The sequence below is a fragment of the Chthoniobacter flavus Ellin428 genome (assembly GCF_000173075.1).
In the GTDB taxonomy this organism is placed as follows: Bacteria; Verrucomicrobiota; Verrucomicrobiia; order Chthoniobacterales; family Chthoniobacteraceae; genus Chthoniobacter; species Chthoniobacter flavus.
Genome location: NZ_ABVL01000005.1, coordinates 282,813 through 340,250, shown reverse-complemented (window position 1 = coordinate 340,250; position 57,438 = coordinate 282,813). Strand labels below are relative to the sequence as shown.

The 57,438-nt window shown below is 60.9% G+C and carries 49 protein-coding genes, 1 tRNA gene and 1 pseudogene (2 of these 51 running past the window's edge); 25 read left to right on the top strand and 26 right to left on the bottom strand.

Translation table 11 applies throughout. From position 1 onward, the window contains the following. Both CFE428DRAFT_RS35600 and miaA read left to right on the top strand, forming a co-directional pair. Positions 1–296, top strand: partial view of an RNA recognition motif domain-containing protein gene (locus CFE428DRAFT_RS35600; protein ID WP_006979664.1) — the 3' portion only. 262 nt of this gene lie to the left of the window's left edge; only the last 296 of its 558 coding nucleotides appear in the window; its start codon lies beyond the left edge, outside the window; it ends in the stop codon at positions 294–296. A gap of 165 nt (positions 297–461) precedes the next feature. Then, positions 462–1,379, top strand: coding sequence for a tRNA (adenosine(37)-N6)-dimethylallyltransferase MiaA (gene miaA, locus CFE428DRAFT_RS11290; RefSeq protein ID WP_006979663.1), 918 nt, complete (start codon positions 462–464; stop codon positions 1,377–1,379). On the opposite strand, the gene CFE428DRAFT_RS11285 is transcribed toward miaA, so the two are convergent. Next, positions 1,366–1,890, bottom strand: a complete 525-nt coding sequence (locus tag CFE428DRAFT_RS11285) for a DUF4870 domain-containing protein (RefSeq protein ID WP_006979662.1) — start codon at positions 1,888–1,890, stop codon at positions 1,366–1,368. The genes miaA and CFE428DRAFT_RS11285 overlap by 14 nt on opposite strands. 196 nt (positions 1,891–2,086) lie before the next feature. Between CFE428DRAFT_RS11285 and CFE428DRAFT_RS11280 the strand changes: the two genes are divergently transcribed. The 7 genes from CFE428DRAFT_RS11280 to CFE428DRAFT_RS11245 all read left to right on the top strand — a co-directional run bounded on the left by CFE428DRAFT_RS11280 (position 2,087) and on the right by CFE428DRAFT_RS11245 (position 7,261). Beyond that, positions 2,087–2,440, top strand: coding sequence for a DUF2934 domain-containing protein (locus CFE428DRAFT_RS11280; RefSeq protein ID WP_006979661.1), 354 nt, complete (start codon positions 2,087–2,089; stop codon positions 2,438–2,440). 217 nt (positions 2,441–2,657) lie between these two features. Further along, positions 2,658–2,900, top strand: coding sequence for a hypothetical protein (locus CFE428DRAFT_RS11275; protein ID WP_006979660.1), 243 nt, complete (start codon positions 2,658–2,660; stop codon positions 2,898–2,900). Positions 2,901–3,065: 165 nt separating this feature from the next. Next, positions 3,066–3,545, top strand: coding sequence for an Lrp/AsnC family transcriptional regulator (locus CFE428DRAFT_RS11270; RefSeq protein WP_006979659.1), 480 nt, complete (start codon positions 3,066–3,068; stop codon positions 3,543–3,545). Positions 3,546–3,704: 159 nt separating this feature from the next. After that, entirely contained in the window at positions 3,705–4,877 is a 1,173-nt protein-coding gene (locus CFE428DRAFT_RS11265) for a pyridoxal phosphate-dependent aminotransferase (protein WP_006979658.1), read from the top strand. 63 nt (positions 4,878–4,940) lie between these two features. Next, on the top strand, positions 4,941–5,519 hold the full coding sequence (locus tag CFE428DRAFT_RS11260; protein WP_006979657.1) for a hypothetical protein: 579 nt from the start codon (positions 4,941–4,943) through the stop codon (positions 5,517–5,519). A 432-nt stretch (positions 5,520–5,951) separates the two neighbouring features. Further along, on the top strand, positions 5,952–6,773 hold the full coding sequence (locus tag CFE428DRAFT_RS33445) for an alpha/beta hydrolase (protein WP_006979656.1): 822 nt from the start codon (positions 5,952–5,954) through the stop codon (positions 6,771–6,773). 119 nt (positions 6,774–6,892) lie between these two features. Further along, positions 6,893–7,261, top strand: a complete 369-nt coding sequence (locus CFE428DRAFT_RS11245) for a hypothetical protein (protein ID WP_006979655.1) — start codon at positions 6,893–6,895, stop codon at positions 7,259–7,261. 190 nt (positions 7,262–7,451) lie between these two features. On the opposite strand, the gene CFE428DRAFT_RS40410 is transcribed toward CFE428DRAFT_RS11245, so the two are convergent. After that, positions 7,452–7,769 carry an HAD family hydrolase gene (locus CFE428DRAFT_RS40410; protein WP_202797408.1) on the bottom strand — a complete coding sequence of 106 codons (318 nt, stop codon included), beginning with the start codon at positions 7,767–7,769 and terminating at the stop codon, positions 7,452–7,454. Next, on the bottom strand, positions 7,681–8,343 hold the full coding sequence (locus CFE428DRAFT_RS11240; RefSeq protein WP_006979653.1) for an HAD hydrolase family protein: 663 nt from the start codon (positions 8,341–8,343) through the stop codon (positions 7,681–7,683). Before CFE428DRAFT_RS11240 ends, CFE428DRAFT_RS40410 begins: the two co-directional genes overlap by 89 nt. A 191-nt stretch (positions 8,344–8,534) precedes the next feature. Between CFE428DRAFT_RS11240 and CFE428DRAFT_RS11235 the strand changes: the two genes are divergently transcribed. After that, positions 8,535–9,008: a hypothetical protein gene (locus CFE428DRAFT_RS11235; protein ID WP_006979652.1), complete on the top strand. Its 474-nt coding sequence runs from the start codon at positions 8,535–8,537 to the stop codon at positions 9,006–9,008. A gap of 85 nt (positions 9,009–9,093) precedes the next feature. On the opposite strand, the gene CFE428DRAFT_RS11230 is transcribed toward CFE428DRAFT_RS11235, so the two are convergent. The 7 genes from CFE428DRAFT_RS11230 to CFE428DRAFT_RS11200 form a co-directional block, all read right to left on the bottom strand. Beyond that, positions 9,094–9,501 carry a hypothetical protein gene (locus tag CFE428DRAFT_RS11230; protein ID WP_042724778.1) on the bottom strand — a complete coding sequence of 136 codons (408 nt, stop codon included), beginning with the start codon at positions 9,499–9,501 and terminating at the stop codon, positions 9,094–9,096. 74 nt (positions 9,502–9,575) lie between these two features. Next, entirely contained in the window at positions 9,576–10,763 is a 1,188-nt protein-coding gene (locus CFE428DRAFT_RS11225) for a UxaA family hydrolase (protein WP_006979650.1), read from the bottom strand. A gap of 3 nt (positions 10,764–10,766) precedes the next feature. Further along, positions 10,767–11,087 carry a UxaA family hydrolase gene (locus CFE428DRAFT_RS11220; protein WP_006979649.1) on the bottom strand — a complete coding sequence of 107 codons (321 nt, stop codon included), beginning with the start codon at positions 11,085–11,087 and terminating at the stop codon, positions 10,767–10,769. A 19-nt stretch (positions 11,088–11,106) separates the two neighbouring features. Continuing rightward, complete coding sequence (locus CFE428DRAFT_RS11215; RefSeq protein WP_131989267.1) at positions 11,107–12,432, bottom strand: MFS transporter; 1,326 nt, start codon at positions 12,430–12,432, stop codon at positions 11,107–11,109. Positions 12,433–12,631: 199 nt separating this feature from the next. Beyond that, positions 12,632–13,789 carry a phosphate porin gene (locus CFE428DRAFT_RS11210; RefSeq protein WP_006979647.1) on the bottom strand — a complete coding sequence of 386 codons (1,158 nt, stop codon included), beginning with the start codon at positions 13,787–13,789 and terminating at the stop codon, positions 12,632–12,634. Positions 13,790–14,208: 419 nt separating this feature from the next. Then, a complete protein-coding gene (locus CFE428DRAFT_RS11205) occupies positions 14,209–18,615 on the bottom strand; it encodes a DUF7133 domain-containing protein (RefSeq protein WP_006979646.1) in 4,407 nt (1,468 codons plus the stop codon). 246 nt (positions 18,616–18,861) lie between these two features. Next, the gene (locus tag CFE428DRAFT_RS11200; RefSeq protein ID WP_006979644.1) at positions 18,862–19,725 is read right to left on the bottom strand and encodes an alpha/beta hydrolase; all 864 of its coding nucleotides are present in this window, start codon (positions 19,723–19,725) and stop codon (positions 18,862–18,864) included. A 139-nt stretch (positions 19,726–19,864) separates the two neighbouring features. Here CFE428DRAFT_RS11200 and CFE428DRAFT_RS11195 point away from each other — a divergent pair, with 139 nt between their 5' ends. The 3 genes from CFE428DRAFT_RS11195 (at position 19,865) to CFE428DRAFT_RS11185 (ending at position 23,325) form a co-directional block, all read left to right on the top strand. Further along, entirely contained in the window at positions 19,865–20,770 is a 906-nt protein-coding gene (locus CFE428DRAFT_RS11195; protein WP_006979643.1) for a DUF1003 domain-containing protein, read from the top strand. A 133-nt stretch (positions 20,771–20,903) separates the two neighbouring features. Next, complete coding sequence (locus CFE428DRAFT_RS11190; protein WP_006979642.1) at positions 20,904–21,629, top strand: glycoside hydrolase family 25 protein; 726 nt, start codon at positions 20,904–20,906, stop codon at positions 21,627–21,629. Positions 21,630–22,071: 442 nt separating this feature from the next. Further along, the gene (locus tag CFE428DRAFT_RS11185; RefSeq protein ID WP_006979641.1) at positions 22,072–23,325 is read left to right on the top strand and encodes a serine hydrolase domain-containing protein; all 1,254 of its coding nucleotides are present in this window, start codon (positions 22,072–22,074) and stop codon (positions 23,323–23,325) included. Between the two features lies 1 nt (position 23,326). Here the strand turns inward: CFE428DRAFT_RS11185 and CFE428DRAFT_RS11180 are convergent, their stop codons facing one another. From CFE428DRAFT_RS11180 to CFE428DRAFT_RS11150, 7 genes are all read right to left on the bottom strand, one after another. Further along, positions 23,327–24,808, bottom strand: a complete 1,482-nt coding sequence (locus tag CFE428DRAFT_RS11180) for a DUF1501 domain-containing protein (RefSeq protein WP_006979640.1) — start codon at positions 24,806–24,808, stop codon at positions 23,327–23,329. A gap of 17 nt (positions 24,809–24,825) precedes the next feature. Further along, complete coding sequence (locus CFE428DRAFT_RS11175; RefSeq protein WP_006979639.1) at positions 24,826–28,035, bottom strand: PSD1 and planctomycete cytochrome C domain-containing protein; 3,210 nt, start codon at positions 28,033–28,035, stop codon at positions 24,826–24,828. Between the two features lie 289 nt (positions 28,036–28,324). Continuing rightward, positions 28,325–28,888 carry a DUF4337 domain-containing protein gene (locus tag CFE428DRAFT_RS11170; protein ID WP_006979638.1) on the bottom strand — a complete coding sequence of 188 codons (564 nt, stop codon included), beginning with the start codon at positions 28,886–28,888 and terminating at the stop codon, positions 28,325–28,327. 6 nt (positions 28,889–28,894) lie between these two features. After that, the gene (locus CFE428DRAFT_RS11165; RefSeq protein ID WP_157447481.1) at positions 28,895–29,746 is read right to left on the bottom strand and encodes a sugar phosphate isomerase/epimerase family protein; all 852 of its coding nucleotides are present in this window, start codon (positions 29,744–29,746) and stop codon (positions 28,895–28,897) included. Positions 29,747–29,820: 74 nt separating this feature from the next. Next, on the bottom strand, positions 29,821–31,668 hold the full coding sequence (locus CFE428DRAFT_RS33440) for a formylglycine-generating enzyme family protein (protein ID WP_006979636.1): 1,848 nt from the start codon (positions 31,666–31,668) through the stop codon (positions 29,821–29,823). A 356-nt stretch (positions 31,669–32,024) separates the two neighbouring features. Beyond that, positions 32,025–33,425: a sigma-54-dependent transcriptional regulator gene (locus CFE428DRAFT_RS11155; protein ID WP_042724833.1), complete on the bottom strand. Its 1,401-nt coding sequence runs from the start codon at positions 33,423–33,425 to the stop codon at positions 32,025–32,027. A gap of 76 nt (positions 33,426–33,501) precedes the next feature. After that, positions 33,502–34,920, bottom strand: coding sequence for a sensor histidine kinase (locus CFE428DRAFT_RS11150; protein WP_006979634.1), 1,419 nt, complete (start codon positions 34,918–34,920; stop codon positions 33,502–33,504). 208 nt (positions 34,921–35,128) lie between these two features. Between CFE428DRAFT_RS11150 and CFE428DRAFT_RS11145 the strand changes: the two genes are divergently transcribed. Together CFE428DRAFT_RS11145 and CFE428DRAFT_RS11140 are read left to right on the top strand one after the other, a co-directional pair. Beyond that, on the top strand, positions 35,129–36,049 hold the full coding sequence (locus tag CFE428DRAFT_RS11145; RefSeq protein WP_006979633.1) for a transporter: 921 nt from the start codon (positions 35,129–35,131) through the stop codon (positions 36,047–36,049). Between the two features lie 136 nt (positions 36,050–36,185). Then, positions 36,186–36,785: an energy transducer TonB gene (locus CFE428DRAFT_RS11140; protein WP_131989266.1), complete on the top strand. Its 600-nt coding sequence runs from the start codon at positions 36,186–36,188 to the stop codon at positions 36,783–36,785. A gap of 311 nt (positions 36,786–37,096) precedes the next feature. On the opposite strand, the gene CFE428DRAFT_RS11135 is transcribed toward CFE428DRAFT_RS11140, so the two are convergent. Continuing rightward, positions 37,097–37,927: a TIGR00282 family metallophosphoesterase gene (locus CFE428DRAFT_RS11135; protein ID WP_006979630.1), complete on the bottom strand. Its 831-nt coding sequence runs from the start codon at positions 37,925–37,927 to the stop codon at positions 37,097–37,099. 315 nt (positions 37,928–38,242) lie between these two features. After that, entirely contained in the window at positions 38,243–39,628 is a 1,386-nt protein-coding gene (locus tag CFE428DRAFT_RS11130) for an SGNH/GDSL hydrolase family protein (RefSeq protein ID WP_006979629.1), read from the bottom strand. Positions 39,629–39,812: 184 nt separating this feature from the next. Here CFE428DRAFT_RS11130 and CFE428DRAFT_RS11125 point away from each other — a divergent pair, with 184 nt between their 5' ends. The 6 genes and pseudogenes from CFE428DRAFT_RS11125 (at position 39,813) to CFE428DRAFT_RS11105 (ending at position 46,486) form a co-directional block, all read left to right on the top strand. After that, the gene (locus tag CFE428DRAFT_RS11125) at positions 39,813–40,946 is read left to right on the top strand and encodes a trypsin-like peptidase domain-containing protein (protein ID WP_006979628.1); all 1,134 of its coding nucleotides are present in this window, start codon (positions 39,813–39,815) and stop codon (positions 40,944–40,946) included. A 15-nt stretch (positions 40,947–40,961) separates the two neighbouring features. Continuing rightward, positions 40,962–41,380, top strand: a pseudogene (locus tag CFE428DRAFT_RS39715) (ABC transporter ATP-binding protein); the annotation flags it as partial. A 99-nt stretch (positions 41,381–41,479) separates the two neighbouring features. Further along, positions 41,480–41,893 carry an ATP-binding protein DrrA1-3 family domain-containing protein gene (locus tag CFE428DRAFT_RS38870; protein WP_006979626.1) on the top strand — a complete coding sequence of 138 codons (414 nt, stop codon included), beginning with the start codon at positions 41,480–41,482 and terminating at the stop codon, positions 41,891–41,893. 126 nt (positions 41,894–42,019) lie between these two features. Beyond that, positions 42,020–42,664: an ABC transporter permease gene (locus CFE428DRAFT_RS33435; protein ID WP_006979625.1), complete on the top strand. Its 645-nt coding sequence runs from the start codon at positions 42,020–42,022 to the stop codon at positions 42,662–42,664. Positions 42,665–42,811: 147 nt separating this feature from the next. Then, positions 42,812–44,365, top strand: a complete 1,554-nt coding sequence (locus CFE428DRAFT_RS11110) for a GldG family protein (RefSeq protein WP_006979623.1) — start codon at positions 42,812–42,814, stop codon at positions 44,363–44,365. 21 nt (positions 44,366–44,386) lie between these two features. Next, complete coding sequence (locus tag CFE428DRAFT_RS11105; RefSeq protein ID WP_006979622.1) at positions 44,387–46,486, top strand: DUF4340 domain-containing protein; 2,100 nt, start codon at positions 44,387–44,389, stop codon at positions 46,484–46,486. Positions 46,487–46,869: 383 nt separating this feature from the next. Here CFE428DRAFT_RS11105 and CFE428DRAFT_RS11100 read toward each other — a convergent pair whose 3' ends face one another. After that, positions 46,870–47,568 carry a ubiquinone/menaquinone biosynthesis methyltransferase gene (locus CFE428DRAFT_RS11100; RefSeq protein ID WP_083805090.1) on the bottom strand — a complete coding sequence of 233 codons (699 nt, stop codon included), beginning with the start codon at positions 47,566–47,568 and terminating at the stop codon, positions 46,870–46,872. Positions 47,569–47,678: 110 nt separating this feature from the next. Here CFE428DRAFT_RS11100 and CFE428DRAFT_RS11095 point away from each other — a divergent pair, with 110 nt between their 5' ends. The 4 genes from CFE428DRAFT_RS11095 to CFE428DRAFT_RS11080 all read left to right on the top strand — a co-directional run bounded on the left by CFE428DRAFT_RS11095 (position 47,679) and on the right by CFE428DRAFT_RS11080 (position 51,127). Next, positions 47,679–49,310: a response regulator gene (locus CFE428DRAFT_RS11095; RefSeq protein ID WP_006979620.1), complete on the top strand. Its 1,632-nt coding sequence runs from the start codon at positions 47,679–47,681 to the stop codon at positions 49,308–49,310. Between the two features lie 158 nt (positions 49,311–49,468). Further along, positions 49,469–50,002, top strand: a complete 534-nt coding sequence (locus CFE428DRAFT_RS33430; RefSeq protein ID WP_006979619.1) for an RNA polymerase sigma factor — start codon at positions 49,469–49,471, stop codon at positions 50,000–50,002. After that, positions 49,999–50,400: a hypothetical protein gene (locus tag CFE428DRAFT_RS11085; RefSeq protein WP_042724776.1), complete on the top strand. Its 402-nt coding sequence runs from the start codon at positions 49,999–50,001 to the stop codon at positions 50,398–50,400. The genes CFE428DRAFT_RS33430 and CFE428DRAFT_RS11085 overlap by 4 nt, the downstream gene beginning before the upstream one ends. Positions 50,401–50,416: 16 nt before the next feature. Beyond that, a complete protein-coding gene (locus tag CFE428DRAFT_RS11080) occupies positions 50,417–51,127 on the top strand; it encodes a Spy/CpxP family protein refolding chaperone (RefSeq protein WP_006979617.1) in 711 nt (236 codons plus the stop codon). A 43-nt stretch (positions 51,128–51,170) separates the two neighbouring features. Here CFE428DRAFT_RS11080 and CFE428DRAFT_RS11075 read toward each other — a convergent pair. The 6 genes from CFE428DRAFT_RS11075 to argA all read right to left on the bottom strand — a co-directional run. Continuing rightward, positions 51,171–51,255: transfer RNA gene (locus CFE428DRAFT_RS11075), tRNA-Leu, on the bottom strand. 113 nt (positions 51,256–51,368) lie between these two features. Then, complete coding sequence (locus tag CFE428DRAFT_RS38865; RefSeq protein WP_006979616.1) at positions 51,369–51,662, bottom strand: beta clamp domain-containing protein; 294 nt, start codon at positions 51,660–51,662, stop codon at positions 51,369–51,371. Beyond that, positions 51,623–52,465 (bottom strand): DNA polymerase III subunit beta, encoded by an 843-nt coding sequence (gene dnaN / locus CFE428DRAFT_RS11070; protein WP_006979615.1) that lies wholly within the window; start codon positions 52,463–52,465, stop codon positions 51,623–51,625. Before dnaN ends, CFE428DRAFT_RS38865 begins: the two co-directional genes overlap by 40 nt. Before the next feature lie 95 nt (positions 52,466–52,560). Then, complete coding sequence (gene dnaA, locus CFE428DRAFT_RS11065; RefSeq protein ID WP_006979614.1) at positions 52,561–53,955, bottom strand: chromosomal replication initiator protein DnaA; 1,395 nt, start codon at positions 53,953–53,955, stop codon at positions 52,561–52,563. 435 nt (positions 53,956–54,390) lie between these two features. After that, a complete protein-coding gene (locus CFE428DRAFT_RS11055) occupies positions 54,391–55,935 on the bottom strand; it encodes a sodium:solute symporter family transporter (protein ID WP_006979613.1) in 1,545 nt (514 codons plus the stop codon). 298 nt (positions 55,936–56,233) lie between these two features. After that, on the bottom strand, positions 56,234–57,438 hold the 3' portion of the coding sequence (gene argA, locus CFE428DRAFT_RS11050; RefSeq protein ID WP_006979612.1) for an amino-acid N-acetyltransferase. Its footprint extends 115 nt past the window's final position; the window shows 1,205 of its 1,320 coding nt (coding positions 116–1,320); the start codon falls outside the window, past its right edge — the gene reads right to left on this strand; its stop codon occupies positions 56,234–56,236.

Genomic DNA, 57,438 nt, shown 5'->3' with positions numbered 1-57,438 from the left:
GCAAGCCTGAAGCCGTCGAGGTCACCTCGCCGAAGCTTTACGTCGGCAACCTGAGCTACGACGCCACCGAGAGCGACCTCTCCGAACTCTTCAATGGAGTCGGCACGGTGAAAAGCGCCGAGATCGTAAGCCACAAGTACAACGAGAAGTCCAAAGGCTTCGGTTTCGTCACCATGACCACGGTCGATGAAGCCAAGCGTGCCGTCGTCGAGTTGCACGACAAGGAATTCATGGGCCGCAAACTCGTCGTCAGTGGTGCCAAAACCAGCGAACGCGAACCCAACTACCGCGGGTAAGCGAGATCGCCCAAAGCAACCTTCGAAGCCCACCGGAAACGGTGGGCTTCTTTTTTTGGCGGGAATTTTTTCTTAATCTTAATCGTAATCTTAATCTTAATCTCTCCCCGAGAGCGTTGGGATTAAGATTATGATTACGATTAAGATTAAGAGAGCCCTCTCTTCGTGCCACCCTCTCCCACCGACTCCGTCATCATCGCCGGCCCCACCGCTGTCGGAAAATCCGACCTCGCCGTGGCGGTCGCCGAGCGCTGTGGTGGCGAGATCGTCGGCGCCGATGCCTTCCAAATCTATCGTGACCTCGACCTCCTCACCGCGAAGCCTTCCCCCGAACTGCGCGCCCGCATCCCGCATCATCTCGTCGGTGAAATCCCGCTGACGCAATCCTTCGACGTCTCGCAGTATCTCGCCCTCGCCCGCGAATCCATCGCCGCGATCCGAGCGCGTCAGAAAATCCCCATCGTCGTCGGCGGCACTGGCATGTATCTGCGCGCACTCATGCGAGGACTCGCCGATCTCCCCGGCGCCGATGCCACGATCCGCGCCGAATTGGAAACCCGCCCACTGGCCGATCTGCAGCGCCAGTTCGCCGAACTCGACCCCGACGGCGTGAAGCATATCGATCTCGAGAACCCGCGGCGCGTCATCCGCGCATTGGAAGTCTGCCTCCTCACCGGCCGCCCATTCTCCAGCTTCCGCGAACAATGGTCCGCCGAAACCTCTGCGCTTGGCGGCGTCGTCCTCACCCTCGATCGCGAACTCCTCCACGCCCGCATCGAACGCCGCACCGCCGCGATGTTTGACGCTGGGGTCCTCGACGAAGTCGCATCATGCGACGAACTCGGTCCCACCGCCGGCCAGGTGCTCGGGCTGCGGGAAATTCAGGCGCATCTCCGCGGCGAAATCAGCCGCGCCCAGTGCATCGCCGCCATCGCCCAGGCGACACGGCAATATGCCAAGCGGCAAATGACCTGGTTCCGCCGCGAGCCAGCGCTGGAGATGATCGACATCTCCAGCGTGGCTGCAGAAGAGCTGGCTGATCGCCTGGCCACTCAGGCCACGGCGATGATCAAGACGCCGTAGGAGCCGTCGGAACGTCCGGCGTTGTCGACTCCATTTTAGCCAGTTGCTGCCGGGCCAGCTTGCCCAAGTAAGGAATTTCCCATTCCTTCCCGCTAAATGCCTTGTACACCGTGAAGGCCCAGACACACAGAAACGCTAACCGAATGACAATGCCGGCCAGCCAAAGCAGCGTCCCAATTAGCGGAATGCCATGCAATATGAGGAAGACGATCGCGAGGCCGATCCAAAGCGCGACCCAAAAGCCACCGAGGAAAACGGATTGCATCGCGTAGAAGCGGACGAACTTGTCTTTTCTTTCCAGCATCAGAAAGGCAATGCCTCCGATGAGCGTAAAGAAGCTAGCCAAGGCGGCGGCAATGTTCGGTGCCAGGCCAGTGGCGGACGCTCCGGGCGAGGCCGTGGAGGCATCCGTGGTTGCAGGTTGCGGCGGAAGTGGTGGGGCGCCGGCGCCAGCGGCAGGGGCGGGATTCGACTCAGGCGGCAACGAAGACGGAGCGGTAGGGTCGGACATAGATATGTGTGATGAGGTTAAAACTAGCGTGGTCGGTGTCAATCCATCGCGGTAGCGTTGAAAGCTACAGCCGACAGAGCAACTTTCATTATTTACGTTGGGGAATAAGGCGATTATACAGAAATCTGTTCTTTCTTCCCGTTCTGTAAGAACAGGTGGTCACCCCAGGCGATCTTCAACAGCCCATTTGTAGATTATGCCCAAGAAAACCGACAGCACCCCGAAATCGGTCGCTCCCGCGGCCGCTACGCCCGAAGTATCGACGCCGGCACCGGCTCCCGTGAAGCGGGCCATCAAAGCCGCCCCGAAGACGAAAAACGGAGTCAAAAAGCCGAAAGCTCCCGCCGCCAAAGCCAAACGGACGACCAAGATAACCGCTCCCAAGGTCTCCTCTTTCACTCGCGAAGACGTCGCCCTGCGCGCTTATTTTATCTCCGAAAAGCGCCGCCATCACGGTATCCCCGGCGACGAACATCAGGACTGGCTCGAAGCCGAGCGCCAACTCCTGACGGAGAGCGCCAAGCCCCGGAAGGCGAAGAAGGGGGCCTGATTCCAGCGCACTGCGCGCGAATCAACCTTTGGAGGACGCTGATCCGTCGGCGCCCACCTTTTTTGGAGAGGACAGCGCGAGGAATTCTTAATCTTAATCGTAATCATAATCTCTCTTCCGGTCGGGGAACGGAGGGGATTAAGAGTAAGATTAAGATTAGGATTAAGAAATACCCCCTCGCCCTCGACACCCGCTCATCCCGCCTTACTATTCCCGCATGTCCGCCTCGCCCACCATTCAGCAATCCCTCGTCGCCGCCCTGCGCGAGCGGCTCGCCGTCATTGCGGATCGCGAATGGTACGCCCGGGACCCGGCCGGTCATCTCGAGCGTCTGCGCGCCGTCTCGGAACAAATCGCCGCACTCCAGCAGCAACTCCCGCCTCCGGTCGACCCGCAACTTCGGCACTATTTCGAGCGCTGCAGCTACGACAAGGCCCTGGCCTTTCTCGAGGCTCGCTGACTGTTTGAACCGCGAATAGGCACGAGTGAACACGAATCAGTGGCGTCGGGCCGAGGCGTTCTGATCGATTCGCGTTCGTTGGCGTCCATTCGCGGTTTTCTTTCCCTGCGAGATTTTCCCTGACCGCGCCCGCGGCCTGTGTATGCTCGGCATTCCATCCCATCCATGGATCCACTCATCGCCCTACTCCGCCAAAACGCCCGCACCTCGACTGCGGACCTCGCTCGCGAACTGAATCTTTCCGAGAGCGAAGTCCTCGATCGTCTCGCGAAGCTGGAGTCCGATGGTGTGATCCTCGGTTACCAGGCCGTCGTCGATTCGCAAAAAGTCTCCGGCTCCATCGTCACCGCCGTCGTCGAAGTGAAGATCACACCCGAGCGTGGGGGTGGCTTCGATCGCCTCGCGGAACGCATCGCGAAATTTTCCGAAGTGCAGAGCTGCTACCTCATGAGCGGCGGCTATGACCTGCTCGTCATTCTCGAGGGCGCCAATCTTCAGGAGATCGCCACCTTCATCGCGGAAAAGCTCAGCACCATCAAAGGCGTCATCTCCACCGCCACGCGTTTCCGTCTCAAGACTTACAAGGAAAACGGCGTTTCCCTCACCCGCGAGATCAAGGCGGAGCGCCTCGCCGTCACGCCATGAGGTCATTCCGCATTTATCATTTGGCATTTAGCATTTGGGCAGCCCGAGCTCGATAGCCGCGTCCGACCGCGGCTCGATCATTCCGTCCTCCCGCGGGAAAGCGCGGCATCCCGGCTTCCCTCAAATCCCAACTGTTAAATCCCAAATCCTAAATTTTTCATGACCTTCAATAAACACATCGCGAATCACATTCGCGACATTCCCAAGTCCGGCATTCGCGAATTCTTCGACATCGTGGCGCAGGAAAAGGAAGTTATTTCCCTCGGCGTCGGCGAACCTGATTTCGACACACCCTGGCACATCCGTGAAGCGGCCATCTACTCGCTCGAGCACGGCCGCACGCACTACACCTCGAACCTCGGCCTGCCCGAGTTGCGCGCCTCCATCTGCAAATACGTGCAGAAGCACTTCCACGTCGGCTACGACCCGCGCACCGAAGTCATCATCACCGTCGGCGTCAGCGAAGCCATCGACCTCGCCCTGCGCGCCGTCCTCAATCCCGGCGATGAAGTGCTCTATCACGAACCCTGTTACGTGAGCTATTCGCCGAGTGTCGTCATGGCCCACGGCAAAGCGGTCGCGGTGCCCACGCGCGCCGAGGATCAATTTCGTCTCACCGCCGAGGCGCTCGCCGCGCACATCACGCCGCGCTCGAAGGTGCTCATGCTCAATTTCCCGTGCAATCCCACGGGCGCCACGCAGACCCGCGCCGAGCTCGAGAAGATCGCGCGCCTTTGCATCGATCACGATCTCATCGTCCTCACCGACGAAATTTACAGCGAGCTCACTTACGACAATGCCGAGCACGTGAGCATTGCCTCGCTCCCCGGCATGCGCGAACGCTGCGTCTTCCTGCACGGCTTCTCCAAGGCGTTTGCCATGACTGGCTGGCGCATCGGCTATGCCTGTGCGCCGGGCTGGCTCACCGACGCGATGATGAAGATCCATCAGTACGCGATCCTCTGCGCAAACACCACGTCGCAGGACGCGGCGATCGAAGCGCTCGAGCACGGCGCGCACGGTGTCGATTCCATGCGCCGCGAGTACGAGCATCGCCGCAACTACATCGTCCGCGCCTTCAACGATCTCGGCCTCAGTTGCCACAAGCCGGTCGGCGCTTTCTACATCTTCCCGAATATCAGCAGCACCGGCCTGACCAGCCGCGAATTCTCGCTCGGTCTGCTGGAGAAAAAGAAAGTTGCCTGCGTCCCCGGCCCGGCCTTCGGCGCGAGCGGCGAAGGCTTCGTCCGCTGCTGCTACGCCACCAGCCTCGACCAGATCAAGGTCGCCATGGACCGCATCGGCGAGTTTGTCGCTGAGTCGAAGAAGTAAGCGCTCCCGGCCCACGCGTCTCTTTCAAGACGCTTCAGCGTCGATCATCCCCGACCCGACGACATGCACTTGGAAGGACTGATGCTGGTGGCTGGTGTTTTTATCATTCTGGCGGCCGGCGCGGTTGGTTCAATCGTGCTGATCGTGGCGTGCCTTCTGCGAGAGTGGAAGGTCGTCAAACGGACAATCGCCATCACTCTGGCCACAGTCGCCGTCCTGATGGTCGCCTTCGTCGCGATCATGTACTTCGTCTGGCGCCCTTGGGACCCCACCTCCGAGGCAGACCTCAAAGCGGCCTATGCGGCCGACTTTGGGGTCGCGCCTCCAGCCGGGATCACGGTGCTCAAGGCCCGCCAGCTCGTCGTCGGAGACGCCGCCGTGCAATGGCTCCTGCTCAAAGCATCACCGGAGGAAGTCGAAAAACACATCGCCAAAGGCTTCGTCCCAGCACGAGAGACGCTGAGTGATTTCGACGGCCGGCACAATCCCAACGCCCCCGCATGGTGGAAGCCACCGAGCGGCCATCTGCGACTCTACGAAAGCCACCATTGGGAACCCACCGGTGGTGGAACGAGCAGCGAGGCGGCGATGGGAGTGGACGCCAGCTCCGGATTGATCTGGTTCACTGCCTCCCAGTTTTAGAGCGTCTCTCAAAACGAATCTCGAAACGGGATTGCCCTCGTGCCCAAGCTCCAGCTTCCTGGCTCACGCACCTATCGAAGCGAAGCTTCGCAGACAAGTACGTTCCCAAGCATGGAGCTTGGGAACGAGAAGGCAACGAAAGGGTAAAGCGCGGCCGTGCTTTGAACTTCCTGCAAACCCTGAAACATCTCCTTCCCCCGCAACCCAACAAGAAAATATCGGTTGTATGAATCGGCTTCCACGCCACTCCCGCCGGAATTCTTCCGCCGAAACTCACCCGTCATCCCACCTTCTATGACCATGGAAAACTTCTCTCTCCGATGGAGTCTCCGCACCGCACTTTGCGGCCTTTCCCTTTGGCTCGGCCTCGCAACGAGCCACGCACAGCAACCACCCGCTCCCGGCCAACCGCCGGCGCGGCCCCAGAGGGAGATGTCAAAGCCGGAATGGATCGAATCCAACCACACCGCACCGAACGGCACCCTATACAAGACCTTCGCCAGCAAAGTGCTCGGCCACGAGGTCAGTTACCTTATCTCGCTCCCTGCGGATTACGAGAAGGACACCGCGAAACGTTACCCGGTTATCTACTGGCTGCATGGCATGGGCGCCAATCAGCGAGGTGGTGCGCTGATGTTCGTCCCGCATGTCGAGGAAGCGGTCACAGAGGGTGTCATGCCGTCGGCGATCGTCGTCCTGGTGAATGGGATGGTACGCAGTTTCTATTGCGATTCCGCCGACGGACAGGTGCCGATGGAAAGCGTGATCATCAAGGATCTCATTCCGCACATCGACCAGACCTATCGCACCGTGGCCTCGCGCGAAGGCCGCGTCATCGAAGGCTTTTCCATGGGTGGATTCGGCGCCGCGCATCTCGGCTTCAAATATCCGGAACTCTTCGGCACCGTCGTCATCAATGCCGGCGCCCTCATCGATCCCGCCGGGAATCTGCTCTCGCAAATCTTCGGCGGTGACACGCAAAAATCCGCAGCCGAACACCCTATGCAGCTCGCCCGCCAGAATGCCGACAAGTTGCGCGGCCAAACGCACATCCGCATCGGCTGCGGCGCCCTCGACAGTCTGCTCGCGAAAAACAAGGCGCTGCACGATGAACTCGAGGAACTGCACATCCCGCACGACTACCAGGTCGTGCCCGACGTCGCGCACGATTCGGTCCGCTATTACCAATTACTCGGCCCGAAGGTTTTCGAATTCCACAAGAAGAGTCTCGAGACGCCGGCGAAAGCTTCGTGATCCGGTTCCTACGTGATTGTTCCCACCCCTCGAAAGCGCTCGCTTTCGATTGCTCCGGAACACCTGAATAACCTATACACTCGCGCGTCTCACTTCTCACGATAGTCACACAAACTCTTATGAAACGAACCCTTCTCACCCTTGGCATTGCCGCCGCTCTGCTCTCCACGGTACCGGCCCTCCAGGCCCGCGACGACCACTGGCACGACGACGACCTTCGCTCCGATGTGCACAGCCTCTGGGAATGGTATGGCCACCTGCATGACGAAGCCAACGTCCGCGGCGGGCGCCATGTCCGCGACGAACTGGACGACATCCGCAGAGATCTCAAGCGCGTGGACGATGAATTGCATGACCGCCACTATCACGGCGACCGCGTGCGCGGTGAGATCGACGGGATTCGCGACGAACTCCGTCACGTGAACTCCGAGCTCAAGTGGCACGGCGAAGTTCATCACCGCTCGGGCTTCACCATCGAGTTTCACTAAGACTCACTCCATCGTCAGCCACGCGGAAGTGTGGTGACAATTCACAACATCCCGCCGGGTGCTTCCGCATCCGGCGGGAATTTTTTTGTGCCGCCGCATCGATTGCCGCATCGATCGGTTGCGTCTCCGAATATTTCCTCTGTCCCTCCGGAACAGCTTGCCACTTCACCGCGGCGATTCATCGCCGCTCCTATTCGTCCCCCAGAATGAACCGCTCCACCGCGTTCGCGAAACCTTCGTCATCCAGCCCACTGGTGACGCGCGTGGCAGCGCTCTTGACCTGATCATTCGCCTGTCCCATGGCGACCGAGAAGCCGGATTTCTTGAACATCAAAATGTCATTCGGCATGTCTCCGATGGTCGCGATCTGCGCGGTGGGGAGATTCCGCATTTTCGCCAGCGTTTCGACGACGCTGCCCTTATTCGCTCGGGGATGGGTGACGTCCAGATAGTAAGGTTGCGACCTGGGCGGCGGCCACCTCGCCCTCGAATGGATGCGCCGAATCATGCTGCCGGACGGGATTCGATTGCTTGCAGCACATCGTCTCGCCGAATTCCTCCTGAACGCTTTTCTCGACCCGCCGGGCCAGGTCCAAGTCGTCGGAAACACCTACGACCTTGGCCACACCCTGCTGCAACGCGGCTTGAAAGTCGGTCACGACCGTGGGCGCAAACTGAACCGTCCGTTCCTCCTGGGCGCGATGCGGGGCATCGGGATCACGTAAATACCAATCCAGTCCCGCATAGACCCACACATCCAAACCCTCCTTTTCCAATCGCGCGATCACCCGCTCCGCTATGCTTCGTTCCAAGGTAAGACTTTCGAGGACCCCGAAGTCCCCAGGGCGAACCAGGGTGCCGCCATTGAAGGCGGCGATGGGCGCCGTGAGATCGACCGCATCGGCGATCATTTTCATGCCCCGTGGCGGGCGCCCGCTCGTCACGGCAAACTCGATCCCTGCCTCGCGCAACGCACCAATCGCGCGACAGGCCCGCTCGGTGATTCGCTTTTTACTATCGACCAGGGTCCCATCGACGTCGGCCAGCAAAAGCCGGATGTTCGGTTTCAAATCGTGATCCATGGATTTAGGTGAAAGAAGGTGGAGCTCCATTGCCGCATGCGCGGAAGTCTGGGCGCCTTTACTGATGCCATGAGAACGCGCGGAGACAATCCGCCACTTTGCCACCGGTCGTTAGTGTCTCTACGTTTAAATCCCCCGGGCCGAAACACCACTTGACCCCGCGCCGGTCTACCCGCTTGCTAAGGAAAACCATGAATCGCGTGTTCGTTCTTTTCGCGGTCATCCTGAGTAGCACCTGTTCCGCGCTCCACGCCCAATCCTTCGACATCCATCGTGAGGTCGAGAAAGCCAATAAACAAACCTTCCCGTCCGCTGCCCACCAGATCGAGGAAAATACCGACGTCAAAGTCATCCTCGAGGTCGATGCCGACAGCTTCGGTGACAACGCACATGCGTGGAGCAACCTCTACATCATTGCCAACCGGATCGTTGGCGCATTGAGCGACGTCGGGCGCGATCAGGTCGGCAAGGACGCCCTCGAGCGCGACGTGAAAAAAGTTCTCATCATCCGCGTCGCGTCCACCGAGGAAGCCTCCATCGAGTTGAAAAAAGGAACGGTCTACATCCGAACCTCGGCCAGCGACAAGGCCATGACCGTGCTGCAGAACATCCTCACCACCGAGCTCGAGAAAGCGTTGCACACCGGCCATCCGCCGAAGGAATAAGGAGTGCCAGGAGTCAAGTAACGAGAGCCGAGTGTTCCGCTGCCCTACGCAGATTGTGCCGCCACCTGGCTCTTGGCTCCTGGCACTACTCTTTAAAAAACGCCGAAACCTCGTACGTCAGTCGCGTGGAAGTCGGATACACGAGCACCTTCTTCGTCTCGTTGGGGCCCAGGTAGAAGTGCATGTTGTCCACCTTGCTCTCGTTCGTCCCGGTCTCAATGGTTGTACGGATATCACCCTCGACTGGTTTGTTCAGGTGCGTGTTGCGAACGAGAAGAGCGGTGAGCGACTTGTCCTTCTCGGAGTGCACGCGCTGATACTCGAGGTACTCCGTGGCATCCTGCGGTCCGCGCTTGCCCAGCAGCCACCATGAGGAGTTCTTCTTCGCCGGCGCGTTGTCGGCCGTCGCCTGGTTGGAATCATCGCTGTGAAACATCGAACAGCCGGTCAAAGTGACGGCCAGGAGGAGCGCGAAAGAACGAAGAGCAGGCATGACAAAAGGCGAGGCAACGGGACAAACCCGCGGGGGTCAAGCATTTGCCGCGACGTTGCCGTAATTTGATCTCCTCAACCGGGCAAACACGCCGGCCCGAGCGGCTCGAAACTCTTGTAGACGAGCGAGAACTCCGCATGCCCCATGGCCTCGCTCGCGGTCTTCTCGCCTTCCGCTACACGCACGATGCGATCATAGATTTCCCGGCCCACTTCATCGAGCGTCGCCGCGCCTTCGAGAATCCGCCCGGCGTTGATGTCCATGTCCTCGTTAAGGCGACGATAGGTCTCCGGGTTCGCGCAAATCTTGATCACCGGCGAAATCGCCGAGCCGACGACCGATCCGCGCCCGGTGGTAAAGAGCGTGACGTGCGAGCCACAGGCAATGAGTTCGCCGATTTCCTGGATGTCGCTGATATTCGGAAAACCCCAGCGCACTTCGCCGTCGGGCACGACATCGAGCAAATACAACCCCGCGCTCGGCGGCACGTCGCCCGGCTTGAGAATGCCGCTGATCGGCGAGTTACCGCTCTTGCTGTAGGCGCCCATGGATTTCTCTTCGATCGTGGTGAGGCCGCCTTCCGCATTGCCCGGCGCGAAGCTGCCGTGACCGAGCGTGGAATAATAGCGGCCCGCCTTTTCCACGCAGGCAATCAGCTCCGAAGCCAGTTCCGGGCGCGCGGCGCGCATGGCCATGATCTGCTCGCATCCGATCAACTCACCCGTCTCTTCGAAAACGACCCGGGCGCCATTCTGCACGAGCTGATCGAAAGCACGCCCCACAGCCGGATTCGCCGTGATGCCACTGGTCGCATCCGAACCGCCGCACACCGTTCCCACCACGAGATCGCTCACTGTCATCGGCACGCGGGGTACTTGCGCCGTTTTCTCCAATGCCTGCGCGATCCACGCCCGGCCTTCCTCGATGGTCTTCCGCGTGCCGCCGGTATCCTGGATCACCAGCACATCCGCCGGCCGGCCGGTGGCACGGATTTCCTCGAGCAGGTTCTTGCGATTGAAACCTTCGCAGCCCAGCGAGACGAGCAAGGCCGCGCCGACATTCGGGTGCGTGCAGAGCTGCTTGAGCATGCGGTGCGCGTAGGCATTCGGATAACAGCCGGGAAAGCCGAGCAGATGCACGCCTTGCTCGCGCGATGGGAAGACGACTTCGCGCGCGACATGGTGCGCGCATTCCACGAGATAGACGACGACGGTGACGTTTCGAATTCCCTTGCGTCCGTCGCTGCGTAAATAACCGGTCATGAGTCAGTGCTGGGCAAAAAAGCGCGTCTGATCCTCGCGCAAAAAGGTGGGCAGGTAATCGCTCTGCACATTGTGCGTGTGGGCGTGTTCACCTGCGGCGATGTCGCGCGAAGCGGAGCCGATGGGCGCACCGTATTTCACGATCTTCTCCCCGGCGTGAAGGGCGCGGGCGGCGATCTTGTGCCCGATCGGCAGACGCGTCGGGACAACGACCTCGGCATCTCCCACGCGGATGCGCGCGCCGGATTCGAGCGTGGCAATCACCGTGAGCACGTTGTCAGCGGGATGCAGACGCAGCAGGCGGGGATCAGAGGGAACAGTCATCGAAGGGGCGCAGCGTAATTCAGGGTTCCGGCACCGCCAATGACGGATTCACCACCGGTTCCTCGACCGCGCAGACGTCGCTCTTTTCCGGCAACCAAAACCACGCGACCAGCGCCGCCGGCAGGAACAACGTACCGGAGTAGAGCAGCGCCAATCGGTGATCGCAGATCTCTCCCGCACCGGTGCCGACGTGGGCGAACAACCCGAAGACCACCGTGCCCGCCGCGGCGAAGACGCGTCCGATATTGTAACAAAAGCCCGCGCCAGTCGTGCGCAGCAGCGTCGGGAAAAGCGGCGGCAGACACATGGTGAAGAGCGCGAAGGCGCCTTGCGCCGCGCCGAGGAAGGGCAGCCAGAAGAGCACGCCGTTCGCATCGCGCACCACACCGTAGGCAGCCATCATGAAGATGAAGTAGGCGGCGAAATTGGCAGCGATGGCCCGGCGATAGCCGATGTAGCGCGCGAGCCACCCGGCGAGGAAATTACCGATGATCGCGCCGATGGTGAGCAGGTAGAGAGCGTGATTCGCCAGCACGTCGATGCGTTCCTTCGGCCAACCGGCGTCACGCGCCAGGGCGCGCAGGTGGGCGGAGTGCCAGAACATCAGCGCCCAGTGGGCGGTGAGACCGAGGGCGCAAACCGCAATGACGACACAAGTGGTGCGCCGCAGTTCCGGGCCGAACAACGCTTTCAAACCGGGCCTTTCGCCGGACGTGTGGCTCGCCGCCGAAGCCCAGACTTCCGGCTCCGGCACCGCGCGGCGGATCCAAAGGGTAAGCAACGCCGGCACGATGCCGACGAGGAAGATGGCACGATAGGGCGCGCCCGCGAGCAGCCAACCGGAGAAGCAGGCCAGGAGTACCCCGGTGTTGACTGCCGATTGCAGGATCGCCGCCAGCCACGGACGCCAGCGCGACGGCCAGGTCTCGGCCAGCAACGACGCACCGACGGCCCATTCCCCGCCGATGCCCAGCGCCGCAAGGAAACGGAAGATCAGCAAATGCCACCAAGTCTGCGCGAAGAACGAGAGGCCGGTGAAAAGGGCGTAGGTGAGGATGGTGAGAGTCAGCGTGCGGCTGCGTCCGAGGAGATCACCAATGCGGCCGAAGACCGCCCCGCCCATCGCCCAGCCAAAAAGAAATGCACCCTGGATAAGGGAAGCTTTCGTCGAAGCTCCCGGGTTCGACGGGCTCACGCTCATCAACTCGGCGACGAAAGGCAGCGCGACGAGCGTGTAGAGGTGCATGTCGAGCCCGTCGAACATCCAGCCCAACCACGCGGCGAGGCCGGATTTCACCTGCTGCGGCGTCACGCGGGCGCTCGGGAAAGAATCGGGGGAGGACATGGTCTGAGGGGGACGCAACATCTACTCCACCCCGTGGAGCATTGCACCCTTTGGTTTTTTTCGCGGGGAAACGCGCTGCGCCGCTCCCATTCTGTCCGATGGCATAGGAAAAATAGGAAGGATGGGAGCGATAGGAGCCCTATTTTTCCCATCTCTCCTATTCCTCCTATTCGCCGCTACCAGAGCGCCCCGACCGCTCCTAGAAAAACAACCGCAGCCCGACCAGCGTCGTCCAGCCGCTGTATCCCGCCGATGGTCCGGTGCCGCCACTCAATCGGGCGTACTCTTCCGCGAACATCAACTTCAAGCGGTGGCCGTAGACATAGTAATTGAGGCCGAGATAACAGGCGTTATAGGTGTCGCCGGTGAAAACGCCCACCGTCTTCTGCTGGCGATTGAGCGTGGAGATGCCGTTGCTCTCCGAGGCGAGGCCGAGCTGATAGCGCACGAAGAATTCGAGCTTATCGGTGATCATGTAGCCCGGCATGAGCTGCAGGCTATACACGTCGCCTTTGCCCGCCACCTGCTCGCCGTAGGCAAACTGCGGGACCAGGCTGAAACGGCCCTTTTCCAAATCGAGATAGGTGACGAGCACGTTCCGGTAGTTCGTGAAAACGTTGGTGTTCTCGTTCTTGCCGTCGGCGTGCAGGTAATCGAGCACCCACAAGGCTTTCTTCGCATTCCACGGCTTGGAGAAGTCGTAATTGATCTCCGCCTGATATGCCTGCCCACCGTCAAACTGACCGAACTCCTTGTCGACGTCCGTGGAGTAAACCGCGGCGAGGTACCCGAAATGTCCGAACTTGCCGCTCACTTCCGCGCCGGTGATGTAATCGGTCGTGCCGATGAGCTGGTCGTCGAAGAAACCGCGCTCGAAGGTCTTGAGGTAGTTGTTACTGAACTCGCGATCGTAACCGACGTGCGGCTGGAATTTGCCAACACGGAGACCAAACTCCTCGCTCGCCTGAAACCGCACCCAGAGATTGGTCATGCGGTTGTAGAAAATCGACGGCGAATGATACGCGCGCAATGCTGTATCGACTTCGGCTTCGACCTCGATATGACGCTCGGCGAAGAACGCATCCACACCCAAACGGAAGCGGCGGATTTCGAAGAAGCTGGTCGAGCCGCGATTGGAATCGACGTTGTAATAGTCCTCCTGAAAACGGCCGATGAGATCGAACTCCTCAATCACCGAATTGTGATCGTCGCGGTAGAGCTTCGGGATGCTCCAGATTTTGTCGAGGAGGGCGTCCCCCTTGGGCGCAGCCGTTTCGACGACGGCTTCGGGGGTGCCGGCGCGGAGCGCCCCGGCTGCAGTGAAGACCAATAGAACAGCGAGCGCCCGAATTTTCATGGGCGGGAAGTGAGACCGTTTGGCTGGCGCGTGTCGAGGCGGATTACGGCATTTTTGCGGCAAACGCGTCGCAGCGAAAGCGCGAAGCGCCCCAACAACGCTGTCATCCTGAGCGAAGCGGGGAATCATGGGCGGAGTCGAAGGACCTCTGACTTCTGCGGGTTTTTGCGCGGAGCCATACCGACCTGGCGGGCATTCACGCGCCCGCTATCGCTCGTTACACCATAATTTACGACGTGGGTACCCCGAATCTCTCTAGCAGCTCCGCGCGAAAACCCACGGAGATTGGAGATCCTTCGACTCCGCCCATGCTTCCCCGCTCCGCTCAGCATGACCGGCATTTTTAGGGACCGCCTTAAAGGCGGTTACCCTCCGCAACGCGCTCAAAACAGCGGCGACCTTCCCCGGGGTGGGGCCGCCTATTTCTTCTCCGACTTCAGACTGGAAAGAAACTCCACGAGATCGAGAAACTCACCGGGCGACATCCCATTCGCCAGGCCTTCGGGCATGCTGCTCTGCTTGATGTTCTCGCGCTTCTTGATGTCGGGGACTTTCACTTCCTGCGTGACGCCGCCCGCGACCTTGAGCGTCAGCGTCTCCGGCGTTTCACCCACCACGAAGCCGCTGTAAGCTGCGCCCTGCCGGGTCTCGACATTGGTCGTGAGGAAGCCGGGGGCGATCTTGGCGTTCGGATCGAGCACGGACTCGATGATGTCCTCGCGCTTCAATCGTTTGCCCACGCCATCCATATGCGGACCGTATTCGATGCCTTCGCTGCCCCATTTATGGCAGGCGACACAGATGCGGCGGAAGACCGCCTTGCCGTTGTCGGCGATGCCTTTGGCCTTGGCGATTTCCTTGTAAATGTCTTCGCGTTCTTTCGGCGAGAGCTCCGGCTTTGCGAGATACTTCTTCAGCGCGGCCGTGGCCGCACCGCCGGGCTTCGCTTGTTCATCGAGCTCGGTGAGAAACTTCAGCCCCTCCGGGTTGTCCTTGGCGATCTCATGGTTCTTGAAGGCCGGCTTCCACACCGGATCGAGAGCGCCGAGCGTCATTTGCAGTGTATAATCGATCCAATAATCGCGCGGCAGATTCACCGCCTGCAGTACCGCTTCCACGGACTCCTTCGTCGGCACGAAACTCAGCGCGCGGATCGCCTCCACACGCGTGCGCGGGAATTCATCGACGACCTGCGGCTTCATCAGCGCCATCGCATTCGGAATGCGGTCCCATTCATCAGCCAGCACGCGCGTGGCGCCGGCCCGCGCTTCGCCGGTCTTCGCCCGCAGGACTTTTTTTAGCAGCAGCGGATCGACAGCGTGAAGCCCCTGCTCCACCCAGAGCGCCTCGAGCAGCAGGCGATCGAACTCCTTGTCCGTCGGCGAGAGCTTCGCCACCCATTTGTTAATCGCCGCCAGCACGTCGATCGTCGGGCGATCGCGCAACTCTCGACGGGCGCGATAACGCGTGCGTGGCTCGTATTCCTTGAGCTGGTCGAGCAACTCGGGGATCGGCTTGTTGTATTGCGTCACCGGCGTGAGCAGCGGCTTGTTCTTATAAACGAGCCGATAGATGCGGCCATGCGTGTGGTCGCGGTTCGGGTCGCGCTGCGAGTATTGCATGTGACCGAGCAGCGCCGCGCTCCAGTCGCCGAAATAGAGCGCGCCATCCGCACCGATCTGCGGATCGGTCGGGCGGAAAGTCATGTTGTCCACCGCGGAGAGAATGTCGTCGGGCACTTTCTTCTGCTTGCCGCTTTCATCCGCCACCGTCTTCGTGCGCCGCGCGCCGTGATAGCCCGCGCCATCGTCGCCGATGTGAAAGGTGGTGAGGCCGTTCATATTGATCGTGCAGGCGAAGACGAACAGTCCCTGCACGTCATCGGGAAATTGTCGCGTATAGAGAAACTCCGAGCCGACATTGGGTCGCATGCCTTCGCCGTCGAAGACCGTGTTCAGGCCTTTGCGTCCCGGAAATTCCGCGCCGCTGAGCGGCGTGTCCCAATGCTGCTGCGGCGTGGTGCCGTCGCCGACGATCCCCTGCCCCCACCAATTGTAGACGTAGCACCAGGGGTTGCCGTAGCCCGGCGTTACAAAGTGCCGCAGCTTCTGCGAGCGCGGGTCGAAGACATAACAGCCCGGCGCGCCGTAGCGGCGGAACGGCCCCCACGGCGTCTCCACCGCGGTGCTCACGCTCACGCCTTCGAGCATGTTGAGCAGGCCGCCCGGCGACCATTCGAAGGCATTGATGCAATGGTGCGTGTCGTCCGTAGCCCAGCCGTCGCTCAGTTCCACCACCTCGTCGGCCTTGTCGTCACCGTTCGTGTCCTTGAGGAAAATCAATCGCGGCTCGTCGACCACGATCACCCCGCCATTCCAAAACTCGAATCCCGTGGGGCAGGTCAGCTTGTCGTAAAAAACCGTCGCCTTGTGCGCTTTGCCCCTGGCATCCAGCTTGTCGAAAATGATGAGCTTGTCGTTCGGCTTGGGGTCGCCGGGCTTCCACTGCGGATAGGTCGGCATGCACGACGCCCAGATGCGGCCTTTGTTGTCGATGTTGATCTGGTCGACCTTCGTAAGCTCGGGAAACTCGCGCTCGCTGGCCACGAGTTGCACTTCGAAACCTTCCGGCACTTTCATCGACGCGATCGCTTCCTCCGGCGTCGGATATTTCAGCTCTTTCGGCTCCTTCGTCGGCCAGCGGCCCGCGCCCGTCTTCGGCACGAAGAGCTCGCCAGTCCGGCTGTCATCGGGCTTTGCCGCCACCTTGCGACCCTGGGCGATGTCCGAGACGTAACGGTCGCGCACATCCACCATGTTGCGGATTTTCAGAAATTCGCGCGGAAACGTTTCTGTATCGAAAGTCCGCCGGCCACCGTAAACGTACCAGCCATTGAGCATGCGGTAATCCTGCTGGTGCACCCATGCCTTATCGATCACCGCCGCGCGCAATTGCTCGAATTGCGGCGATCCGATCCGTATCGGGTTGGTCGTGCCGAAGAGCGCGCGGTCGAGCATTTCCGCGACGAGGCGATCGCCGGCCTCGTTCGTGTGCGCGCCATTGGTCGTGTATTGCAGGCCGGGAGTGGCGGCGAAATCGGCGTCCGTGGGGGCGAAGAGATTGACGAAGGCCAGGTTGCGCTTTCGGGCAACTTCCGCGGTGGCCTCGGCATAGAGCCGCAGGTTTTGATTTTCCTTTTTGCCGTCGGGTAAAAATCGGCCAGCCGGAGCCTCGAACGCGATGGGAGAGATTAGAACGAAGCGGGGCGCGGCCTTGGTCTCATCGCGCGGGTATTGCTTCGCGTAGTCGTCGAGGAACTTCTCGTAATCCTTCTTGTACTGTTCCACGCCTTGCGGCCCCGCGAAGGATTCATTGTAACCAAAAAAACAGAAAAACGTGTCCGCACCGAACGCCGCCAGGGGGTCGTCCAGGGCCGTGTAATTGGCCGAGCGCTGACGAGTGGCCACTTCGTCAGCCGGCCGGGCGAAATTCCGAACAATCAGCCCTTCGCGGGGAAATCGGGAGTGAAGCAGCGATTCGAAGTAACCGAATTTGCTGAAATGCTCGGCGAGCGAATTGCCGACGAACGCGATACGCTCGCCCTGAATGAAGGTGAGCGGCAGGCTGCTCCCCCCCAACGCCGGCCGCGCAGAGCGCGGCGGCGGGGTGAGGAGTTCCGAGCCGGGCAATTTCTCCGGCGTATTCGCGGCCTGCTTCTTCGGCTCAGCCGGCTTGGCCGCCTGCGGCTTCGGCGGAGCGAGCGGCTCGCCCGGCATGGCCTTGCCCAATTCGAGGTCGGAGACTTTCAGCGCGCGGCCTTCCTTGAGGTAGTCCTTGATGAACCCGAAGAACGACGGCTTGTATTCATCGACGATGCGGACGTCCGCCTTCGCCGGGACTTCCATCCCGAGGCCCCAGAAGACGCCGTTCACCACGAGCCGGCGCAGGCCTTCGTTTTGCAAATCCGTCGCCGCGCCCATTGTCGAGGTGAGCACGCGGTTCGTCTTGCCGTCTTCATTCTTCACTTCGCGCGTCCAGACGACCGGCATCATCGGGTCGTTCACCGGTTGCTCGACCTTGTCCACGCGGGTCTTCTTGTAATCCGCCGGCGCCGAGTCGGGCTGCAGCGTAGAGAGCACCTCGCCGCGCACCAGGATCTTCGCATCGGGCTGCGGCTCAGCTTCATAGACATCGGTCATGCCGAAGAGATCACTCACCCCACGCATCACCGGCGCATCACTCGCGCCTGGCTGAATAATCCCCTTGGTCGCCTCGACCTTGTGGTGGCCCCAATGGTTCACCCACGTCTCGCCGAGCACCTGGCGACCGAAGCCTTTGACCCATTCCGGGCCGCCGTAGTTGTAGGCGTATTTCGCGTATTTGCTGCTCTTGGGGTTATTGAACGCGTGCGTCGAGGTGCGCAAGGCGACAAACGGCACGCCACGCAGATACGCTTTTTCGAAATGCGCCATGGTCTCGTCCGGCCAGTGACGGAAACGCAGTTGCATGATCACCGCGTCCGCCTTGTCGAGCGCCTCGGGATTCGAGAGCGATTCGCCCTTGTTCGGATTGATGCGCCCGTCGTCTTCGACCGAGAAGAGGACCGTGGTGTTGAAGCCGAGCCGCTCGCTCAGGATCTTCGCCATCATCGGCATCGATTCCTCGGAGCGATATTCTTCGTCACCGGCGAGCAGGACGACGTTCTTGCCTTTGCCAGGCCCATCCTTTCCTTCAAAGGAGAGCCACGTTTTTTCTGCCGCTTGCGCGGAGAATGCCGTGGCCGCGAGCGCAGCCACGAGGGGAACAATTGAGCGATAGAGCTTCATTGGTTGGTTGTTTGGGGAACCCGCAAATGCGGGAATGCAGTGTATGCGCCTTAATGAGCGCAGGGCCGCAAGACCTTAGCAAGACGATGAAAGAGGGGAGGGAAAGTTGAGAGTCCCCCCACGCCGCCACCTTTTTGTGACGCTCCGCATCAGGATCGATTTCGAAATCCAGCCGCGGAGCGGCCTCTCCAGCGGAAACGTGGCGGACTCTCAACTCTCAACCATCAACTCTCAACCCTTCCCCTTCTATTTCCCCGGCTTCAAATACTTGTCGAAAAACACCAGCACCAAAGGCCGCAGATCCTTTTGCTTCGGCTGCAGGCTGAAGCTGTGCGGCGCGTCGGGGATGATCTCGACTTGATACGTCGCGCCCTTGGCCTTGAGCTCCGCAGCGAATTTTTCGGATTGCGACACGTCCACCGTCTTGTCCGCGGTGCCGTGCAGGATCAGGATCGGTGCGGAATCCGCGCGCACGTAGGTGATCGGCGAGGCCTTCTTGTAGAGGTCCGGCGCCTCCTCGCTCGTCTTGCCAAACATCACGCTATCGTGCCACTCGGCCATGCTGGCGATGCCGTACATATCCACGCCGCATTGCACCTGACACGGGAAATTGCCGTAAGGCCCTTGCGGATCGAGTCCGTCATTCGGCTGCGTAAGCGTCACGAGCGAAGACAGCGTGCCACCCGCCGAACCGCCGATCACACCGATATGATTCGGGTCGATCTGCAACCGATCCGCATTCGCGCGCAGCCAGCGCACGGCCGTCTTGCAGTCGTAGAGATTCTGCGGCCACGTCGGCCGGCCGATGTCCGCCAGCACATAGTCGATGCTCATGCCGATATAACCATTCCGCGCCAGGGTGCTGCCGATATTCAATTCGCGCGCCGCGTCGCGATGCCCACCGGTAAAGCCGCCGCCGTGAATGATCACCACCGCCGGCACCCGCTGGCCCTGCGGAATTGCCAGCGGCAGATACAGGTCGGCCAATTCCGACCGCCCGGCGCCGAGATAGGACACCCCGCGCTCGAGGCGGATATCCGTGGGGTCGGCCGCCTGGATCGAGGCGACGACCAGGAATAAAGACGACAGGGCAAACAGGAGATATTTCATGGGGGGAATGTTGGGGACGGGACGGTGAGCACATCCCAACCTGTGCCCCAACCTTAGGTGCTTCCGCGGAGCGCGACGTTTTCGCCTCGCCTTAATCCGGGCCGACGATCATTTTCACACCCGTTAACTTCCTTTCTCTATGAGTGATGTATCGCCGCAGGATGACAACGATCTCGGGCTCGCCGCCGTTGCGCTTTTCAAGGACCTCTCGCCGGAGGCGCTAAGCAAGATGTCGACCTTGCTCGAAAACGTGAATTTCAAGACCGGCGACACCATCTTTCACGAGCACGAAAAAGGGGACGCCCTCTACGTCGTCCACTCCGGCAAGGTGCGCATCTGGGTGCACGACGAAGACTCCAGGCCGGTAACGCTCGCCGAGCTTGAGCCCGGCGATTTCTTCGGTGAGATGTCGGTGCTGGACGGCGGGGAACGCTCAGCCAACGCCACCACCACGACCGATTCCATGCTGCATCGCCTGAGCCGCAAGGACTTTCAGGAATTCCTCCTCTCCCATCCGCAAGCCGCGCTGGAAGTCATCCGCGGCATCACCTCCCGTCTCCGCCAGACCAATCTCCTCGTCTCCCAACGCATCAGCCGCAACGTGAACGACGAGATGGACGAGCGTCTCACCTTCGGCCAGCGCATCGCCGACAAGGTGGCCGCCTTTGGTGGCTCGTGGACCTTCATCTTCATTTTCGGCGGTATCCTCTTCGTGTGGATGGGGCTCAATACCTTCCTCCTCTCCCACTTCGGCATCACTGGGGAAAACAAAGACGGCGCGCAATGGGACCCGTATCCCTATATCCTGCTCAATCTGCTGCTCTCCACCCTCGCCGCTCTGCAAGCGCCGGTCATCATGATGTCGCAAAACCGCGCGGCAGAAAAAGACCGCATCGCCGCCGAGCAAGACTACCGCGTCAACCTCAAGAGCGAGCTGATGCTCGAGGAACTCATCCGCAAGACCCGCGCCCAAGATGCCGAGATCGACTTCCTCGTCCACTCGCTCAAGACCGTGAAGGAAAAGCTGGCCTGCGCGGAGGAATAACCGCGATGCAGCCGCCCTGCTCCGTCGGGGCGCAGAGGAAATCTCGATTCCCGCGGCACTCGTGCGACGGCAGAGCGCCGTGATTGCAACTTATCTCCTTGGGTCGCGGACCAACGTCATGGGGCACTAATAAATGAAGAAGCGACACATCCTGGCTGCGATCGGTGCCGTGGTTGTGGTCGCCGCCGTTGGCGCGGGAGCTTACTTCACCGGAGTCTGGATTCCCAACCAGCCCAGCTTCATCGAATTTCCGGTGCGCGGCATTGATGTCTCGAATCACCAGGGGAAGATTCAATGGAACCTGGTGCCTCGCGACTCGGTGGACTTCGTGTACATCAAGGCGACGGAAGGCCGCGATTTTCGGGACGCGCGCTTTACTGAAAATTGGCGGGGTTGCGCGCAAGCCGGGTTGCGGCACGGCGCCTATCATTACTTCACCCAGAAATCGACCGGCCTGCAGCAGGCGGCGAATTTTATCGCCGTGGTTCCAAAGGATCCCGAAGCTTTGCCTCCGGTGGTCGATGTCGAGCTCTGGGGCGCTCCTGCCAATCGGCCGTCGGCCAGGGAATTCCAGCATCAGTTGTCCGATTTCATCGGCGCCGTCCGGGCGTTTTATGGGCGCGAACCGGTCATTTATACGACGAACGATTTTCGCGAGCACTTCCTCCGCGACTATCCCATCCGCCGGCTTTGGATCGCTTCGTTTCTCACCACGCCGCAGCTGCCCGAGAAGATGGAATGGCAATTCTGGCAGTTCTCCGAGAGAGGACGCATCCGGGGGATCAACGACTTCGTGGACCAGAATGTCTTCCACGGCGATCGCGAGGTGTTCGAGACGTTCATTCAGCGAGAGAAGTAGATCATTTGAAAGAGCGAGCCACCGCGCTTGCGTTTTGGGCAGTGTTTTTTCGCGGTGTCATTCTGAGCGGAGCGCTCGCGGGCCAGTGGGGAGCGCGCAGTCGAAGAACCCCGCCGCTTTACGAGCGATGTGCGCTGGTTGTTCGGCCGGATTTGCCCGAGTCCCATGGGTGTCTCGCTGGTTGTTCGACGGGGTTTGCCCCACAGTCCCTTAGGCGTCTCGCGGACTCGGCTTTCGACTGCGTGCCCGCCCCCTTCGCCCCCGGGCACTCCGCTCAGAATGACCGCGAGGAGGGAGCCGTACTCGGATTAAGATTGGGGTAATGTTTTAAGTCGCCGCCTCGCAACAACCACGGCGCTCCTTCCTAAGATTTATTCCTCGGACCGATTGACCGCGAGCGGGGCACGTTCCACCACCCCGTACCCCAACCTCGTTCCTTTCCATGTACCCACTCACTCGCGTTACTTGTCTTTTCACCAGTGCCGCTCTCGCCGTTTCTGCGGTGCACGCGGCCGAACCCGGGCCGCTCGCGTCCGTGCTGCAAGCCGCCGTGGACAAACATGAGGTCGCCGGCACGGTCGTGCTGGTCGCGGACAAGGATCACGTGCTGGACATCGAGGCGGCGGGCTACTCGAACCTGAGTGCGAAGACGCCGATGAAGACCGATGCGCTCTTCTGGATCGCATCGATGACGAAGTCCTTCACCGGCGCCGCTCTCATGATGCTCGTGGACGAAGGCAAGGTGAGCCTCAACGATCCGGTCGAGAAATACCTGCCGGAGTTCAAGGGCCAGATGGTGGCGGAGGACGCTATCGAAATGCATCCGCCGAAACACCCGATCACCGTGCGGGAAATCATGTGTCACACCAGCGGCGTGGTGACTCCGCAAGATCCCGCGTTCAAGGGCAAGACGACTTTGAAAGAGATCGTCGAGACGGTGGGCAAACTGCCGCTGCGCCGTGAACCGGGAACGAAATTCGAATACAACAATTCCGGCATCAATACGGGCGGACGGATCATCGAAGTCGTCACTGGCATGTCATACGCGGATTTCATGCAGCAACGTTTCTTCACCCCGCTGGAATTGAAGGACACGACCTTCTTCCCCACCGAGGAACAAGCGAGTCGCCTGGCCCGCAGCGCCGCTTTTACGGCGGATAAAAAGGGTCTCGAAGATATCGACCACTCCAAGGGCATCACTCCGCAACTCATCACCAAGCTCAGCGAAGGCCAGAACATCAAAGTGCCCCAGCCGTTGCTGGAAAACATGGGCGGCGGGGTGATCTCGGAAATGGTGCATCGCTACGCGCAACCCGCCGGCGGCCTTTATTCCACGGCCAGCGACGTCGGGCGCTTTTGCCAGATGCTGCTCAATGGCGGCACGTGGCACGGCCACCGCTATCTTTCCGACGCGGCGATAAAGACCTTGGCGACGAGCCAGACGGAAGGGGTGTCAGTCAATCCCGTGGAAACCTACAGCGTCGGTCTCTTTGTCAAAATCCGGGACGACGAAGGCCTGGCACCAGGCAGCTTCGGACATCGCGGCGCGCGGCGCACCGTTATGTGGGTGGATCCGGTGCATCAACTCGCCATGGTGGCGCTGCTCCAGCGCATGGACATGAGCGGCGAGCAGCAGAAGGATTTCTACGGCTCGGTCTTCCGCGCGATGGTCGAGAAGTGGGGCAAGAAGCCCTGAATTACGCCAGCACTGCTTTTACCACGTTGCCGCTGATGTCCGTGAGGCGGAAGTCACGGCCCTGGTAGCGGTAGATGAGGCGCGTGTGGTCGATGCCTAAAATTTGCATGATCGTCGCGTTGAGGTCGTGCACGTGGACCGGATCCTGGACGATGTTATAGCAATAATCATCGGTCATCCCGAGCGTGAGGCCGCGCTTCACGCCAGCGCCGGCGAGCAACACGGTGAAGCAACGGGGGTGGTGGTCGCGGCCGTAGTTGTCCGCGGTAAGCGTCCCTTGCGAATAGATCGTCCGGCCGAATTCACCGCCCCAGACGATGAGGGTGTCGTCGAGCAGACCGCGCTGTTTGAGGTCCTTGATCAGCGCCGCGGTCGCCTGGTCGGTGTCGTAGCACTGGCCCTTGATCGCCGTCGGCAATCCACTGTGATGATCCCAGCCCATATGGAAGAGCTGCACGAAGCGGACGTCGCGCTCAGCAAGGCGGCGAGCCAGCAGGCAATTGGCCGCATACGTTCCGGGCTTCTTCACCTCGGGACCATACATCGCCAGCGTCTCAGCCGATTCCTTGGAGAAATCCGTGAGGTCGGGGACGCTGGCCTGCATGCGGAACGCCATCTCGTATTGCGTGATGCGGGTCTGGATTTCGGGGTCGCCGAGCACATCGTGATGCTGCTCATCGAGCGCGTTGAGCTCTTCGAGCGTTTCCTGCCGAGCTTCCCGGTCCACGCCTGGCGGATTCGAAAGATAAAGCACCGGGTCGCCGCTGTTGCGGAATTTGACTCCCTGGTAGCGCGACGGCAGGAAGCCGGAACTCCACAGGCGATCGTAAAGCGGCTGGTCATCACGCCGCCCGGTCCCGAAGGAAGTCAACACCACATAGGCGGGCATGTCCTTGTTGACGCTGCCGAGGCCGTAGCCCACCCACGAGCCGATGCTGGGCCGTCCCGCGAGCTGTGAGCCGGTCTGCATGAACGTGATCGCGGGGTCGTGATTGATCGCCTCGGTGTAGAGCGAGCGCACCATGCACAACTCATCGGCGACTCCACCGAGGTGCGGAAGCAGTTCGCTCAGCACCATGCCGCTTTGGCCGTGCGGCGCGTAGTTGAAGATGGTCGGCGCGACGGGGAATTTCTTTTGCCCCGAGGTCATCGTCGTCAGGCGCTGGCCCTTGCGGATCGAGTCGGGAAGATCTTCGCCGCGGCGCTTGGCCAGCTCGGGCTTGGGATCGAAGAGATCCATCTGCGACGGCGCGCCGGATTGGAAGAGGTAGATGACGCGCTTGGCTTTCGGCGCAAAATTCGGGAAGCCGGCGAGACCGCCCGTCGGCGATTTTGCCGGGGCCGCGGAGAGCTGTTCGCCCAGCAAGGAGCCGAGCGCGGCGAGGCCGATGCCGGAGGCGGAACGCTGCAGGAAGGTCCGGCGAGTGAGGGCCGCGCGCTCCGCGCCGGCGAGTTTGAAGAAATAGGAATCGTTGCAGTTCATGGCTTAAAATTTTGCGGTCATTCGCGGGTGACGACTTCGTCGAGGTTGAGGAGGACGTTCGCGGTCAAGGTGTAAGCGGCGAGTTCGTTCGGATCGACGTTGGCGTCGGGTTTGGAAGAGCCGAAAGCGACGAGCTTTTTCGCGTCGTCACCATCGGTCTGATAGCGCGCAAGCCGGGCGTTCAGGCCCTTGGCCAGCACTTGCAGTTCATTCGGTTTGGGCGAGCGGGAAGTCGCGCGCTTGAAAGCCCAGGCGATGCGCTCCTCGGGCGTGGCGCCGCCTTCGAGGATCATCCGCTGCGCCAGGGCGCGCGCAGCTTCGACGAAGGTCACTTCATTGAGCAGCGAGAGCGCCTGCAGCGGCGTGTCCGTCCGCGAACGATGCACCGTGCAAATCTCGCGCGTCGGCGAATCGAAGATCGCCATCGTCGGCGGGGAAGCAGTGCGTTTCCAGATGGTGTAGAGCGAACGGCGATAGAGGCCTTCACCGGTGTCCGCCTTGTAATTGCGCATGTCGCCGTAGCGGCTCGTCTCGTCCCAGACGCCGTCGGGCATGTAGGGTCGCACACTCGGGCCGCCGACTTTTTCCACAAGCAGACCGCTGATCGCCAGCGCCTGGTCGCGCAACACCTCGGCGGAAAGACGGAAGCGCGGACCGCGTGCGAGCAGGCGATTCTCCGGATCGTGCTCCAGAAATTCGGGCGTGACTTGCGACGACTGCCGATAGGCAGCGCTGGTGACGAGCAGCTTCTGGATTGCTTTCATGTCCCACTTGAGCCGCACGAACTCCGTGGCGAGGAAGTCGAGCAGTTCCGGATTGCTCGGCCACTCGGATTGCGAGCCGAGATTTTCCGTGGTGCGGACGAGACCGATGCCGAAAAATTTTTCCCACGCGCGATTCACCCACACCCGCGCGGTGAGCGGATTTTCCGGCGAGGTGATCCACTCGGCGAGGCCGCGACGATCCATCGGCGCTCCGCGCGGCAACGGCGGCAGGAACGCCGGCAGGCCACGCTGCACCTTTTCCCCATGCTTGTCGTATTCCCCGCGAATGAGCACGTAGGCATCGCGGGGCTGCGGCAGCTCTTTCATGACCATGGTGTTCGGCAGGTCGAGCTTGAAGTCCCCGAGGGCTTTCTTCGCAGCCGCGAGCACCGTCTCGGCGCGTGACGCTGGATTGTCGGTATTGTCGCGGAAGAATTTGAGCAACGCAGCGTGCTGGGCGGCGGTGCGTTTCGCGGCGTCCATATCCAGCGTATCCCGGATCGCCTTCGGCGTTTCGCCGCCATTCAATTTCACCACGCTCGGCGGCTGCGAGCTCATGCTCACTCGGAAGCGGCCGATGTTGTGATTGGCCAGCGCCTCGTGCTTGAGGCGCACCGTGATCGTGGCGTCCGCCGGAATGGTGAGCGGCGTGCTGGCGACGAACATCGCCTTGCGCGGTACTTTCTTCGCCGGGTCGTTGCCATCGATCGCCCAGCCCTTCTTGGCCTTGTCGCGTTTGCCGCGTTTCGGCGAATTGTCCTCGACGATGAGCTTCACCTCATAGCCCTTTTGTTCGTAGTCCGACTCTGCACGGGTGAAGTCCGCCACGAGCTGTTGCGGGAGACTCGGCGCGCTGATCTCCGCCTCGACGGAGGTGAGCACATAGTTGCCGTTGCTGTTGCGGCCAAGGCTGTGGCCGGGCAGCGACGGATCGGGAAACGTCTCGAGCAGCAGCGCGCTGAAATCGCCCGCGGCGATCGGCGCAGTGATGGTGTAGGTATCGTTCGCCGGATTTTTTCCACTGGCCAGCCACGTGCCGTCCTCCAGTCGGGTGAGCGTTGCGCCGCCTTCGCTCTTCGCATCGGCAGCGAGTTCCTGCCACGCCGGTTTCTTGTCCTGCAACTCGTTGCGGAACTTCACCTCCCAATCCTTTTCCAATTGCGGCAACTGCTTCGTGGCCTCGGCCACCTGCTGCTGCGCGGTAGTCACGGCACCTTCCAGTTTCGCAATCTGCGCTTCCTGTGCGGGGGTGGGCAGGTCCAGGATGGGCCGTGAATTGCCGCCGCGCCGGGTGCCCGCGGAGCCGCCAAAATCATCCAGCACGCCATTCTCGTCGCTCGAATTGAAGAAAGCGAAGAACGAATAGAATTCCTTCTGCGAGATGGGATCGAACTTGTGGTCGTGGCAGCGGCAACAGCCGAGCGTGAGACCGAGCCAGGTCTCTCCGGTCGTATTCACGCGGTCGATGACCGTCTCGGCGAACCATTCGTCAACGATGCGGCCGCCTTCACCGTTGAGCCGACAGTTGCGCTGAAAGCCGGAGGCGACGATTTGATCGCGCGTGGCGTTCGGCAGCATGTCGCCGGCGAGTTGCTCGAGGGTGAACTCGTCGAACGGCATGTTGCGGTTGAAAGCATTGATCACCCAATCGCGCCAGTGCCACATCTGGCGGCTGGTGTCGGACTGGAAACCATTGCTGTCCGCGTAACGAGCAAAGTCCAGCCATTGCACGGCCATATGCTCGCCGTAACGCGGCGAGGCGAGCAGGCGATCCGCGAGTTTATTCACGGCCGCCCGCGAGCCGTTGGCCTTCCAATCCTGCACGAAAGCATCGACCTCCGCGGCGGTCGGCGGGATGCCATTCAAATCGAGCGACATGCGGCGGATCACGGTCTCGGGCGCCGCCTCCTTCGACGGCACGAGGCCCTTGGCCGTCATGTTTTTCAAAAGGAAAGCATCGACCGGATTCGCGCTCCAGTCGCCCACGCCATTGCCGTTGTTTTTCCAGTTGAGGTCGGGCAACGGGATCTCGGCCAGCTTCGGCACCGGCGGACGCTCGGGTTTGACGAACGCCCAGTGCCGCTGGTACTGGGCGCCTTGAGCAATCCACTTCTTGACGGTGGCGAGCTGCGCCGGAGTGATCGGCTTATGCAGCTTCGACGGCGGCATGACGTCGTCCGGGTCGGTGGCCTCGAGCCGCTTGATCATCTCGCTCTCCGCGGGCTTGCCCGGCACGATGGCGATATCGCCGGATTCCGACGGCTTCACCGCCGTATCGCGCGTGTCCAGTCGCAAGCCGGCCTTGCGCTTCTTTTCATCCGGGCCGTGGCACTGGAAACAGGTATCCGAAAAGATGGGCCGGATGTCGCGGTTGAACTGCACCTTATCCTCCGCGTGCGACACCGCCGGGAGCGGCAGTGTGAGAGCGAAAAGGGCGACGGAAAGACGGGACGGGCGGCGCATGAATGAGGGGTCTAAAAAGGAATGGCCAAGCGTAGCGGAAGCTTAGCCGCCCAGCGAACGGCCGGGCTTACGGAGTTGCGTAACCCGCTTCGCGGGAACGAGAAAACTGTCGAACCGGAGAGTTGGAAGCCCGGCCGAAAAACGCGTGAGCGATTTGTCGGGGAGACAGAAATCACGCCCGATTCATCGCAGAATATTCCTCACCTGTCTTGTAACGAGAATTCGCTACAAGACCGCCATCCCATGCGGTGACGAACGCCACCGTGTCTCTAGACTCCGCAACCGCCCGCTAATGCGGGAGCGGCGCTGCCGGCAGCGTGTAGAGGACGCCCAAGGCGAGGAAGATCACCCCGCCCAAGGCAAAGAGCAGGCTGACTCCCCAGAAAACCTTGCGCTTGGTGAGCGCAGAGATCGCGCCGACGGCGATGGCGATTTGCAAGAGCGTGACGCCGGCGGCCAGCTTCTTGTGTTTAGCCAGATGCTCCTCCGCTTCGTGCCCCAGAGTCGATGCCTCCTTGGAAATCTCCTCCTGCTCCTTCTTATATTCGGACAGCTTTTCCTCGTCCTTCGCGCTGGGCTTTTTCTCCATGGCATCGAGGAGGGCGATCTTGGTGCTGAGCACCCCGGACTTGATGCCCTTGGACTGGTAATAGGCCCACTGGTCCGAAGCCTTGATCTGGCTGACCATCGCCTCGTTGGCATGATCTCCCGCCAGCAGCGAGGTGATCGCCGCCAAGGCCGCGATGATCGCGGTGCTCAACGCGACCTTCGAGATGAAGGTGTCCGGGTTGTGATGGGCGTGATGTTCGATGTGCTCCTGCACTTGTTCCAACGGGACTTCGGGTTGTTCCATAAATTTCTAGTGGGCGAGATTAGCAGCTTCGCGATCGAAAAAGGCAATGCACTCCTTGAGCTCGTTGACGAGTTGCTCCCCCTTCGCGCCGCTTTCGTATTCCATGGAAAAGGTGCCATGGAAATTCTGGCGCTTGAGTTCCTCCATCATGCCCTTGATGTCGGTCTTGCCCTGCCCATAGGGCACATCCTTTTTCTCCTCGTTCGTGTCCTTGAAATGCGAGGTGATGACGTGGCCGGCGAGCTTCTTGAGGCAATCGACGGCGTTGAGCCCAGAGCGGGTCCAGTGGCCGGTGTCGGCACAAGCACCGATACTCGCGCTATGGCCCTGGATGGCTTTCAACACGATCTCAGGATCGAAGTAGGTCGAAGGCTGCGGGTGATTGTGAATGGCGACCTTGATGCCGTATTCGGCGGTGAGTTTGTCGAGCAGATCGAAGGAATCCGCGGTGGGCTCGGAGACGATGGTCTCGATGCCCATGTCCTTGGCGAAGTCGAAGACCTTGCGATCGGCCGCTTCATCATTGGTCAGCTTCACCACACCATAGTTCGTGACCTTGATCCCGGCGGCGGCAAACTTCGCCTTCAGCGCCGCACGCAATTCCGGCGTGAGCGTGTCGTTGGTATTCACCGGATTTTCCGCGCTGAGCTTCTGCGTGGGATTGAGCTCGAAGTACTTCAGGCCGAGCTCGTGCGTGATATCGATCGTCTCGTAGAGCGTGATCGCACGGAAGGTGTAAGCCTTGGTGGCCAGATGCCAGCCGAGCTTTTCAGCGGCGGAATCATCGCGCGCGGCCGCACTGGCGGCAGTGGCAACCGCGACAAAAGCGAGAAAGAGGGAAGTGAGGGGGAATTTCACGGCGGCCGGGAGCATCTGCGTTTAGACAAAATCCCGCAATGCGAAACAGAGCCGAAAACGACTCTTCCGGAAGATCATGCCGCGTTGCGCCGCCGGCGCCAGGCCACGAGCAGACCGATACCTCCAAGGAGCGACGGCCACGCCGCTGGCTCCGGGATCATCGCGAGACGGAAGCCGGTGTCCGCATTCTCGGTCGTCGGGTCGTTGTAGGAGAAATTGGTCGAGAGGAGGTCCGATGCCGAAAGGCTATCCCAGGCCCCGCCCCGGATGCCTCGCCCCGGACCGACGATGCCATCGTTCCACTCGTTGACATCCCCCATTTGGTCGAAGGTGCCGTAGGGGCTGATCGACATGCTAAAGGCGCCCACGTCGGTCAGGAAGTTTCCCGATTGATTGTGAACAGGGTCGCCGCCGGCAAAAAGGTAGTTCGCCTGATTCGGCTGACTGCCAACCGTATTTCCGGGCGAAGTATTGCTCTGAGCCGCGTCGCTCCAATAGCCACCCGCGCCTCCGTTCAAGGTGGGATCATAATACGCGGCCTTGTACCATTCGCTCTCGCTGGGAATCCAAACCTGGGCATTCGCATTTTTGGTCGCCACACCGGCATTTGCTCCATGCAAGGTGTAGGCACCGTCCTCGGTCGAGCCACTCACCTCACCCAATCCGACGGGCTGCCCGTTGTTCACCCAGTTGGCAAAGCGCGCGGCGTCGAACCAACTCACATAGGTCACCGGCCGCTGCCCATCACCGACTACGGTGTAATGATAGGTGCCATTGACACCCGTCTGGCTGATTCCCGCGATATGGCCATCCGAAGCCATGGAGGCGTTGTAAAGCCCGTAGGCATCCGTTGCGGCCACCGCATTGAGGAAGGCGGTGTATTGCGTCAGCGTCACGTCGTACTTGCCGATATCGTAGTTGTAACTCACAGCGCCGAATTTGTTGCCGGTGGCGAGATCGTTCGCATTGCCAGCGTTGCCGACGGGGACGAATTGATAACCAATATCCGTTGTCGCAGTCGTATTGGATGCGGTCAGCACCGGGTTGGCCAGCGTGGTGGTCGTTCCGGAAGCAGGACTGGAAATCGCACTGGTCGTGAAGGTCGGCGTGGATGTCGTTGTCGGAGCGGCTGACGGGATTTTGACAAACACTCGCAGGCCCTGGCTGATCGACGAAGCCGGCGCGCTCGAAGCGACCGACGGAACGATCGGGCTGCTGACAGGCACCGACGCCGGAATACTCACACTGCTCGCCCGGAACGGAGCCGGCGTGAAGATATTCGTTGCGGGTAGCGGCGGGGAAGTCAGTGGGGTCGTCGTCACCGGCGAGACCGCGGCTGCCGGGGCCGAGTTGAGGGCGAGGCTGCCATTGCTCACCGAAATCGGCACGGCGGCGTAGCTATTCCAAGAGTGGGGACTCGGGACGTTCGCGCTGCTGCTCGAGCCATCATCGATCGGGACGGCATTCTCCCGGAGCGGCATTGTCGAAGAGCGGAAGATGGCGGAAGGAGGAAGCGCAGCCGCCATGGTCTGCACGTCGCCCAGCGGGTTGAGGGCCAGCAGGTTGAGTATCGACTCGAAGCGGGGTTGGCCTTCGCGAGTGCCTGGGTCGCGAAAAGGCGCATCGAAATCCCCGGCTGCGGAGGAACCGGAGTCGCCCAGTTGCTGCCGTAACATACCCAGAAGCGACGGCCCTCTCGTGGCCCCGCTCGTCTTGCCAAAACTCTCTCGCGACTCGGCCGGCCCGGCCTCTCCCCCGCTTCCCCACCATTTGCTATCCGTTTTCCCGTCGTATTTCGGCACGACACCCGCGATCGCCACGTGGAGGGACGACGTGCCTTTTTTCACCTCAGGCGTCTTCGAAAAGGGGTGATCGTGAGTGGCGATCGTTTCGAAGGTGTCGTCAAAGGCGGAAGGCAGCATCCACGCCGCTGCCAGCAAAGCGCTACCAACTGCCAATGCAAAGCGCGGCCTCAGCAAGACATGCCGGATGGTCCCTGATCGACTGAACTGTAGTGATTGCATCGAGGGGTGTCGAGATGGGCGATCGGGGTGGGCAGAGGGCACACCAACGGTGGAAAGTTGTCCAGTACTTCCGCCGGTGTGCTCCGGCGAGGGGATCAGAGCAATTGGCGGGCCTAAAATAGGGGAAATCCCGTAGACCGGTGCAGAAAACACCTGAGCCTCCTCGATAGAACACCCACGACGAAATCTAGAAAATCACTACAAAACCCCTACGAGGAGGACGGAGAAAAAGCGCCACTGCCGGATGCCCGACGCTATCCCTCGTCCTCGCCATCCGGGATGGCCGATTCACCGCGATCGAGTCGCAGGACCTTTTTTCGCAAGGTCACCCGGTTCATCTTGGTTTCGCGGGCCAGGACAGTGGGCTTGCCGCCGAAATGCGCCAGGAGGTGCTGCAACGCCATCGATTCCAAGGCATCGTGCATCTCGCGATAGCTCGCCCCAGCGGCGAGTTGGCGCTGGAGCCAGGCGCCGAGCGCGGTATCGAGGACATCGGATGGGGCCGGGGCGGCGTCCCGGGTCTCGCGCAATTCCCGCGGGAAATGATGGGGCAAAATCACGCCGCCACTCGAAACGGCAATGGCATGTTCGAGGGCGTTGCGCAGTTCGCGGACGTTGCCCGGCCAGGTGTAGCGCTGGAGCAGATCGAGCGTGGCCGGGGCGAGCTGGCGCGGTTGTGTTCCGCCGATTGAGCCGAGGAAATAAGTGGCCAGCGCCGCGATGTCGCCGGGACGCTCGCGCAGGGCGGGCATGGTGATCTCGAGGACGTGCAGTCGGTAATAGAGGTCTTCGCGGAAACGCCCGGCACGCACTTCCTCGCGCAGGTCTTTATTCGTTGCAGTCACGAGACGGAGATCGACGCGCAAATCCTCGCGGCCGCCGACCCGGGTAAACGTGCGCTCTTCCACAAAGCGCAGGAGCTTCGCCTGGATGGCCGGCGAAATGTCCGCGATTTCATCGAGGAAAAGCGTTCCACCGCGGGCGCGCTCGAGATGGCCTTCGCGCGAGGTCAACGCGCCGGTGAAAGAGCCTTTCTCGTGGCCGAACAATTCGCTCTCCAGCAGATGCTCGGGCAGCGCAGAGCAGTGCAGCGTGACGAAGGGCGCTTCGCTGCGGGCGCTATTGGTATGAATGACGCGCGCGGCCAGGGTCTTGCCCGTGCCGGTAGGACCGGAAATCAGCACCGGGGCATCGCTGGTGCAAGCGTGCGCGATTTCCACGAAACAACGCTGCATGGCCGGCGCGGCACCGATGAGCAGCGACGGCGAAGCTTGTACGGAAGGCGTCGGGACCGCGGCGGGGCTGGCCAGTTGGCGGATCGTTTCCTGGACCTCGGGGAGGTCGAGCGGCTTCACGAGATAGCCGGCCGCACCGAGCTTTTTCGCGGCCACCGCGTTGTCGAGATTGCCGTGCGCCGTGATGATGAGCGAGGGGATTGCCGGAGCACGCCGGCGGATCTGCTTGAGTACCTCCAACCCGCTCATGTCAGGCAGGCCAATGTCGAGAATCGCGAGCGCGAAGTCGCCGCGCGCCAGTTCCTCCAAGCCACGCTGACCACTCGAGCACAATTGCGCGTCGTGACCGAGCCGCTTGCAAATCGCCCCGAGCGCGCTGGCGACCGCGTGTTCGTCTTCGATGATGAGGATGGAGGTCATGAAAGGCAGAACATCGAACATCCAACGTCCAACACCCAACATCCAATGGCGCAAGCGTAAGGCGCGGTGGCTTCTTTCATTGGAGGTTGGATGTTGGGTGTTGGGTGTTGGATGTTGGAATTACGGGCAGCTCCATCGTCACCACGGCGCCGCCTTCAGCGGCATTGGAGACGAGCAGTTTGCCAAAATGTGCCTTGAGGATTTCCGCGGTCACGCTCATGCCGATGCCCATGCCGCCTTCCTTCTCCGAGAAAAAAAGATCCGCATGATGGAGCAGTGCGGATTCGGAAAAGCCCGGACCCGTATCCTGAAAAATGAGAACCACGGACGCGCCATTTTCTCCGCGGATGATCACCGTCCCACCTTTGGGCATCGCCTGAACGGCGTTGAGCGTGACGTTGCCGATGGCCTGGGCGAGGCGGCTGGTATCGACCCGCGCTCGCAGGCCGGCAGGCACTTCATTTACCAGCCGGACACGCGCGTGGTTCGCTTGCGGGGTGAGCGTGCGGATGACGCTGGCTACGATGTCGCCGAGATCCGCCGCTGTCATTTGCGGCGGCTGCGGACGCGCCAGGAACATCCACTGTTGCACGAGGCCCTCGATCTTCGAGGCCTCGCCGAGCAGCACAGGCAACGATTCGTTCGCCGTGCTGGCCAGATCGCCATTGTGCGCGGAGCCGATGAGCTGGGCGTGCATGCGGATCGCCGCCAGCGGATTGCGAATCTCGTGAGCCAGGCCCGTAGCCATGCGGCCTAGAATGGCGAGCCGTTCGGCCTGCTCGCGGCGCGTACGCTCCTCGGCCAGTTGCGCGCGGGTGGCGAGATAAGCGCGGGCGAGTTGGCCGATTTCATCCGAGCGCTCGGCGCCAGGCAAGGCGCCGCCGGGATCGTTCTCGATCTGTGGCAGGCGCTCCGCCAGCAGCCGTAGCGGACGCACAAACCCACTGGCCAACACCCAGGCAAGAGCCACCGAAAAAACCCAGAAAGCCACCAGCAACGCCAGCGTCTCGGTGTGCACGAGAAACGACCACGCCGGCTGCACTTCGCGGACGAGGATGAGGCTCAGGTCATTCTCCAGCGGCACGGCGATCGCCTCGAAATCCCGCCCCGCGGGTACGATGCCCCGCTCCGGACCGAGCGTCCGCAGGAGGTCGCGATGCGACTCGAGCGGCCCGGTCACCGGCGGGATCGTTTCCTGGCTCTGGCTCATGGCGAGGCCGCCGTCACTATTTGTCATGTCCCAGGCCCGCCGCCGAAAGAAGACGTGCATGTTCAAAACGCGGCTGAGGTAATCGGCGACGCGCTCGTTGGCCGGCAGGCGCGCGCTCTTGATGAAATCCGCATTGGTCCGCGCGAGCGTGGCGAAGACGTGGCGCGACTCGCGTTCCGCCGCCGCATGCAGCCACAGCGCCAACGCCGTGGATCCCGCCACGACGAAGAGCAAAAACGGCAGCGCGAGGCGCAACCAGAGACTCGAGATACGACGGACGGACATGTGATGAGGAAAGACGACGGAGGGATAGAAATTGTACAGCGATGAGGCTGGCGAGGCTAATTCCTATCCCGATTTCACGATGAAATGCGGGCGGAGATCAGCATGCGCCTCTCTAGCAAAGAGCGGGCCGCGAGATGGCACACCCGTTGCTTGCCCGCGGGGCTGTCCGTTTACCCAAACAAACACCCCACACCCTTCAACTCATTGCATGGTTCCCCACCCTGTCAAAATTACCCTCCTTACCCTTGCCTCCGCCTCCACGCTGATCGCCGCGGAAACACCGGCTGCACCCGCGCCGTCGTCCAACGCGCCGACCACCCGCTTGCCGGAGACGACCAGCACGGCTTTCAACTCCGTGCTGAGCGAGAATACGCCGATCGGTGAAACCGGCCGCCCCGAGTGGACCAGCGCCCGGCGTTTCACCGGCACGCGCGTTTACATCCAGCAGGAGCCCTGGGAAGTGGGCCTCGAAAGCTGGTGGCGCATCAAGAACCACCGCGACGGCACGGAATCGCACCGGCTGCTCGAGGAGGTGGAAATCGGCCTGCCCTACCGCATGCAGCTCGATCTCTACCAGGACATTGAGGGCGACCAGAAAGGCCACTTCCACTACCAGAGCTTCAACATCGAGCTGCGTTATGCGCTCGCCGATTGGGGCAAGATCTGGGGCAACCCCACCTTCTACGGCGAATACAAGATCGCTGATCACCAATGGGGCCCGGACGTCTATGAGCTGAAGGCGCTCTTCGGCGGCGACTTCGCCTCGCGCTGGCACTGGGGCGTGAACTTCGTGTGGGAAGCCGAGACCGGCGGCGATCGCGAATACGAATTCCAGATCCCGCTCGGCCTGAGCTATTCGCTCATCGATGGCAAACTCGGGGTCGGCGTCGAAGTGCTCTACGATCACGACACGATCAAGGGCGAGCGCGGTCACCCGGCGCACCAACTCAACATCGGCCCAAGCGTCCAGTGGCGCCCGACGCGGAACTGGCACGTGGATCTCTCCTGCCAGTGGGGCACGAACAATTCCTCGGATCGCGAAATCGGCTGGCTCATCGTGGGCTACGATTTCGGCCGGACCGGCCACGCCGAGCGCTCCTACACCCCGGTGAGCGGACGGCAGGATTAAAGGGTGCTCTCGTCGCGGCATGCCCCGTAGCGCGCTTATCTTGTCATGTGCCATTCATGGCAGTGTGCTGGCCCTCGTGGGCTGGTCATCACTGTTCTGGGCGCCACGTCTTGATCCTGGCAGGACCGAGATAAGCGTGTCTCTTTCGCCGGGAGATAATGCGCTGGTGTCGGAGGAATTTCCCGCGCCGCAACCTGCGCAAGATACCGCTGCCGAGCCGGTGGAGACGAGTTTCGCTCCACCGGCGCCGGCGTTGGAACCGACGCCCGTGCCCATGCCGATGGCGGAGTCTATGCCGCCATTGATTGCGACTACCGCGGAGGCGCCACCACCGTTGCCCGTATTCCCACACGCGAAAAAAGAGCGGGCCTCCAAGACGGGCGGCGTGACTGCGCGGCGGAGCACTTCGAGCCATAGCGCGGCTGCCGGCCTGGCTGCGGGAGGCGCTGGCGCCGGCGGAAATTATCTGCCGCCGCATTTCCTGACTCGCTACAAGCCGCCGTATCCCGCAGAGGCCCGCGCGCAGCGAATCGAAGGCGTGGTGATGCTGCTCGTCGCCGTCGACGCGGAAGGCCGGGTGACGAGTGCGAGCGTCAGCCAGGGAAGCGGCCACGCCATGCTCGATCGCGCCGCCCTCGAAGCCGTGCACACGTGGCGTTTCAGCCCAGCGACGCAGAACGGCCGGCCCGTCTCCGCGACGGTGGAGATCCCCATCCGGTTCAATTTCTCGGCATAAGTCCCGGCCGATTTACAGATGCCTCTCCACTCTACCGAGGCGCGATACGCGGCGGGATGCGCTCCTGAGCGCCCCTAATTTTCCGGCGAAGGCGGAGCAATTAACTCGACCCTTCCACCCACCACATCCGTACAAATGAAAACGCCTCTTGGGTGGAAACCCGAGAGGCGCTTTCTGTCCGGGGAGAGAACGGTGCAAGTCTTAGGGCAGAGATGCGTTCCTGACAAGAATTATTTCAGCAATTCTGCAGAGTATGGCAACTCTAGCAACGAACGCGACACCGTCCGTAAATGTAAGGAGTTCTATTTACGTTATTTAGCCGTAGTGACCGGTGCAGGTGCAGGCGCGGGTTCCGGCGGTTCGTAAACGTGGGAAAAACGTTCGATCGAGAGCGCCCGGCCGGTCGGTTCGTCGATTTCGACGATCGCGCCGAGCAATTTCACCGGCCCGCGCGCTACCGGGTAGAGAATCGGACGCCCGGTGAGAAAACGCTCGATGATCGGCTGGATCTCGCGCCCCAGGCAGCTCTCGCTCGGCCCGCACATACCGGCATCGCACAGGAAGGCCGTGCCACCGGGGAAAATCTGTTCATCCGCCGTCTGGGTGTGCGTGTGGGTGCCGCACACCGCGCTGACTTTGCCATCGAGGAAACGCCCCATGGCGATCTTCTCGCTGGTCGTCTCGCCATGCACATCCACGAAGATGATCGGCGTCTCCTCGCGCACCCGCTTGACCTCCGCGTCGATGGCCAGAAACGGATTTTCCAGCGGCGGATTCATGAAAGTGCGGCATTGCACATTGATGACACCGACCTTGCCCTTCGGTGTCTCGAGCACAATGGAGCCGGCGCCCGGCGTATTCGCCGGATAGTTCAGCGGACGCAACAGCCGCGGCTCGGTATCGATGAAGGGAACGATTTCCTTTTGATCCCAAATGTGATCGCCGCTGGTGATGACCGCGATGCCGCAGCGCAGCAGATCGATGGTGATCTTCGGCGTGATGCCACGCCCATTGGCGGCGTTCTCGCCGTTGACCACGACGAAATCGATTCCTCGCTCTTCGCGAAGGCGCGGGACGGTCTCGATGACCGCACGCCGTCCGGGTTCACCGACGACATCACCGAGAAAAAGGAGTTTCAGCATCGGAAAGGTGTTATCCGTTTTGGCGCGCAGGGCACGCTAAAAACGGAAGTTGAGAGTTGAGGGTTGATAGTTGAGAGCCGCGTGGGGTTTGCGGGGGCATGCGCCTAAAGAAAACGTGGAATGAAATTCATGGGGGTACGCAGACAGGATAAAAATTAAAACCGCGAATGAACGCGAATTGAAGTGAGCCTGGGATTTCTGTTTCCCTCCATTCGCGTTCATTCGCGGTTCTTTTCGAATTCCAAAAAAAGAAAAGGCCCGCGAATCACTTTCGTGATTCACGGGCCGGAGATCCGCGGTCAGCGGATATTGCGATTAGCGCGCGGCGGCTTTCACCGGCTCGGCCGAAGGCACGATCTCGTACTTGTGCGGCACGGGCTGGTTGGCCTTGTAGATCTGCGCTTCGAAGTCGGCGGCCTTGCCGAGGAGTTCGGCGACCTTCGACTTCTGGCCTTCATACCACTTGTCGAATTCCGCCTTCTTCGCGGCGTACTGCGGATCGCTCTCGGCGACTTTCGCAAGATCGCGGCGCTTGCCCTTGAGCTGGCTGTACTGGTCGCGCAGCGGGTGGTACGCTTCGTTGTTCCGCTGCTGGTTGAGCGTCGCGACTTTGAGCGCCTGCTGATACTCGGGCGTCTTGGCGTTTTCCTCGAGCTCCACGCCGAAGGCCAGTTGGCCGGCGGCATAGGAGCCGATCGTTTCGCCATCGATCTTCAGGTCATACTTGCCCGCCTTGAGGCCGCGCACGCTGACCTTCTCGTTGGAATAGTGATGGCCGGCGTGAACCATCTTGTAGCCTTCCTGCGCATCAGCCGGGAGCACCCACGGCAGTTTGTCCGCGGCGAAGGTGAAGCTCACGTTGGTGTCGGTGCCGTTGAAATCGGTGATCTTGCCGCCATTGGCGGTAGGCGTCAGCTTGCCAGCCTTGTCATCCACCATGATCTGCGTGCACTGCGAGCGGGGCACGATGTCCTCGAGAATGGACATAGCCATCACCACCTGGCCGGTCGGCGCGGGATGCACGCCATCGGGGATCATGGTGAAGTTCGCCACCTTCTTGCGTTGGGTGATGGTCAGGTCATTGAGCGGCGCCCACATGTCCACGAAGCCAAGGCCACGATTCTGCGCCTGCTCGTGCAGCCACGCGCCGTAGAGGGCGAGCACGCCATTGTAGTAAGTGTTGCGCGGCTCGGCCTTGTCGCCCCGCATCACCTTCGAGCGTGAGTCGAACATCGTGGGCGTCATCGGAATGGCCGTGGCGCCGAGGCCGGCGATCTTGTCCAGCAGCGTGGTCATGTCCTGCTGGTAGGTATCGAAGATGGCCTTGTCGAAATCGCGATAGGCGCCGTCGTTCATGCCGAGGAGGATGGTGACGTAGTTCGGCTTGTAGTTGGCCACGTCTTCATCGAAGCGGATGAGCGCGTCCTTGGCGCGGTCGCCGCCCACGCCCGCATTATGGAAGTGGATGTGGAGCTTCGGATAGCGCGTGTAGAAATAGTCCTCGATATACTGCGTGTAGAGGCACTGGTGGGTAATGGAATCGCCGAGGAAGACGAGCGTGTCGCCGTCCTTGAGATTGATGCTGTCGACGAACGGCTTGAGGTCCGTCGGAGCGGCCGGCGCCGCCGGTTTGTTGTCCGCCGCAAATGCGATGGATCCGGCGATGAGAGTGGCAAGAGACGTGGCTAGGATACGTTTCATGGAGGGTTTTTCTAGGGTAGGTGTGCGGGAAGAAAACCCGACCAATGGGGCCTTCTTGGGGAAAAACAAAACTGGTTTTTCAAGAGGCCAGTGAAGTCTCAGCGCAAATCAAAGTTTGCAGTGTCTTTCAAAAAATTTGAGCGTGAACGTCTTTACATTGTCATACCCACCCCCTTTTTCCCACATGAGCAGACGTTTTCCGCAGATCCTCGCCCTTGTCGCCCTGGCCCTGACGGGGACGGTTTGCGCCCAGAGTGAACCTGCGACTGAGCCCTCCGTCCTCGCCGTGGCCAAGGCCATGCCGGCGGTGGTGAACATCAACACGGAACGCGTGGTGCAGCACACCATCCGCGATCCGTACGACGAGTTCTTCAACAATTTCTTCGGCGGCCCGATGCGGCGGCCGCGCGTGCTCTCGCAAAAAGTGCAGAGCCTCGGCTCGGGATTCATCGTCGATCCCGCGGGCTATATCGTGACGAACGAACACGTGGTCCAGCGCGCCGCGGAACTGAAAATTTCCGTCACGACGTCGGATGGCAAAACTTACAACGCGCGCTATGTGGCCGGTTCGCAGGATGCCGATCTCGCCTTCCTGAAGATCGATGCGCCGCAGGCGCTGCCGTTCATCAATCTCGAACAGCTTTCGCCGAACCTGCTCGGTGAGACAGTGCTGGTGCTGGGCAATCCGCTGGGCTACGGCAGCTCCGTGGCGCGCGGGATTTTGAGCGCGAAGAAGCGCACCGTGACCGTCGATGACGTCGAGTATCGCAACCTCATTCAGACGGATGCGGCGATTAATCCGGGCAACAGCGGCGGCCCCGTGGTGGATATCGGCGGCAAGCTCGTCGGCGTGAGTTCGGTGAAGATGGCCTTCACGCCACAGGGCGTGCCGACGCAGGGTCTCGGCTTCGCCATTCCCGGCGAAGTGGTGCGCCAAAAAGTCGAGGAGTTCAAAAAAATTGCCGCGGGCAAAAAGGTGGAAAAGCCGGTCGCGAACCGTGCGCTGGCGCGAAAATTTTTCGGCCTGCAATTGCAGGATCTCACTCCGGAACTCGCCAAAACGCTGGGTTACGCGCCGGGCACCGGCGTATTGATTGCCGATGTGGACGAAGGTTCGGTGGCGGAACAGGCCGGAATCAAACGAGGCCTTGTCATCAGCCAGATCGGCCGTTATCCAGTCACCTCCTCCAAGCAGATCGAAGATCTGCTGACTCAGATTGACACCGGCTCGGTCGTCGATTTTGCCGTGGGCGTCATCCGACGCATTCGCGGCCAGGCGATCCAGCAGGAGCAAACCATCAGTCTGACTGCACGCTGATTTTTAAATTCCCCAATGATTAAAGTCGAAAAACTGACCAAACGATACGCGGGAGTCACCGCGATTAACAACCTCGACTTCGAGGTAGAAAAAGGTGAAATCGTCGGCTTCCTCGGGCCGAACGGCGCGGGCAAAAGCACCACGATGAAAATCCTGACCGGCTATCTGCCGGCCACTTCGGGAAGCGCCTCCATCGCCGGCTTCGATGTCTTCGAGCAATCCATCGAAGCGCGCAAACGCCTCGGCTATCTCCCCGAAAATACGCCGCTCTACACCGACATGCGCGTGAGCGAGTATCTGCGCTATCGGGCCAACCTGAAAGGAGTCGCCGGCCGCAAAGTGCGGCAAGCGGTGGGCGACGTGCTCGAGCTTTGCAACCTCCGCGAAGTGGAGCACAAACTCATCGGGCGCTCTCCAAGGGGTATCGTCAGCGCGTGGGCCTGGCCGATGCGCTCGTCCACGACCCCGCCCTGCTCATTCTCGATGAACCGACCATCGGCCTCGACCCGAACCAGATTCGCCAGGTCCGCGAGTTGATCAAAAATCTCGGCGGCAAGCGCACGGTGCTCATCTCCACGCACATCCTGCCTGAGGTGGAAATCATGTGCTCCCGCGTGATCGTGATTCACAAGGGCAAGATTCGCGCGAGCGACACGGCGGAGAATCTGCTGAAGAACCAGCGCACCGCGGGCAGCATGCGCATCGAAGCGAAAGTCGGCAACGACAACGCGACGGCGGACCTGCTCAAGCTCCCCGGCGTGAAAGACGTCGTCGCGGAAAAAGACGGCGACTACACGCTCTTCCAGGTGCGCCTGGAAGCGAATACCGATCCCAGCGAAGAAGTGATGAATCTCGCGATGACCCGGCATTGGGGCGTCCGTGAGCTGACCCGCCGGCGGACCACGCTGGAGGATGTCTTCGTCGAGCTGACGCACGCCGACAGCTAACTCATTTCCTCTTAATCTTAATCTTACTCCTAATCTTAATCTCCATCCCTGCGAGCGAGAGTAAGATTACGATTAAGATGGAGAACCCTCTCTCACCCTTTTCCCATTTTCCAACTCACCCCTTTAATGAAAACCTTTTTCACCTTATTCGGTCGCGAGGTTAAATCCTTCTTTTACTCGCCCATCGCCTACGTGGTGCTGTTCTATTTCCTGCTCCTGTCGGGAGTGAACTTCTGGTACCAAATCTCCGTCATCAACGGCTACCCGGTGGAGCTCACGCTCGTGGAGATCGTCTTTGCCCAGGCGCTCTTCTGGTTCCCGTTCATCCTCAGTTTCCCGCTCATTACCATGCGCGTTTATTCCGAGGAATTTCGGATGGGCACACTCGAGACATTAACGACCGCGCCAGTGCGAGATTGGCAGATTGTCCTCTCAAAATTCTTCGGCGTGCTCTTCTTCTACTGCATCCTCTGGGCGCCGAATTTCATCTCCTTCGCGGTCTTCCAATATGTCACCGGTCATAACGCCGCCACCGCGGCCGGGGCGTATTATACGACCTTCCTGCTCCTCTTCCTCATGGGCATGTTCTTCTGCTCGGTGGGCTGCCTCGCTTCGGCGCTGACCAAGGACCAGATCATCGCCGCGACCATCTCCTTCAGCGTCATCCTCATCTGCGTCTTCCTGCCCTTCCTGCCCATGGTGATGAATATCAACCACCCCGGCCATCCGCGACATCTTCTCCTACTTCTCGCCGACCGGGCATATGGATGATTTCACCAAGGGCATCATCGATTCCCGCCCCGTCGTCTGGTACGTCTCCATGACGGCCCTGGTGACTTACCTCACTCTCCAGGTGTTCCAATTCCGCAAGTGGAAAGCATAACCGGCGGACATCACTCCTAACTCCACACTTTTCTCATGGCTAACTCCTCCACTCCCGAAGCCGCGCCGAAAGAATCCTCGTCGAAAGTCGTCCGGATTCATCGCTTCCAGATCGGCGTCAACGTTCTCATCCAGGCCCTGGTCATCATCGGCATCGTCCTGATGATCAATTACATGAGCTTCCGTCACTTCAAGCGCTGGGACTTCTCCCGCGAACACAAGTACGCGCTGAGCTCGCAGACCAAGAATCTGCTCAAGAGCCTGAAAAAGCCGGTCAAGGCGACCGTCTTCTTCTCCAGCGCCGCGGAAATCGCACCCGACGTGAGCAGCCTCCTGCGCGAATACGAATACGCCTCGGATAACAAGTTCAAGACCGAGGTCGTCGATCCCTATCGCAACCTCAGCCGCGCCCAGGATCTCCAGGGCAAATACAAATTCGGCGCCAACGAAAACATCGTGATTCTCGACATCGACGGGAAGAGCAAGTTCGTCAATGCCGCCGACATGGCGGACTTCGAAATGCCCGACCAGATGTCGATGATGATGGGCCAGCAGCAACCGAAGTTAAAGGACTTCAAGGGCGAGCAGGCCATCACCAGCGCGCTGCTCGAACTCAGCGAAGGCAAGCCGAACAAGGTCTACTTCCTCGCCGGACACGGCGAACCGGACCTCAAGTCCCAGGATCTCAATGTCTTCAACGAAGCTCTCAAACGGCAGAACATCCAGATCGCGCCGCTCAATCTGCTCAACGTCAGCAGCATCCCGGAGGATGCGCGCGCGCTGGTCATTTGCGGACCGAAGTACGACTACTCCGAACTGGAGATCAAGCTGCTCAACGACTTCTGGGAAAAGCACGGCCGTCTGTTCGTGCTCCTCAATCCCTTCGCCAAGACCGACCATCTCTCCGCCTGGCTGGGCGCACAGGGCGTGGTGCCGCAGGATGATCGCATCCTGCGCGTGGGCAAGGCTTTGAAACTCGACGACTCGGGTGCCCCGCAAATCACCAATGCGGTGATCGGCAACCCGTCGTTCGACGTGATCGACAGCCACACCAAGATCACCAAGGACCTCGAGGACGTGAGCAAGCAGATGCTCGGCGTGACGCAATCGCTAAAGGTCGACCAGGCTCGCGAAGTGATCGCCAAGGTCCGCGTCACCCCCATCCTGAAAGCTGGCGAGGGCTTCTGGGGCGAGACGGATTTGAGCGGCAACGATCAAAACGTTTCGTTCGATCCCGCCAAGGATCACAAGGCGCCGCTCTATATCGCGGTCTCCGTGGAAAAGGGCGGCGTGGAAGATCAGCGCGTCAAAGTGGATACCTCGCGGATGTTCGTGGTGGGCAACGCCGAGTTGCTCACCGCCGGCGCCTATCGCATGTCGGAAGGCGTCTCGGTCGACCTCACGGTCAATGTCTTGAACTGGTTGCTCGATCGCGAGGAACTCATGGGCATTCCGCCCAAGGAAAAGAAGAGCGTCACGCTCGCCTTTGATGAGAAACAACTCCGCAGCCTGGCCATCGCGGTCGTGGGCATCATCCCCTGCATCGCCGCATTCTTCGGACTCATCAACTGGTGGATGCGCCGCTCCTAAGCCTTCGTTCTCTCTTTTCTCATGAAACTGAAAAACACGCTTATCCTCGTTATCGTGGCGGCCGCGATTTTCGCGTTCATCCACTTCTTCGAAAGCAAGCAACCGACGACCCAGGAATCCACCGCGAGTGCCGGTCGCGTGGTGCAATTTGATCGCGACAAGATCACCGGCATCACGATCAAGAATACCGACACCAAGATCGATCTGCACAAGAAAGACGGGGCGTGGTTCCTCGATGCGCCGATCAAGGATCACGCCGATTCCATGGCGATCAATCAGCTGTTCACCACGGCGGAAGCGCTGAAGTCCGAAGAAGCCATTCCCACCGACAAAGGTGACGGGAAGGACATGCTGAAGGAATTCGGGCTCGCGAATTCCGAGACGCGGCTGACTTTCACCGGCGGCGACAAGCCGGTGGAAATCCTCATCGGTAAGGATGCCGCAGTGGAAGGCAAGGTTTACGCCCGGGTCGAAGGCTCGAAGACGGCGCATATCATCAGCAACGATCTGAAGAACCAGATCTCGAAAAAAGTGGACGAGTTCCGCGACCACAAGCTGACCAATGTGGTGACCACGCAGGTCGACAAGTTCCTGCTCAAGACTTCGACGGGCGAGATCGAACTCGACAAGAAGGATCAGCACTGGTCGCTGGACAAACCGTTCAAGGCGCGGGCCAACGATCAAAAGGCCGGCGACCTCGTCTCCGAGATCGCCAACGCACAGGTCGAGTCCTTCGTCACAGACACTGCCAACCTCGCGACCTATGGGTTGCAGGAACCGCGCGGCACCGTGACGCTGACCACTGAGGGCAGCAAGGAACCGGTGGTCGTGCAAATCGGCAAGGCGGTGGAAAAGGAAAAGGACAAGATCTACGCCAAGGTCTCCACTCGCGATGTCGTGCTCGTCATTCCCAAGTCGCTGGAGAAGCTCCTCCTCACTACGCCCAATGAAGTGCGGGACCGCAACCTGGTGCGCTTCTCGCCCGATATCGTCGACCGCATCAATATCGAAAGCCCCGGCAAGGAGAAGATCGTGCTGGCCCGCAAAGGCGAGACGTGGGTGCGCAAGGCGGATGGCAAGGATGTGACGATCAATTCCGCGGCGGCGGCCAAGCTGCTCACCGAATTGCAGACCGAGCAGGTCACCAAGTTCGTGGCGGATGTGGCCACCGATCTGCCCAAATATGGGCTCGATCAGCCGCAGGCCACGGTGACGCTCAGCTCCTACTCCTCGGAGAATACCGCGGAGACGAAAGCCGGCGAAAAGCCGATCGTCTCGATCCTCTTCGGTAAAGTCGAAGGCGACGACGTCTACGCCAAACTCGATGACGAAGTGTTTGTCGTCAGCATCCCGAAGAGCTTCCTCGGCTACGCAATGACCGACCCGCTGCAATGGCAGGAACTGACGATCTTCAAGAACAAGGCTGAAGACGTGACCAACCTCGAAGTGGCGCGCGAGGGGCTGCCGACCCTCACGCTGGAACGCGACAAGGACAAGAAATGGGTGCTCGCGAAGGGCGACGGCAAGGTCAACCAGATCAACGTCGAGTCCCTGGTGAATACTCTGTCCACCCTGCGCGCGGTGCGTTGGATCGGCGCCACCGCTCCCGATCAAGGGCTGGCGCAACCCCAGGAGACGCTTTCCTTCAAGACCACGAGGGGCAGCGGCAAGCTCCAGCTCGGTGGGGTATCTCCGGACATGCTGACCTACGCCTCGGCGGAAGGGCTGACTGGCACCTTCGGTCTGAGCAAACCGGATGTCACCGCCATGGAGTTGCCGCTGCTCGAAGGAGCGCGCGCCACTCCAGCGCCGGCACCGGGTACGGCCACTCCGCCGCCATCTGCAACATCCGCCCCGGCGACGGCCCCGGTCACCACCACTCCGGCGCCAGCCCCCGCAGCCACGCCTGCGACACCCGCGCCGGCGCCAGCGACGCCGCCCGCGCCGAAGGATACTCCGGAGCCAGCGCCAGCCAAACCGGAAAACGGCTCGGCCCAACCGGCGGCCCCCACCCCCGCAACTCCGCCAGCTCAACCGGCCAACCCACCGAGCGCAGACCCTGCCACCTCGACGGCCCCGGCGCCCACCGCACCAGAGAAGGCGGACAAAGCAGAGAAATAGCGCTTTCCAACGGAAGCGATCCACTCGACAGAAAAGCTCCGAAGGGCACCGAGAAATCGGTGCCCTTCATTTTTTGTGAGGGACTGGCGCCAGCTGGAAAAGCGGGGCAAGACCAGATGCATCGCGGAGCGATGCTGTGCCTGTAGCCGTGGACTTTAGTCCACGGAGTCCGATCGCAAAGGCCTCCTCGCGGGAGCGACGTCTGCCTTCTCGCCTCCTGTTTCTTGCCGCAAACGTCGCTCCGCGACGGCCCATGGCGAAACGTTTCCGTGGACTAAAGTCCACGGCTACAGGCAAGTATCGCTCCGCGATAGGCGGCACCGGCGTCGTATATATACCCCGAGTCAGTGTCGCTTCGGTCTGACGGTCATCACACGTCCTTCTCAAACCCGCCGCGCCGTGTACAGCGACACGATCCCCCCGCTCAGCGGCTCGCACAGCGGCTCCTCGAAACCCGCATCCTCCAGCATCACGCACATGGCCGGCCCCTGGGGGAACTGTTCGATGGAGTCGCCCAAGTAGTCGTAAGCCGCCTTTTTCCCGGTCAGCAGCGCCGCTACCCGGGGGAGGACGTGGTGCAGGTAAGGACGGTAAATCCACCGCAACGGAGGCAGCGGGACAGAGAAATCGAGGATCAACACATGGCCGCCGGGGTGTAAAATTCGTCGCATTTCTGCGAGTGCGCCCGGCCAGGAGGCCATATTGCGGAGACCGAAGGCAATCGTCACCGCATCAAAGGCGGCGTCAGAAAAGGGCAGTTGCAGCCCATCGGCTGCAACCAGGTGCTTCAATCCCTTCCGGCGCGCGACTGAGAGCATTGGCGGGCAGAAATCCGCCCCGATGACCGACGCCTCCGGGCAAGCGCGCCGGAGGGTTAGCGCCAAGTCGCCGCTCCCTGTAGCAAGGTCCAAAATCCGGCCCGGCTGCCATCCGCGGATGAGCCGCGCGGCCCGCCGTCGCCAGAGAAAATCCAGCCCCCCACTGAGAAGGTGATTCGCCAGATCATAGCGGTCGGCAATTTCGCCAAACATGGTCTGGACGAACTGGCTTTTTTCTTCAGCAGGTGGTAGAGCAGAGGTCATCGGGAATTCTAACTATTGGGAGAAACCGGGTGAAAGGCATAACACATGCTCCATTTTAATCCGCCCATTTTTCCGGGGAGCTTTGGCGACCCCGGCGTGCCGCGCGTACCATGACCAACGATTACCTCAGCAAAGCCAAAGTCCTGATCGTCGATGACGAGCCGGCCAATGTGCGTTTGTTGGAGCGTATTTTGGCCCTGGCGGGCTGTCATCAGGTGCGTTGTACCACCGATCCGCGCCAGGCGCTGCCTCTCTTTTTGGAAGTGGAGCCGGACATCGTCCTGCTCGACCTGAACATGCCGTATCTGAACGGCTTCACCGTCCTCGAGCAACTCAAGGCGGCCATTTCCTTGGAGGACTATCTCCCAATTTTGATTCTCACCGCTGATATTACGGTCGAGACCAAGCGCAAGGCCCTGACCAGCGGCGCCAAAGATTTCCTCACCAAGCCCCTCGACCACGCCGAGGTCGTCCTGCGTATCCAAAACCTCATCGAGAACCGCTTCCTCCGCCAGAGTATGCAGCGGCACAATCTCGACCTCGAGCGGCAGGTGCGGGAGCGCACCGGCCAGTTGGAGGATACCCTGCACGAGCTCCGCACCACCCAGGAGCAGATCGTGAAACAGGAGCGCCTGCGCGCCTTGGGCATGATGGCCGGCGGCATCGCCCACGATTTCAACAATGCGCTGACCATGATGCTCGGTTACGGCGAACTGCTGCATCCCTGGCTTGAGCAAAACGGTTCCAAGCGCGAGATTACTTACCTCGACCATATCGTCTCCGCGGCGCAGGACGCCTCGCACGTCGTCAGCCGTCTGCGGGAGTTCTATCGCCCGGCGGAAGACAACGAAATCCGCCTCCCCGTCGACCTGAACGAAGTCGTGGAGCGCGTCATTTCCCTCACCTCGCCGAAGTGGAAAGGCAAGAGCCGGGCGGCTGGGGTGCAGATCGAGGTGGTCAGCAATTTGGACAAGGTCCCGCCGGTGGCCGGCAACGCCGCCGAACTGCGCGAAGTCCTCACGAATCTCATTTTCAACGCCGTCGACGCCATGCCACAGGGCGGAACGATCACCCTCTCCACGACGTCGGACGTCGACTCGGCCGCGGTCACCATTACGGATACCGGCATCGGCATGACGCCCGAGGAGCGCGAGCGCTGCCTCGAACCGTTTTTCACCACCAAGGGCGAGCACGGCACCGGCCTCGGTCTGTCGGTCGTCTACGGCATCGTGCAGCGCCACAAGGGAGCGATCGAAATCACCAGCGAGAAGAACGCCGGCACCACTTTTGCGATCCGCTTCCCGGCGACGGCGGAAGTCGAAGCCGCGGTCAAACCGCAAATCGCGCGGCTCGACCGCACGCTGCGCGTGCTGGTCGTCGACGACCAGGAGGTCATCTGCGAATTGATCGCCGAGTATATGCACGGGGATGGACACAGCACGGCCTGCGCCTATCGCGGCGATGAAGCGCTGAAGCTCTTCCAAAAGGGTACTTTCGATCTCGTCATCACCGATCAGGCGATGCCGGTGATGAACGGGTCGCAGCTCGCTGTCGCCGTTAAGCAACATGCGCCGGAGATCCCGGTGATCCTGCTAACGGGTTTCGGTGATGAAATGCTGGCCTTGGGCGGCCGTCCACCCGGGGTGGACCTGGTGCTCGGCAAGCCGATCAGCCACGCGGAATTGCGGCAGGCGGTTTATCAGGCGTTCACCGCGAGTAAGAAGCTGGCGAGCGTGGCCTGAGCGGCTGGCTCGGGGACTGATACGCTTTTCTTGGGATCGATAGGATCCGCCTCTCCTCCACGAGGCCGCCGTGCTTTTTAAAAAGCACCTCCCGATAGATTCCTGTCCCACAAAACGCGCGCTTGCGTCACTCATCCACAAACCTTTGATGGCCATGGATGATTCCCCCGCCCACTGACGCCGAGACGATCCACCGGCAGCTCGAAGCCTTGCATGACGAAAGTTTTGCCTGGGCGTTGGTTTGTGCGGCTTACCAGCCATCCGAGGCCGAGGATATTTTGCAAATGACCTACCTCAAGATTCTCGACGGCAGTGCGCGTTACGAAGGCCGCTCGGCTTTCAAGACGTGGCTGTTTGGCGTGATCCGCCTGACGGCACTCGCGCATCGCCGCCGCACGCTGTGGGGATGGATGCGCCGGGCGTCGGTGGAAGAAGCCGCAGCGCAACCAGCACACGACCCAGCGCCGGATGCAGCGACCGCGCGAGGCGAGACCATCCGGCAAGTACAGGAGGCGTGTCTCCGCCTGCCCGGGCGCCAGCGGGAGGTCTTGATGCTGGTGTTCCACCATTCCCTCGGGCTGGACGAAGCCGCGACGGTGATGGGCGTATCGCCCGGCTCCGCCCGCAAACACTATCAACGCGCGAAAGAAAGTCTCCGCGCCAGTCTCGGCAGGACATTTGCCCAGCCATGAATCCGACAAACGATCCTCACGAAGACGAACTGCGCGAACATTTGCGCACTTGGGGCCGCGATGCGGAACAGCGATCCCCGGCATTTCACGGCGTGTGGCGCCGCGCGCAGCAATCATTGGTGCAACGCCAGACCGGACCGCGATCATGGCCAATGGGTTGGGCACTGGCCGCAGCGACCACGGTGATTTGCGCTGCGGCGATCGTGTGGATGCATCATCCCTCTCCGCAAGCTCCCGTCGCGGAGCAGCCCTTCGTCGCCGCCGGCGCGGCTCTCGCAACCGCGTCCACTTTCGATCCAACCGCCCCCACCGATTTCCTGCTTACTGCGGCCAATGGCTCCGACACGCCGTCGGTGCCGGAACTCACTCGCGAGATCAACGCGTTGCTCACTCCTTGAACTTCTTCGCCTTGTCATGAAGACCCAATCCTCACGCCATCACCGAAGCCTTTTGCTCGCAGTCCTGGCTCTTTTCGCGCTGCCCTTCCCACTCTTGAATGCCGCACCGTTCACGGCGCGCAACCTTCCTGCCCTCATGCCCTCGCCGGAGTCGGCGTTGCAACACGCGACGGAGATCGAGCTCACACCGGATCAGCGCAAGAAACTCGAAGACGGCATGAGTGATCTGGGAACCGTGGCCACGAAATTCACCACCACGGTGCAGCGCGAATCGGATGCCCTCGCGGAAATCCTCGGCGCGGACAAGCCGGATGAATCCGCGGCGAGCGCGCAATTTGAAAGCCTGCTCGCCGCGGAAGCCGAACTGAAACGCGTTCGTTTGACGATGAGCCTGCGCACGCGCGAAGTGTTGACAGCGGCGCAACTGCAGAAACTGCAGTCGTTACAAAATGCGCGTTCATCGCGGCGAGCAAGCCCGCCCGCCGACCAGGAACTCGCCGCGAAAATGGAGCGCGTGAAAGGACTCATCGAGCGTGCCCGGCAAGCAGGCCTCGACCTTTCGTCGATCCGAACCATGTGGAAACGCGTGAACGATTTCACGCAGGACGGGAAAACCAGCGAGGCCAGCCAGGTGCTCGATGACGCCGCGACCGATCTCGAGAACAAACTTTCCGCCGCACCCGTCGGTCCCCCTCCATCACCGACCACTCCCCGGTCGCGGCGATAGAGCCTGGCCCGAAAAAGCGAAACCCCAGGCTTAAAGCCTGGGGTGGTGCTCACGAGAGGACTCGAACCTCCACGGGTTGCCCCATACGGTCCTGAGCCGTACGCGTCTGCCAATTCCGCCACGTGAGCTTTGGCTACCTCGGTCGCCGGTTTCCCGGCAACGGGAGCGGCACATTATGCGGCCTCCGTAAAAGCGCAAAGAGAAAAGTGCGGGAAGTGTGAAATAGACGAAAATCCCCGCCTTAGCTGATGCGCATCGGCATCAGGACGTAGAGGAAAGGGCTCTGGATCTTGATCACGCCGGGGCTCATCTCGTCGATCATGTCGAGATAGACCTCATCATTCGTCAGCACCCGCAGCGGGGCCTGGAGGAATTCCGGATTGAAGGCGATGGAGAACTCGCGGCCCTTGTAGGCCACGGCAAGCGACTCGCGCGCTTCGCCGACGTCGGGCGTATTCGCCGCGATCTCGATGTTGTTCTTCGTGAAGACGAGCTTCACCGAGTTCGACTTCTCGCTGGAGAGCCAGCGCCACACGATGCACAGCGTTGGAGGAACAATTCGCGCTCGAGCGTGACGCGTTCCTTGGCTTCACCGGGAATGACCTGACGATAATTCGGGTAGTTGCCCTCGATGAGCTTGGAAGCGAGCAGCGTGTCGCCAATCTGGAAGGCGACCTGGTTCTCCTCGACGCTCAGGCGGACGTCCCCTTCGTCGCCCAGCAGGCGTCCGAGTTCGGTGACGGCCTTGGTCGGGACGATGATGTCCACTTCCTGGCTGCGCGGGAATTCCACTTCGAGATCGACCAGCGCGAGGCGGCGGCCATCGGTGGCCACGAGCGTGACCTTGTTCTCCTTGAACGAAAACAGGATGCCGTTGAGCACGTAACGCGTCTCATCGGTGGAGATGGCGTAGGACGTCTTCTTCAACGCATCGCGCAGCACTTGCTGGCCGATGGTGAAGGTGCGCGCGTCCGTCTGCTTGGGCAGTGGCGGGAATTCTTCTTCGGGCAGACCGAGGATCTTGAAGAAGCTCTGTCCGCAACGGATCGAGGCAACGTTCTTCGAATCGACTTCGACGATGATCTCCGCCGCGGGCAATTCACGCACGATGTTGAAGAGCCGGCGCGCGGGTAACGTGGTGGCGCCGGGCTTTTCGACCTGGGCAGTGATCGCACCGCTCACGCCGACGTCGAGGTCGGTCGTGGTGAGGCGCAACTGATCGCCTTCAGCCTGGAGCAGGACGTTGGAAAGGATCGGGAGCGTCGTCCGCGTACTGACCACATTTTGCACAGTCTGCAGGCCTGCGAGGAGCTTCTCTTTGCTGACGCTAAATTTCATAGGGGACAGGAATGCGTCTAGATGAATGATTGCGCGTGGTGACGCAACCATTTTTCCCAGTGTGATGAACGAATTTTCAGGCGCGGTGCTGGCGGTTAACGCGTAAGCTGGCTCTCGAGGAACGACACGATCTGCCGCGTCCGCTCGTCTTTCGTCATCTTTTCTCGCACGAGACGGTGCGCGTGCAGGACGGTGCCGTGGTCGCGGCCACCGAAGGCTTCGCCGATTTCGTTGAGCGAAGTTTTCGTGAGTTCGCGAGCGAGGAACATGGCGATCTGCCGCGGGAAAGCGATGTTCGCCGGGCGGCGCTTGCTGGTCATATCCGCCAAACGCACGTCGAAGTGCTCGGCGACCCGCTTCTGAATCTGGTCGATGGTGATCGCGCGGCGCGCTTCCTCATGGAGGATGTCCTTGAGCAGGTGTTCGATCTTTTCCATGCCGGGGAGGCGGCCATGGCTGAGCGACACATATGAAGCGACCCGCATGAGCGCGCCTTCGAGACGGCGCACGTTGGTGCGAATGCGCGCGGCGAGAAACTGGATGATCTCGTCATCGAGCTGGATCTCCACGCTCTGCGCTTTCTTGCGCAGGATGGCCACGCGGGTCTCGATGTCGGGGGCCTGGAGCTCGGCCGTGAGCCCCCACTCGAAGCGCGACACGAGACGCGTTTCGAGGTTGGCGATTTCCGATGGCGGACGATCGCTGGAGAGAACGATCTGCTTGTGACCGTCGAAGAGCGTATTGAAGGTATGGAAGAATTCCTCCTGCGTGCGGCCTTTGTCGGCGAGAAACTGAATATCGTCGATGAGCAACACGTCCGCCTGGCGGTAGCGTTTGCGGAATTTGATCAGCGTATTGTTCTGAATCGCGTCGATGAACTCGTTCGTGAACGCTTCGCTGGTGATGTAGACGACCTTGCCTGGTTTGCGCTTCGAGAGAATCGCGTGGCCGATCGCATGCATGAGGTGGGTTTTGCCGAGACCGACTCCACCGTAGATGAAGAGTGGATTGTAGGTGCGCGCCGGGGCATCGGACACCGCCTTGCACGCGGCATGGGCAAACTGGTTGTTCGTGCCGACGACGAAGGAATCGAAGTTGTTGCGCGGATTGAAGCCGCTCGTTCCACCCGCGGGCATCCTGGGCTCCGCTGGCTCCGCTTTCGGCTTCTGCGCAGGCGTCAGCACCTTCGGCGGAGGCGCGATCTTCGTCTCGTCCTGATAGACGTAGTGAATGTTCCGCGGACTGCCAAGGACCAGCATGACCACACTTCGGAGGTGAGCCTGGTAGTTATTCTCGATCCACAGTTGAAAGATGCTGTTCGGCACCCGCAACGTGAGTGTTTTTTCGTCAAGTTCCACAGGCTCGATATCGCGAAACCAGCGGTCGTAAGAGTCCGCGCTGACTTCGGTTTTGATCTGAGCCGTGATCTCTGCCCAGAGGGCGTTCAAACCAGCAGAATCCAGTGATTTATCCACAGCAGTTAACGTCATTTACAATTAGTAACTTGGGTTCGGGAGGCTGGCAGCGCACGGAGGCGTGCCAGGGGGGGATCAAGCAGCCGTTCTCGTTGAGGTGAAAACGGACCGCTCGTGTAAATCGTTGAAAATAACCACGTTATAATCCGCAAACTTGTGGAACGCCGATTCCCACTGCATCGCGAGCGCAGCGGCTCCGCGAGCCAGGCTGGGAAGCGGAGCGACTGAAGAGATGAGGTTTTCGGGGATCTTGTTCACAAGTTATTCACAATCAGGGTTGTTCTTCCCTGCCGTGCGGCGTGAGAGTAATTTTCGGGGAAAACCCGGACAAGAAAATTTGCCCGAATTGCCGAAATATATTTTCCGAAAAACGTGAGTTTGGGGTTGACCCAGCGGGACGTGCCGAAAACACGGGGCATGGCAGTCGATAGTGTTAGTTACGCACACGTATCACTCGTTATTGGCGATCCTTTTTAACGCTGCCGCATCCGTCCGAAAACAAAGCGCGACGGCGAAAGTGACGACCGTGCCGAAGGCAATCCGCCAGGGAAATTCGATGATCGGCAGCCACGCGGGCGGCGTATACATCTGCGTCCCGAACATCTTCGCCACGTCGTTGGGCAGATTGCTGAGGACGGCCACGACGAGAAAACCGAGAAGCATGGCGAGGAGGTTGCCGTGGCAATTGCCGCGCGTGCGCGTGGTCATGCCCACGAGGAAGACGCCGAGCAGCGAACCGTAGGTGTAACCGAAGGAGCCGAGGACGATCGGGATGATGCGAATCTCGGGATGCGTGAGCTTCACCCAGGCCGTGCCGACGCCCACCGCCGCAAGCAGGACCGCAAAGGCCGCCGTGCTCCAACGCGCCGCGACCATTTGCTCGTACTGCCCGGCGCCGCGCCGGAAAAGGCCGACGTAGAAATCACGGGTGAAACTCGTGGCCAGCGCATTCAGCGCCGTGCTCAGCGAACCCATCGCGGTGGCGAAGAGGCCGGCCGCCATCACGCCGCGAATCCCAACGGGGAGTTCGCGCAGGATGAAGTTGACGAAATAGTCGGTGGTCGGACGCCGCCCGGCATTCTCCGGCAAATGGTAATAGACCCAAAGCAACACGCCGATGAGGGTGAAGCTGAGTGCCACGGGAATGTCTGCGAGGCCGGATAAAATGAGGCTGCGGCGGCTGCGCCGGACGTCGGGCGCCGTCAACATGCGCTGCACCATGTCCTGGTCAGTGCCGTGCGTCGCCATGGTTACGAAGACGCTCGCGAGAAAGGCGGAGAAGACGGTGTATTCCGTCTCCAGCACCTTTTTAATGTTCCCCCAAATGCCGATTTCGGCGCGCTTCACCGGATCCCGCTCGATGCCGGAGTCCCAAAAATTCAACGCCGTCTTCGCCACGTCTTCCGACTCCTCCTTCACACTCTCCGTGGCCTTCTCGCGGGCCTCGGCCTCGGTGAGTTTGCCGCCCGAGCGGTTCAGGAAATCCTGCGTGCGCGCGGCGACGACCTCCGCATCGACGGGCGCCGTCTTCACCTCACGCGTGACGACACTCCAGCCGCCGACGGCGTGCCACAGCATCCACATCGCATAGAACATCGCGCCGAACATGAGCACGACCTGCATCAGGTCGGTCCAGACCACGGCCTTGATGCCGCCAAAGGTGGTGTAGACGGCGGTGATGAGGACGAGAACGCCGACCGCGCCGACGTAGAGGAACACCTCCTGGCCCGGAGTGGGATGGACATCGCGGATCAACTGCCAGGCCACGACGAGCAGAATCGCGGGCACGTACATGCGCGCGCCGCTGGCCAGCACGCGGGTGACGATGAAGAGTAACGAGGACGAGATCTTCGTGGTATGGCCGAAGCGGGCGTCGAGGAACTCGTAAATCGAAACCACGCGCAGCTCGTAGAAGCGCTGGATGAAAAGGTAGGCGACGATGATCCGCGCGAGAATGGTGCCGATGGCGAGCTGGCCGTAGGTGAAGTTTCGCAAGCCGTAGCCTTCCCCCCGGCGTGCCGAGGAAAGTACCGGCGCTGACTTCCGCGGCCATGATGGAAGCGAGCACTGCCCACCACGGGATGTTGCGGTCGCCCACAGCGAAACCTTCCATCGAACGCTCGCCCCTCCCCTTGTACAAGCCAATGCCAATGACGAGAGCGAAGTAAGCCAGGATGACAAGGCTGTCGAGGATCCAGGGATTGAACATAACGGAGCGCGGCCAGCAGGCGCGTTTTCCCGCGATGACGCCAGCAGAAAAAACGGGGAAGGGAAAACGCGAAGGCGAAACGCGCTAGACGCGCGATGCTTCCAGCGGCGCAACCACGCTCACGTTCTTGATCATCACCTTCGAATTCCGCGCGCTGGCGTCGTACTTTTTGCGGCGCTCGGGCGGCAGGATGTCGGGCGTCGATTCAGTGTAGCCACCCTTTTGCTGGAAATAATTGAAGGTCTGCGTGGAGAGCGCCATCACCTGCTTGACCCCTTTTTCCGCCGCGAGTTGCTCGGCGTAATTCATGAGCTTGCGACCGTAGCCCTGGCCCTCGTGATTTTTGTGGACGTAGAGGCAGGCCAACTCCGCGATCCCCTGCTCGGCGTAAACGTGCAACGCCACGCAACCGACGAGATTACGATCGACCTCCAGCACGTGATAGTCGTCCAGATGCGCCAGAATATCCGCGCGTGTCCGTTTCACGAGTTCTTCGCTGTCCACGGATTGCCGGATGAGCGCCATGACCGCGCGCACGTCCTTTTTATAAACGCGCCGGATCTGTTGGTACTCGTTCGAGTAAACCATGGTGCCGATGCCTTCCTGGCTGAACACCTCGCTGAGCAACGCCTCGTCTTTCAAGCCGTTGAGCAAATGCACCCGCGGCACTCGCACCAGCCGGCAGGCCTTCACGGCATGCTCCACCTTGGAAATCAGCCCGGTCTCGACCAGGCCCGTGCCGCGATGCTTCTTCACGAAGTCCTCGGCTTCCGCAATCGAAAGCGTCCCCACCAGTTCGCCATCCACCACCACACCATCGTAGGCGGAAAGGTAGAGAATCTTGATCGCCCCCATGGCCTCGGCGACTTCGAGGGCGACGGAATCCGAGTTCACCCGGAACGTCTTGCCCTCGCCGTCGTAGCCGATCGGCGGAATGACCGGAATGATTCCTTCGTTGAGGAAAAGGTGCAGCGACTTCGTGTCCACGCGCTCGACGCGGCCGGTATTGAGTTGATCGACCCCGCTCAAAATGCCGGCGGGATGCGCGATGATCGCATTTGAATAGACGGCCCGCAGGTCGACCGAAGTCAGACCTTGCATCACTTCGCCCATCACGTTCGTCACCGCCTCGAGGCCGACCTTGAGCGTCGGCTCATCGGTGATGCCGGTACCATCGGCATTCGAAATGGCAACCCCGCGCTCCGCGGCGAGTTGCGTGATCTGCATCGCCGCGCCATGCACCAGGATGACCTTGATGCTCAGCGAACGCAGCACCGCGAGGTCCAACA

Bases quoted from the DNA above. Each gene is read 5' to 3' on its own strand.
- dnaA (WP_006979614.1), bottom strand. From the start codon at position 53,955: ATGACGTTAACTGCTGTGGATAAATCACTGGATTCTGCTGGTTTGAAC.
- CFE428DRAFT_RS11150 (WP_006979634.1), bottom strand. From the start codon at position 34,920: ATGTCCGTCCGTCGTATCTCGAGTCTCTGGTTGCGCCTCGCGCTGCCG.
- CFE428DRAFT_RS11100 (WP_083805090.1), bottom strand. From the start codon at position 47,568: ATGACCTCTGCTCTACCACCTGCTGAAGAAAAAAGCCAGTTCGTCCAG.
- CFE428DRAFT_RS11225 (WP_006979650.1), bottom strand. From the start codon at position 10,763: ATGACCGGTTATTTACGCAGCGACGGACGCAAGGGAATTCGAAACGTC.
- CFE428DRAFT_RS11110 (WP_006979623.1), top strand. From the start codon at position 42,812: ATGGCTAACTCCTCCACTCCCGAAGCCGCGCCGAAAGAATCCTCGTCG.
- CFE428DRAFT_RS11285 (WP_006979662.1), bottom strand. From the start codon at position 1,890: ATGTCCGACCCTACCGCTCCGTCTTCGTTGCCGCCTGAGTCGAATCCC.
- CFE428DRAFT_RS40410 (WP_202797408.1), bottom strand. From the start codon at position 7,769: ATGATTCGGCGCATCCATTCGAGGGCGAGGTGGCCGCCGCCCAGGTCG.
- CFE428DRAFT_RS11130 (WP_006979629.1), bottom strand. From the start codon at position 39,628: ATGAAACGTATCCTAGCCACGTCTCTTGCCACTCTCATCGCCGGATCC.
- CFE428DRAFT_RS11210 (WP_006979647.1), bottom strand. From the start codon at position 13,789: ATGAAAATTCGGGCGCTCGCTGTTCTATTGGTCTTCACTGCAGCCGGG.
- CFE428DRAFT_RS11195 (WP_006979643.1), top strand. From the start codon at position 19,865: ATGAGTGATGTATCGCCGCAGGATGACAACGATCTCGGGCTCGCCGCC.
- CFE428DRAFT_RS11185 (WP_006979641.1), top strand. From the start codon at position 22,072: ATGTACCCACTCACTCGCGTTACTTGTCTTTTCACCAGTGCCGCTCTC.
- CFE428DRAFT_RS11215 (WP_131989267.1), bottom strand. From the start codon at position 12,432: ATGTCCTCCCCCGATTCTTTCCCGAGCGCCCGCGTGACGCCGCAGCAG.
- CFE428DRAFT_RS11280 (WP_006979661.1), top strand. From the start codon at position 2,087: ATGCCCAAGAAAACCGACAGCACCCCGAAATCGGTCGCTCCCGCGGCC.
- CFE428DRAFT_RS11105 (WP_006979622.1), top strand. From the start codon at position 44,387: ATGAAACTGAAAAACACGCTTATCCTCGTTATCGTGGCGGCCGCGATT.
- CFE428DRAFT_RS11235 (WP_006979652.1), top strand. From the start codon at position 8,535: ATGAATCGCGTGTTCGTTCTTTTCGCGGTCATCCTGAGTAGCACCTGT.
- CFE428DRAFT_RS11145 (WP_006979633.1), top strand. From the start codon at position 35,129: ATGGTTCCCCACCCTGTCAAAATTACCCTCCTTACCCTTGCCTCCGCC.
- CFE428DRAFT_RS11155 (WP_042724833.1), bottom strand. From the start codon at position 33,425: ATGACCTCCATCCTCATCATCGAAGACGAACACGCGGTCGCCAGCGCG.
- CFE428DRAFT_RS33440 (WP_006979636.1), bottom strand. From the start codon at position 31,668: ATGCTGCCTTCCGCCTTTGACGACACCTTCGAAACGATCGCCACTCAC.
- CFE428DRAFT_RS11180 (WP_006979640.1), bottom strand. From the start codon at position 24,808: ATGAACTGCAACGATTCCTATTTCTTCAAACTCGCCGGCGCGGAGCGC.
- dnaN (WP_006979615.1), bottom strand. From the start codon at position 52,465: ATGAAATTTAGCGTCAGCAAAGAGAAGCTCCTCGCAGGCCTGCAGACT.
- CFE428DRAFT_RS33445 (WP_006979656.1), top strand. From the start codon at position 5,952: ATGTCAAAGCCGGAATGGATCGAATCCAACCACACCGCACCGAACGGC.
- CFE428DRAFT_RS11175 (WP_006979639.1), bottom strand. From the start codon at position 28,035: ATGCGCCGCCCGTCCCGTCTTTCCGTCGCCCTTTTCGCTCTCACACTG.
- CFE428DRAFT_RS33430 (WP_006979619.1), top strand. From the start codon at position 49,469: ATGATTCCCCCGCCCACTGACGCCGAGACGATCCACCGGCAGCTCGAA.
- CFE428DRAFT_RS11245 (WP_006979655.1), top strand. From the start codon at position 6,893: ATGAAACGAACCCTTCTCACCCTTGGCATTGCCGCCGCTCTGCTCTCC.
- CFE428DRAFT_RS11080 (WP_006979617.1), top strand. From the start codon at position 50,417: ATGAAGACCCAATCCTCACGCCATCACCGAAGCCTTTTGCTCGCAGTC.
- CFE428DRAFT_RS11205 (WP_006979646.1), bottom strand. From the start codon at position 18,615: ATGAAGCTCTATCGCTCAATTGTTCCCCTCGTGGCTGCGCTCGCGGCC.
- CFE428DRAFT_RS11095 (WP_006979620.1), top strand. From the start codon at position 47,679: ATGACCAACGATTACCTCAGCAAAGCCAAAGTCCTGATCGTCGATGAC.
- CFE428DRAFT_RS11275 (WP_006979660.1), top strand. From the start codon at position 2,658: ATGTCCGCCTCGCCCACCATTCAGCAATCCCTCGTCGCCGCCCTGCGC.
- CFE428DRAFT_RS11220 (WP_006979649.1), bottom strand. From the start codon at position 11,087: ATGACTGTTCCCTCTGATCCCCGCCTGCTGCGTCTGCATCCCGCTGAC.
- CFE428DRAFT_RS11265 (WP_006979658.1), top strand. From the start codon at position 3,705: ATGACCTTCAATAAACACATCGCGAATCACATTCGCGACATTCCCAAG.
- CFE428DRAFT_RS33435 (WP_006979625.1), top strand. From the start codon at position 42,020: ATGAAAACCTTTTTCACCTTATTCGGTCGCGAGGTTAAATCCTTCTTT.
- CFE428DRAFT_RS11260 (WP_006979657.1), top strand. From the start codon at position 4,941: ATGCACTTGGAAGGACTGATGCTGGTGGCTGGTGTTTTTATCATTCTG.
- CFE428DRAFT_RS11085 (WP_042724776.1), top strand. From the start codon at position 49,999: ATGAATCCGACAAACGATCCTCACGAAGACGAACTGCGCGAACATTTG.
- CFE428DRAFT_RS11190 (WP_006979642.1), top strand. From the start codon at position 20,904: ATGAAGAAGCGACACATCCTGGCTGCGATCGGTGCCGTGGTTGTGGTC.
- CFE428DRAFT_RS11270 (WP_006979659.1), top strand. From the start codon at position 3,066: ATGGATCCACTCATCGCCCTACTCCGCCAAAACGCCCGCACCTCGACT.
- CFE428DRAFT_RS11200 (WP_006979644.1), bottom strand. From the start codon at position 19,725: ATGAAATATCTCCTGTTTGCCCTGTCGTCTTTATTCCTGGTCGTCGCC.
- CFE428DRAFT_RS11230 (WP_042724778.1), bottom strand. From the start codon at position 9,501: ATGCCTGCTCTTCGTTCTTTCGCGCTCCTCCTGGCCGTCACTTTGACC.
- CFE428DRAFT_RS11170 (WP_006979638.1), bottom strand. From the start codon at position 28,888: ATGGAACAACCCGAAGTCCCGTTGGAACAAGTGCAGGAGCACATCGAA.
- CFE428DRAFT_RS11240 (WP_006979653.1), bottom strand. From the start codon at position 8,343: ATGGATCACGATTTGAAACCGAACATCCGGCTTTTGCTGGCCGACGTC.
- CFE428DRAFT_RS11135 (WP_006979630.1), bottom strand. From the start codon at position 37,927: ATGCTGAAACTCCTTTTTCTCGGTGATGTCGTCGGTGAACCCGGACGG.
- CFE428DRAFT_RS11125 (WP_006979628.1), top strand. From the start codon at position 39,813: ATGAGCAGACGTTTTCCGCAGATCCTCGCCCTTGTCGCCCTGGCCCTG.